The following is a 57,167-nucleotide window of genomic DNA, read 5'->3' as shown; positions in this document are numbered from 1 at the left end:
ATGATCCTGTCCGTTTACTTCGTGCACAGCGGTGACCGTCTTGTCCAGTGGATCACCGATCTGGCGCCCAGGGGGACCGGGCCGACCCTGCGGGACAGCGGCAAGGTGATCTTCGACGTCATCGGCCGTTACATTCGCGGAGTGGCGATCGTCGGTTTGGTCGACGGGTTCTTCATCGGGATCGCGCTATGGATCCTCGGTGTGCCAATCGCCCTGCCGCTGGCTGTCCTGACGTTCGCCGGGGCGTTCCTTCCCGTCGTGGGCGCGTTCACGGCGGGTCTGCTGGCAGCGGTCGTGGCCTTTGTGGCCAAGGGCTGGCTGGTGGCGCTGATCGTGGTCGCGGTCACCGTGCTCATTCAACAACTCGAGGGGCACGTGCTCGCGCCACAGATCTACGGCAGGGCGCTCGACCTGCCGAGTGCGGTCATCCTGATCTCCATCGCGCTGGGCGGTGTCCTGGGCGGGATCGTCGGCACCTTCCTGGCCGCCCCGGTGACCTCGGTCGTTGTCGCGTTGATCCGTCACCGTCGGGAGGACGCGGGCCCGCCGCCCGCGAAGACATGAGGACGCGGCGTCCGCCCGTCCCACCCGGCCTGGAAGCCCCGAATTCGTTCATGGGGAACGTCTCATGGTCGTCGCGGCGGGCGCGGGATCGATCGGCATGCGTCGCCTGACCGGATAGTGATCGACATTAATATCAACGCTTTTCTGGATTTGTCGCCCGCCTGCCGTACGCTCCCGAAAAGTCGATCAACGGAGAGGTGTGGCATGGCCCCGCGGAGCACGTATCTGGAGCTGTCCGAGGACGGCGGAAGCTCGCACAAGTTTTACGAGGTCGTGCTCGACGGGACCCAGGTGACGATCAGCTACGGCCGGATCGGTGAGAGCGGGCAGGCCAAGGCGTCGGCCTTCGCCACGGAGGAGAAGGCCGCGGCCGCCGCGGCGAAGAAGATCAGCGAGAAGGTCCGCAAGGGCTATGCCCCGGCCGTCCGGGGAGTGCGCCAGCGCCGTACGGTCACCCGGCGCAGCGTGGAGAGCGTCCGCTCCACCGCGACCCAGGCGCCGGTGCTGTGGCGCTTCGCCAGCGGTGCGGCGGCGTTCGGCATCTTCGTGGACGAAGAGCGCTGCTGGGTCGGCAACCAGAACGGCGACGTCTACACCGTCACCCACGGCGGCACCGTCACCGGCCGCTTCCGGCTGCCCGACGGGGTGAAGTGCATCGTCGCCGACGACTTCTGGATCTACGCGGGCGCCGACGACGGCAAGGTCTACGACCTCAGCGGGAAGGTCCCCCGGCTCGCCTACGAGATCGCCGAGGATGTCGACATCTACTGGCTGGACATCCACGACGGGGTGCTGGGCGTCTCCGACCGGGCGGGCCGGATCACCACCATCGACCACGAGGACGAGTTCCAGTGGTCGCGCAAGGGCAGGGGAGACGCGGCCTGGATGGTCCGCTGCGACGACGAGGCCGTCTACCACGGTCACTCCACCGGGGTGGCCCGCTACGACGCCGACGACGGCGCACCGGTCTGGGAGACGAGCCTCAACGGCGCGGTGCTGTTCGGCTGGCAGGAGTCCGGTTCGGTCTACGCCGGCACGTCGCGCGCGGACGTGCACCGGCTCCGCAAGTCGGACGGCGCCACCGAGGCGGTCTACCGCTGTGACGCCGCCGTCTTCTCCTGCGCCACCGCCCCCGACGGCCGCTACGTCTTCGCCGGGGACAGCCACTCCTCGGTGTACTGCTTCGACCAGGACGGTGAGCGCCTGTGGAAGCTGGCCACCGGCTGCGGCTCGGCCTTCTCCATGCAGTATCTCGACGACCGCCTCTACATCGTGACCACCGACGGCACCCTGGCCTGCATCGACGCCACCGAGGAGGCGATCAGGGCGGCCCAGGCGGGAACCGTTCCCGAGGTGATGGACGTCAAGGCGGCGGCCGGCCTGGCCATGGTGGAGCCGACCGCCGTGCTGGAGACCGTCGTCCTGGACACCGTCTCCCGCACCGACGGCGGCGTGGTGGTGGAGTGCTTCCGGGAGGGAGAGCGGCTCCGGGTGCGGGTCGTCAGCGAGGGCTACGACTCGATGCGGAACGTGCAGTTCCCCAAGGGGGTGCGCGAAGCCGGAGTCCGCTACCTCGTCGAGGGTGTCCGCTTCTCCGAGCGGGGTGGCTTCTACCGGGCGTACGGGGACATCAGGCGCCTCCTGTGACGCGTCCTCACCGTCCGGGTGGTGAGGAGGGCACGGTGATCCGGCGCGACCGCGGCGTCCCGGGTTCCCGAGCCTCCAAGCGGAGACGGCACCCCGGTTCGGGGAGCACGGTGGTCGTGCTCGTAGGATCCCCCACATGAACATCGGCCGGAATCACGATCCGGCCGATCGATGCGACCGGCAGGCGCCCAGAACCCTGCTCCGTGATCTCCGCAACCACAGGACCGGTGTGCGATGAAGACCTGGCTCCCGATCATCGTTGGCGTAGTACTCGTCCTGATGGGCGGACTCTGGGCGCTGCAGGGTCTCGGCTACGTGGGCGGCAGTGTCATGAGCGGCGCCGGTCAGTGGATCTGGATCGGCCTGGCCGTGCTCATCGTCGGACTCCTCCTCGCCGTTCCCGCCCTGCTGCGCATCCGCCGCCGTTCCTGAGCCCGTTCGCGCCCCTGAGCCCGTTCTCGTCGCTCGCGGGGATGACACTCCTCCATCCGGAGCCGTCCCGGCGGCGAGAAGGGGGAGCCGGACGGGCCGCCCGGCCCGTGGGGCGCTAGGGTGCCGACCATGCTTCGTGGCGACAGGGTTCTGCTGAGGGCGATCACCAAGGACGACGTGATCGCCCTGCACCGGATGCACGACGACGTGGAGACCGCGGCCGGCGCCATGGTGGAGCCGTGGGTCCCCGAGACGGTCGAGCAGGCCGTCGCCCGGTACGAGCACCGGGATTCCGATCCGGCCAACGTCGGCTTCGCCGTCGAGTCGCTCTCCGGTGAACTGCTCGGGTCCGGCGCGGTCTGGGGGATCGACACCCTCAACCGCAACGGGCACCTGGGCATCACGCTGCTCGCGGAGGCCCGGGGCCGCGGATACGCTCCCGGCGTGCTGTGGCTGCTGTGCGACTACGCCTTCCGGATCCGCGGCCTGCACCGGCTGGGGCTGGAGACGCTCGCCACCAACACCGCGATGATCGCCTCCGCGGAGAAGGTCGGCTTCCGGCGCGAGGGTACGCTGCGCGAACACGCCTGGGTGGCCGGCGCCTTTGTCGACGAGGTGCTGTTCGGGCTGCTCGCCGCGGAGTTCTCCTGACCGGAGTGAAGGGCATCCGGCCGGGACGGCGCCGGACCGAGTCCGCCGGGCCGGGCGCGGCCCGTGACCGGACCTGAGGAGCGGTGGGACAGCCGTCGGCAGTTCATCGGCGGTGAGGGGGAGGCCGGCTATCGCGCGAGGAGATGCTCGGCGAACCAGTCACGGGCGGCGGCCGAGGCGATCTTGAAACTCTCGCCGGTGTAGACGCTGAAGTGCCCTCCGGGCAACATGACCAGCTTCTTGGGCTGGGCCGCCGTCTCGTACGCGGCCAGCGCCCACTCTCCGGGGGTCAACCGATCGTACGGCGCCACCACCATCAACAGCGGCGTGGGACTGATCTTGGGCAGGTACGGGCCCGGCTCGTAGCCGTACATGTGCTCCATGCTCCGCAGTGTCACCTCGTTGCGCCAGGCGGGATTGCGATCTCGCTGCGCGACGGTGAAGTACGCGTAGGACTCGGCGGTGGGCAGCGCCGCCATCCCGGTCGGATCGTTGGTGACCACCGGAATCATGCCCGGCGCCTCCCCTCTGGCCCGGGCGGTGCGGTCGGTGGCGAGCAGTTCGAGCGCCGGATGGATGATGTCCGCGCGGACGAAGGCCTCGAAAGTGCGGCGACCGCTGATCAACGGTGTCTGTCCGACGACCGCCTTGACGCGCCGGTCCATCGCCGCGACCGCGAACGCGTGCCCGGCGGAGTAACTCGTTCCCCACAGGCCGATGCGGTCGGCGTCGACGTCCGGGCGGTTCCCCGCATAGGTGATCGCGTGCTGGTAGTCGCGGATCTGCTCCCAGGGATCGATCTCGAGCCGGGGCTTGCCGGCGGCCGCGTCGGAGGAGCCGAACCCCCGGAAGTCGAACACCACCGAGGCCAGGCCCGCAACGGCGAACACCGCGGCGAAGTCGTCGAGGTACATCTCCTTCGTCGACGCCCAGCCGTGTGCCAGGACCACGCACGGGGCGCGCCGGCCGCCGGCGGCCGCCGGGTAGAACCAGCCACGCAGCGTAACGCCCTCGGCGTCGAACTCGATGTCTTCTCGATCTCTATCCACCGATATCTCCCTGATTACGTGCTATGTACCAGGCCAGAATCCACAGTAGGCCCTCCATGCGGGTCGGCGTCGTCGGGGAGACGTAGCTGTGAGTGATCGACTTCCGTCGTGCGACTGCCGCCGCGTGAAGGCGGCAGCCGCACGAGGCGTCTAGCGTTTCTTGTCGGGGCCGTCGAGCCCGGCACGGCGCAGCGCGTCGGCCATCGCGCCGCTCGGCGCGTTGCGCTGCTGGCCGCCGCGGTCCTGCCGCTGCCGGTCGCCGCGCCCCTGCTGGCCGCCCGCCCTGCCGCCCTCGGGTCGCCCGCCGCCACCGCGTCGAGCACCGCCGCCACCGCCGTCACCCTGCTGGTCGCGCTGGCCGGCGCCCTTGGCGACCTCGTCCTCCAGTCGCAGGGTGAGCGAGATGCGCTTGCGCGGGATGTCGATGTCGAGCACCTTCACCCGGACGATGTCACCGGGCTTGACCACCTCGCGCGGATCCTTGACGAAGTTGTGCGACAGCGCCGAGACGTGGACCAGGCCGTCCTGGTGCACACCGACGTCGACGAACGCGCCGAAGGCGGCGACGTTGGTGACCACACCCTCCAGCAGCATGCCCGGCTTGAGGTCGGAGAGTTTCTCCACACCCTCCATGAAGGTGGCGGTCTTGAAGGCCGGACGCGGGTCGCGACCGGGCTTCTCCAACTCGGTCAGGATGTCGGTGACGGTCGGCAGACCGAAGGTGTCGTCCACGAACTCCTGCGGCCGCAGGCCCCGCAGCACCGTGCCGTTGCCGATCAGCGTCGCGATGTCGCCGCTGGTGACCTTGAGGATGCGCCGCACCACGGGGTATGCCTCGGGGTGCACGCTGGAGGCGTCGAGAGGGTCGTCGCCCCCGCGGATGCGCAGGAAGCCCGCACACTGCTCGAAGGCCTTGGGGCCGAGCCTGGCCACGTCCTTGAGCGCCTTGCGGGAACGGAACGGGCCGTTGGCGTCGCGGTGCTGGACGATGTTCTCCGCGAGGCCCGAGCCGATCCCCGACACCCGGGTGAGCAGCGGAGCCGAGGCGGTGTTGACGTCGACGCCCACCGCGTTCACACAGTCTTCCACCACGGCGTCGAGTGAGCGGGAGAGCTTGGTCTCGGCGAGGTCGTGCTGGTACTGGCCGACGCCGATCGACTTGGGGTCGATCTTGACGAGCTCGGCCAGCGGGTCCTGGAGCCGTCGGGCGATCGAGACGGCCCCGCGCAGCGACACGTCCATGCCGGGCAGTTCCTGCGAGGCGAAGGCCGAGGCGGAGTAGACCGAGGCCCCGGCCTCCGACACCACGATCTTGGTCAGTCCGGGGACCAGCTTCACCAGCTCGCCCGCGAGCTTGTCGGTCTCCCGCGACGCGGTGCCGTTGCCGATCGAGACCAGCTCCACGTTGTGGGTCTTGGCGAGTGTCGCCAGCGTGGCGAGCGACTCGTCCCAGCGCCGGCGCGGCTCGTGAGGGTAGATCGTGTCGGTGCCCAGCACCTTTCCGGTCGCGTCGACCACCGCGACCTTCACCCCGGTGCGCAGGCCGGGGTCCAGCCCCATGGTCGTGCGGCTTCCGGCGGGGGCGGCGAGCAGGAGGTCGCGAAGGTTGGCGGCGAACACGCGCACCGCCTCGTCCTCGGCGGCCTGCCACATCCGCATCCGCAGGTCGATGCCGAGGTGCACGAGGATGCGGGTGCGCCAGGCCCAGCGGACCGTGTCGGTCAGCCACTTGTCGGCGGGCCGTCCCTGGTCCGCGATGCCGAAGCGGTAGGCGATGCGTCCCTCGTAGGTGCCGGTGGGCTCCGCCTCGGGCTCCAGGGTGAGAGTGAGGGTCTCCTCCTTCTCGCCCCGGAACATCGCCAGGATCCGGTGGGAGGGCAGCTTGGCGAACGGCTCGGCGAAGTCGAAGTAGTCGGAGAACTTGGCCCCCTCCGCCTCCTTGCCCTCGCGGACCGCCGAGAGCAGGCGGCCCTTCGTCCACATCCGCTCGCGCAGCTCCCCGACCAGGTCGGCGTCCTCGCCGAACCGTTCGACCAGGATCGCCCGCGCTCCGTCCAGCGCGGCCGCGGCGTCGGCGACCTCCTCGCCGACGAAGGCGGCCGCCGCGGCCTGCGGGTCGACCGACGGGTCGGCGAGGAGACCGTCGGCGAGAGGTTCGAGCCCCGCCTCCCTGGCGATCTGCGCCTTGGTCCGCCGCTTGGGCTTGAAGGGAAGGTAGATGTCCTCCAGCCGGGCCTTGGAGTCGGCCGCCATGATCTGGGCTTCCAGGACGTCGTCGAGCTTGCCCTGACCGCGGATCGACTCCAGGATCGCGGTGCGCCGTTCCTCAAGCTCCCGCAGATAGCGCAGCCGCTCCTCGAGCGTGCGCAACTGCGTGTCGTCGAGCATCTCGGTGGCTTCCTTGCGGTAGCGGGCGATGAACGGCACGGTGGACCCGCCGTCGAGCAGGTCCACCGCCGCCTGCACCTGTCGCTCGCGCACACCGAGCTCTTCGGCGATCCGCTGATGAATAGACGTCGTCACGGTCCTTCTTCCCCTGTGGTGGCGGCTGTTACGGCAGCCTTGGTGAGAGCCACCAAGCTACCGCGTCGCCCCGACATCGGGCTGGTCGGAGAGTAAGGGGCGTCAGGCCACGGTGGCGGGCGGCAGCCGCCCGGAGGGTGGCTCCGAACGGCTGCGCGGCGAAGGCCGCCGCCGGACATGAGTGAACCGTGCGAGGGCATGCCCGTCTCCGGACGCCGCATGACCGGCCCGTCGGCCGCGACGGGCTGATCCGGCGGAGCGCTACCGGGTCTCGTCCAGGGCGGGTGTGAGACGGGTCCATTCGAGGACGGCCTCGGCGGCGTTGCCGCCGGGGGTGCCGGTCACCCAGTGCGTGAGCTGCGGTCTCTCCCTGCTGTCCTGGATCACCCAGGTCGTCCCGGTGTCGGCGTCGTCGCGGAACAGGCGGGCCGTCCCGGAGCTGTCCACCCGCACCTTCCAGGTCGCGGGCCGCCCCGCCGTACTCGACGAGTAGACCTTCTCCCAGAGGGCGGAGCCCTTGCGCATGCTCCAGACGCCGCTCTTCTGGACCGTCAGCATGAGCCGCCTGGCGCCGTTGGACACCTTCACGCCGAAGCAGACGCCGCTGCCGGTGCGCGGGTCCAGCGCGCTGTCGTCGTTCACCCGGCCCCGGAACTCCAGGGTGAAGTCGCAGCCCCTGGAGACGTCGAGACCGAACGACGCGCTGCAGGATCCGGCACCGGCGCTCCTGAGGCGGAGCCCGCCGCCGGTGACCCGCGCGCCGCCGCTCAGCACCCAGCCGGCCGACGCACTGCCCGTCGTTCCGGCGGCCGCTGTATCGTCATCGTCTGCTCGGTCGCTCACCGTTTCGACGCCCGCCGCCGCTCCGGCCGTGGTCGCGCCGCCGGTGGTCCAGTCGCCCTCGGCGAGGGGGGCGTCGCCGATGGGCCGGGAGATGTCGAGCCTGGCGACCTTGATATTGGTCTGGTTGTGCTCCCAGACGACGAAGAACCGGCCCGGTTCGTATTCGTCGGCGCTGGCGTAGACGTCCCAGCCCCGCGCGGCGCCGCTCGTCAGCCGGGCGCCGTCGGCGAAGAGCCGCCCCGGCTCCCAGGGTTCGCCGGGCCGTCTGACCTTGTAGTAGAGGACCTCGCGGTACTGGTCGGGTTTGCTCGCCGAGGCGCCGGTGAAGGGCCCCGCCAGGGTGTTGAAGATCGCCAGGTAGCGGCCGGCCGTGTCCCGGGTGAAGAACGTTTTGACGTAGTAGTTGGGCAGGTTCTCGTCCAGCGTCATCGGTGACCAGGTCAGCCCGGCGTCGGTGCTGGTCGCCGTGGCGCAGTGGGCCGCGTTGGCCCGGTAGTAGGCGTCGCGTGCGGCGGCCGAGGTGCCGCCGGTCAGGTTCAGCGTCCGGGTCACCATGACCAGCGTCCCGGGGTCGTCCTGGGAGACGGCGATCTGCGGCTCCTCGATCGCCACGCCGGGCGGGTTCTCCGCGAGGCCGCCGGAGGTCCAGGTGCGGAGGTCGGCGGAGCGCAGCACGCCCGCCCTGGTCGTGGCGCCGGAGTGCCGCCAGTACGGCACCAGCCACAGGCCGCCGGATCTCACCGGTTTCCCGGCGACGACCACTCCCCGGCCGTTGTCCGGCACGTCGACGGTGACGGGGAAGTCGGTCCACGTGCGCCCGTCGTCGGTGCTCCTCCTGACCACCATCGAGGTGGGGAAGCCGTCGACGCCGCCTTCTCCGTCCCGGTCCCGGTCGATCACGATCCGGCCGAGCAGCGCGTAGAGGGTGCCCGCGTCGTTGAGGAAGATCACGTAGTGGTAGCGATGGGTGGCGGTGGCCGCGGCGAGAGTGCTCACGGTCCAGCTCTCACCGCCGTCGCCCGATCGGGCGCACATGATGGCACCCTGGTCCGTCGGTGCGGAGTCTCGTTCGTCCCGAACCCCGGCTCGCCAGCCGACCACCAGCCGCCGGTCGTCCAGGGCGACGATGTCGGGGACCCGGTTTCCCTCGTGGGCGAGCTCGCCGTCCGGCCCTGTGTCCACCTTGCCGTAGACGGTGAAGGGGAGACTGACGTCCGATCCGACCACATCGCTATCCGGCCATGACATGGATCACAGCGAACAGGTGGGAGATGGACGGGAGGTTGCCGGAGGGTGGCGCTCACGAGTCCGTCGTACGGGGTTCGGCACATCCCGGCCCATATGGAGCGGAAGGTCCTGGCGGGCGGAGCGACACCGCCATCGGTGCCGGGGGCGAAGCCACCTCTTCGTCGGTCCGCGAGGGCGAGGCCATACGGTCGTCGGTCCGCAGGGGGGTGAAGCCGTACGCTCGTCGGTCCGCGGGGGGAAGCCATGTCTTCGTCGGTCCGCGGGGGCGGGGCCATACGGTCCGCGGGGGCGGAGTTACACCGTCGTGGGTACGCGGGGGACCGGGCGATGGCCGTGGCCGCGGGAAGGCTCCGGGCTGATCCGGTCGGCGAGCCGGTGAAGGGCCCGGGCCGCCAGCCGGCGGGAGGTGCCGGGGTGTCTGGGCGTCACGCGCCGGACCTCCGCCTCGGCGATCATCTCGGTGTGCTTCTGCTGGTGGATGGCGTAGGCCTGTACGTCGTTCATCGTGGGTCTCCTTTTTGGGAGTGCGGGCGGATGAGGGGGTGTCGCCGTCCGTGTCGGGAACGCGGGCGGACGATGGAGACGTCGCCGTCCGTGTCAGGAACGCGCGCGGATGATGGAGATGTCGCCGCTCAGGGTGCGGGCGTGGATCTCGACCTGCTCTCCGCCGTCGGTCGGCTGGTCGGCCTGGTCGAGGGAGGAGCCGACACCGCCCGACATCGACGAGACGTCGAGCCACGCGTTGGTCCCCGGGACGACGCCGATCTCGACGTTGCCCGAGATGGTGTTGATGGCGACGCTTCCACGGATGACGGACTCGACGGTGACATCGGCCGAGGCGCTCTTCGCCTGGACGGAGTCACCGGCCGCCCGGATCCGGGAGCGCCCGGAGGCGGTCTGGATGGCGACGGCACCGCCGACCGTGCCGAGCTCGGACCTGCCCGAGGCGGTGGTGACCGTCGCTTCACCGTGGACGTCCCGCAGACCGACGTCTCCGGAGGCGGTTTTCACCCAGGCGTCGCCCTCGGTGACGTCACAGGTGACGTCACCGCTGGCCGCGTTGGCGGAGAGGCCGGTGCAGCAGTCGATCCACGTGTCGCCGGAGGCGCTCTTGGCCGTGACCTCGCCCAGGCGCCCGGTCATCCGGACATCCGCGGACGCGGTGGTGAAGTCCACCCGGGATCCCTCCGGCAGACCGATGAGAATCTCCAGGTTCGAGCCGGAGCTCTGTGACAGGTGCTGCTCGGGCGCCGTGACGAAGATCGTGCCGTCGAGGTGTTCGACGCGGATCTGCTCCGCGCCTTGGACGTCGGCGGATCTGGACGGGTTGGCGGGCCGTACCTCGACCACGGTGTCCTCTCGCGGCGTGGCGGTGATCCGCAGGTCGCCTGCGGGAAACCTCACCTGGAGGGCGACGGGTCCCGGAGTCTGGAATACGGGCATGGCGAACTCTCCCTTGCGGGTTGCGGGGGGACGTGCGGATTGCGGGAAGGGCGAGGGTCAGCGGGCCCAGCCGCTGATGCGCTTTCCGATGACGGGCGGGCGGGGGTCACGGGTGTCGCGGATGTCGCGAGGGGACTGCGCCAGGGCCGTGGACACCGCTCGCACGAGCCAGGCGTTGACCGAGACGCCCTCCAGGTTCGAGGCCTCCTCGATGCGGCCCTTCAGCGGCTCGGGCAGTCGCAGCGTGATGCGCGCGGTGCCCGCGTCGCCGGGGAGCGGAGGCGGCTCGGGGGGAGCGGGCGGCGTCGGCGGGAGCGGAGGAGCCGGCGCGAAGACGTCGGACGTGCTCGGCGGCGGCGTCACCACGAACTCAAGCTCGCGATTGCGGATCCGTACCTCCACGGAGCCGGGTGCGAGCTCCCTGGTGACCTCGTCGGCCGCCGCGGAGAGCGCGTCGATGAGCGTGAGGCGGACGGCGGAGTCCAGTGCCGTCGTGAGGTTCTCGACGGCGGCACGGGTTTCGGAATCGGCGACCGCCGCCGCCGCGGCCAGTGCGCGGCGGAGGTTCTCGACAAAGGGCGTGACGTCCATAGGCATTACTATGACGTCATTTTGACGTCATGGCAACCCCTGTGACGTCAAAATGGGAAAGATGGATTGAAGGGTGGATGGCGGGTATGGCTCGGAGAAGCTCCTGCCGGCCCGCCGTCCGGTGTTTCACCTCGCTCATCCGGTCCGGGCGGAACGCTCGCTCATCTGGGCCGGGAGGCGTAGGGGAGCAGGGCCATCTCGCGGGCGTTCTTGATGGCCGTGGCGAGCCGCCTCTGCTGCTGGACGGTCACCCCCGTGACGCGGCGGCTGCGGATCTTGCCGCGGTCGGAGATGAACTTCCGCAGCAGGTCGACGTCCTTGTAGTCGATGTAACTCACTCCCCGGAGGGGGTTGGCCTTCTTGCGCGGGGCGCGGAGGGATTTCACGCGGTCTCCTTGAGGTCGAGGATGTGGGCGAACGGATCGTCGTAGCCGTTCCAGGCATCGGAACCGGCGACGGACTCCTCCGGGGTGAGCAGGCAGGAGTCGAGCAGTGAGTGGATGCGGTCGCGGTCGAGCTCGGGACCGGTGAAGACCAGGTGCTGGACCCGGTCCCCGATGATCGGCGACCAGTCGAGGGAGGCGGCCATCCGGCGCGCGGGGGAGATCATCTCCCAGGCGGCCTCGGGCAGGGCGGCCAGCCAGGGACCCGCGTCCTCGACCGAGACGATCCCGGCGACGGCGTCCCAGGCGAGCATGTTCGTGTGCCGGTTGGCCAGCCAGAACCGGCCGCGGCTGCGGACCGACTCGGTGACCAGCTCGTCGACGGCCTCGAACAGGCGTCCCGGGTGCAGGGGGCGCAGCCGGTGCCACACGACCGTGCTGATCTCCCCGGTCTGGGAGTCGCAGGGCAGCTGGGCGGTGGCCGGGTCGACGCGGGCGGCGAGTTCGTCGACGCAGAGCGCGGGCCCGGTGACGGCCGGCGGGGTCTCGTGCGTGAGGGAGGCCGGGGTGGTCGGCGCGAGGTGGCCGAGCACCGCGCGGGAGAGCTCGACGTCCTCGTCGTCGCCGTCCCCCACGTGGATCAGCAGTCCGGTGGCGTACTCGATCTGCCTGGCCAGGACCTCGGCCAGGTAGCGGTCGTCGCCCGAGGCCGCCCGCCTGCCCGTCTCGGCGAGCCTGTCGCCGCGGCAGATGTCGACCGGCATGTGCTCGGCGTCCAGGGCGGTCAGTACGGCGGTCAGCCGCAGGACGCCGTGGATCTCCTCTCCGTCCAGGGCCTCGGCCACCGAGCGGGGCTCGACCGAGTCCCACAGCTCGGCGATCAGCAGCGGTGCGGTCGCCGCGTGCCGTAGCAGCTCGGGCACGAGGTCCTCGCGGACCGTGCAGGTCACGCAGCCGTGCGCCAGCCGTACCTCCGCACGGTCGATGACGCCGGAGGTGTCGCGGGTGACGCGTTCGACGCGGCCCCGGGTGACCTCGCGGAGGTCGTGGTGGATGGAAACGGCGCCCGGATGGTCCTTCAGGAGCCTGTCGACGACGGTGGTGCGGGCCTGGGCGTGCAGGCCCGCCACGAGAACGACGGGAGTGGACACGGGGGCCTCCTAGCGGGAATGTTGCAAGTATGAAAACCGTTATCGGTATCATTGCACAGCAGGCAACCCCGAGAGGAACAGATCTTGGCCGGAAACGAGCTCCGCCCCGTGGTCAAACTGCGGTCGACCGCAGGCACCGGCTACACCTACGTGACCCGTAAGAACCGGCGTAACGACCCGGAGCGGCTCACCCTCACCAAGTACGACCCGATCACCCGCCAGCACGTTCTGTTCCGAGAGGACCGATAACCCATGCAGAAGAACATCCACCCCGACTACCGCCCGGTCGTCTTCCGCGACCCGAGTGCGGACTTCGCCTTCCTGTCCCGCTCGACCGTCACGAGTGACAAGACCATCGAGTGGGAGGACGGCAACGTCTACCCGCTGGTCGACGTCGACGTCTCCTCGGCGAGCCACCCCTTCTACACCGGACGGGGCCGCGTCCTCGACACCGCCGGTCGCGTCGAGCGCTTCAAGCAGCGCTACGGAAGCCGTTGATGTCCGCCCACTGTCAGCTCACCGGGGTCGCGCCGGTTTTCGGCAACCGCATCTCGCACTCCCACCGGCGTACCCGGCGCCGGTTCGACCCCAATATCCAGTCCCGGCGGTACTGGGTGCCCACCGAAGGGCGCTCGGTACGGCTGACGCTGAGCGCCCGCGGGATCAAGACCATCGACAGGATCGGCATCGACGCCGCCATGGCCCGCATGCGGGCGCGGGGGGAAAGGGTCTGATGGCCAAGAAGAGCAAGATCGTGGCCAACGAGCGCAGGAAGATCGTCGTGGCTCGCCACGCCGGGCGCCGGGCCGAGCTCAAGGAGACCCTCAGGACCGGCACGCCGGAGGAGAAGGCGCGAGCCGCGAAGGAGCTGGGCCGTCAGCCACGCGACGCCAGCCCCACCCGTGTCCGCAACCGCGACTCCACCGACGGCCGTCCTCGCGGGCATCTGCGCAAGTTCGGGCTCTCCCGGATCCGCTTCCGCGAGATGGCCCATCGAGGCGAGCTTCCCGGCGTCACCAAGTCCAGCTGGTAGGAGCACGGCATGGCAGTTCCCAAACGGAAGACCTCCCGCAGCAACACGCGCCACCGCAGGTCCCAGTGGAAGGCGAAGGCCCCCGACCTCGTCCCGATCGTCGTGAACGGACAGCGGCTTCTCGTCCCGCGTCCGCTCATCCGCGCTTACCACCGCGGTCTCATCTGACGGCCGGGCCTTCCCGCCCATAGGCGATCCCCGCGCCCGATCATCGGGCGCGGGGATGCTCTTGTTCCGAGGTCGTGTCCCCTCGTGTTCACCCGGGTCCTCGCACCCTCGCGCGTTCCATCTCCGGCGCGCTTCCTAGACTTCCCCCGGCCGATGCGTCGTTGTCATCGGAGTTGTGGCGGACGGGGCTGAGCATATTGAGATCCACTGGGCTGGGGACCGAGAACGAGGCGACCTACCTGGCGCTGGTCCGGCAGGGGCCGGCGAACGTGGCGGAGCTGGCCGACCGGGTCGGGCTGTCGGAGGCGGACATGCTGCGGGCCGTCGACGCGCTCCAGCGAGAAGGGTTCGTGCACCGTACGCCGCCGCCGCGCGAGCTGGTCGTGCCGGTGCCGCCCGACCTCGCGGTGGAGCAGCTGCTCCAGCGGCAGGAGGAGGAGCTGGAGCGGGTGCGCGAGGCGGCGTACCGGCTGACCGCGGCGGCGTACAACCAGGCCAGCGACCGGCGGACCGAGGAGCTGATCGAGATCGTCTCCGGGCAGACGGCGGTCGGGCTGGCCTTCGACCGAGTGCAGCGGACGGCCCGGGACCAGATGCGGGAGCTGGTCGCGCCGCCGTACGCCGCGTCGGCCGAGGTGAACCGGACCCAGCTCGCCCGGCAGGCCGAGGGGGTCACCTACCGGGTCGTCTACGACAGCTCGGCACTGAGCGACGAGGTGCTGTCGGCCAGCGCGGTCAGCCATGTCCGGGCCGGTGAGCAGGCGAGGATCGTGGACGACCTGCCGACGAAACTGGCGGTCGCGGACCGGGAACTGGCACTGCTGCCCCTCGACTGGGCCACGCCGGCGCGTGACGCCGCACTGCTGGTCCACCCGTGCGGCCTGCTGGACGCGTTGGTCGCACTCTTCGAGACCGTGTGGGCCCGGGCCAGTCCATTGACGGTGACGGCCGAGGACACGCTCTCGGCGGAGGAGGCGATGTCCGCGGAGGACCGGTACCTGCTGTCACTGCTGGTGGCCGGTCTCACCGACGACGCGGCGGGGGCCCGGCTGGGTATCAGCCGGCGGACGGTCGCCCGCCGGGTCCAGCTGTTGATGGAGCGGACCAACTCGCGGTCGCGACTCCAGCTCGGCTGGCACGCCCGCGACCGTGGCTGGCTCTGACCGCGTCCGTCGCCGGGGTCCACTCCGTGGACACGGTGTCCGAGTTGGCCGTGTCAACTTTGTGCCACGGCGGATCGATGGCCGTCGGCGGCAGGGCGCGCGTCTAATGCGGGGGACCTTTGTGCAAGGCCGTATCCCCCTTTTGGAGTTCCCTTGTCCCAACTTTCGTCCCGCGGACGCAGGCTGCTCGCGGGCGGCGCCGCCCTCGCGCTGCTGACCACCGCCTGGCCGTCATCCCCGGCGGGCGCATCCTCCGCGGGCGCGGTCCCGGCCGGAGCGACTCGGGCCGCCGCCGCGGCAGCCGGTGCCCAGCCGGGCGCCAGGACCCGGACCGTCACGTTGATCACCGGTGACAGGGTCACCGCGACGACGACCGCGGACGGCCGGACCACGGCGACCGTGCGGAAGCCGACCGGTGGCCCGGCCGGCGCGCACATCATGTCCGTGGGCGAGGACACCTACGTCTACCCGGACGCGGCCATGCCGTACGTCGCCTCCGGAGTGCTCGACGAAGGCCTGTTCAACGTCAGCGACCTGCTCGCGGACGGCTACGACGACGCGCGGTCCGACCACCTGCCGCTGATCGTGTCGTACGCCGACGCCCGCAAGCAGGTGGTGCCGACCGGAGCACGCCGTACCCGCACGCTGAGCAGCATCCAGGGCGCCGCGCTGGTGGCCGACCGCAACGACCCCACCGCCTTCTGGACCTCGCTCACCGATGCGCCGGCCGCCCAGGCAGGAGGCATGGCCAAGACCCTGGGAGGCGGCATCGCCAAGGTCTGGCTCGACGGCAAGGCCCGCGTCGCGCTGGCCGATTCCACCGCGCAGATCGGGGCTCCGCAGGTCTGGCAGGGCGGCAACACCGGGCAGGGCGTGGACGTCGCCGTGCTGGACACCGGCGTCGACGCCGCCCACCCGGACCTGGCCGGCCAGATCGCCGCGAGCGCCAGCTTCGTCCCCGGGCAGGACATCACCGACCGGAACGGTCACGGCACGCACGTCGCGTCCACCGTCGCCGGGACCGGCGCGGCCGCAGGCGGCAAGGAGAAGGGCGTCGCTCCGGGAGCGTCCCTGCACATCGGCAAGGTCCTCGCCGATGACGGCAGCGGCCAGGACTCCTGGATCCTCGCCGGCATGGAGTGGGCCGCCAGGGACCAGCACGCCAAGGTGATCAACATGAGCCTCGGCGCGGGCCCGACCGACGGCAGCGACCCGCTGAGTCAGGCCGTGAACCGACTGAGCGCCGAGACCGGCGCCCTGTTTGTCATCGCCGCGGGCAACTCCGGCCCGAGCCCGTTCAGCGTGGGCGCTCCCGGCGTGGCCGACGCGGCGCTGACCGTCGGAGCCGTGGACTCCGCGGACCGGCTCGCGTCGTTCTCGAGCCGTGGCCCTCGCCTGGGCGACAACGGCCCCAAGCCCGAGCTGACCGCGCCGGGCGTCGGCATCCTCGCCGCCCGGTCCCAGTACGCCCCGGAGGGCGAGGGCTCGTACGTCGCCATGGACGGCACCTCGATGGCGACGCCGCACGTCGCCGGTGCCGCGGCACTGCTGGTCAGGACGCACCCCGACTGGACCGGTGCGCAGCTCAAGGACGCCCTGATCAGCACGACCAAACGGACCGCCCAGATCGCCCCGTACGCCGGGGGCGGCGGGCGGCTCGACATCGGCTCCGCGGTCACGAGCACCGTGTTCGCCACCGGCTCGGCGTTCCTGTTCGCCAAGTGGCCCTACCCGTCCAGCGGCCTGGTGAGCAAGGAAATCGTCTACACCAACACCGGTGCGGAGCCGGTCACGCTGGACCTGGCCGTCAGCGCACAGGGGATTCCCGACGGCCTGTTCACCCTCACGTCGTCGAAGGTGACCGTGCCCGCGCACGGCACCGCCGCGGTCGGCGTACAGGGGCGTCTGGACCTGGCCGCCGACGACGCCGGGTACAGCGCCATGCTGACCGCCACCGGGCCCGGCGGTGAGCTGCACACCCCGGTCGCCCTCAGCAAGCAGAGTGAGCGGGTCAAGCTGTCGGTCGACACCAAGGACCGCGACGGCTCGACACTGCCCGGGCTGGTCGTCCTCAAGGACGTCCGCCGCGACACGGCGCCGCAGGTGTACGAGGTCGACGAGAGCGGTCGCCTGGACCTGACCATCCGGCCGAGCACGTACTCCCTGTGGATGTACGCCGACGTACGCGGGCTCGACGGACCGCACTCGCTGGCCCGGGCCGTGCTCAGCGACCCCGAGGTCGTGCTCGGCAAGGACCGCACGCTGACCCTGGACGCCTCCACGCTGCGCAAGGTCGAGGCGATCGCTCCGCAGCCGACCGGCAACAACGGTCTGCGGATCGACCAGGAGCGCAGCTACCCCGACCTGCACCGATTCTTCGACAGCTACCAGCTCGAGTGGTGGCGCTACGACAGCGTCTGGGCGACGCCGACCAGGAAGGTGACCCAGGGGGCGTACACGGTCACCACCCGCTGGCGGCAGGAGCAGCCGGCGGTGACGCTTACCTCAGGCAAGGACTCGTGGACGCCGAAGATCCAGAGCCTCTCGCCGAAGCTGGCGGCGGGCACGCGGGCGACGTCGCTCGTGTACGTCGGCGACGGGTCGAGCGAGGACTTCCGGCGCGCCTCGGTGCGCGGCAAGATCGCGGTGGTGCTCCGCAACGACCGGGTCCCGGCCACCGAGCAGGCCATGTCCGCGACGAAGGCCGGCGCCCAGCAGTTGCTGATCGTCCACGACGGCTACGGTCCGCTGGACGCCTGGGCCGACAAGCCGCTGGAGGAGGCCGCGCAGCTGCCGGTGGCCTCGCTGGGCACGGATCAGGGCGGGCGGCTTCTCGCCGAGCTTCGCCACGGTTCCAAGACGGTGAAGCTGACCTCGCACCCGTACCCCCAGTACCTGTACGACCTGGTCCAGCACCACGACGGAGCGATCCCGAGCGATCCCGGCTACCGGCCCGGCACCCGGGACCTGGCGAGGATCGAGCAGTCGTTCCGCAACATCTGGCAGGGTGAGGCGCTGGACATCCGCTACGACCTGTCGCCCGACCTCACCTGGGCGGTGGGTCCCGCGAGCAGCACTCTGCTCGCGCAGGGCGACCACACCGTCTGGGTGACCGCCGGGCCGAAGGTGAAGTGGCTGAGCCAGTCCGCGGTATCCGGCCAGCTGTCCGAGTTCGGCTCGTCGCGGTCCTACCCGGCCCGCAGCACCACCGAGGAGACGTGGTTCGCGGGGATCCAGCGGCCGCGGTTGCTGAGCGACAACGTGATGTCGACGCCACCGTCCCGGATCGGCGACCTCATCAACGTCTTCGGGATGCCGTCCTGGGGTTCGGGTCCGCACGAGGGCACGGTGTTCGGCGACATCACCGTGAACACCTCCCTGTACCAGGGCGACAAGCTGGTCAGTGAGGGCTCCGACCTCCTGTTCGCCGAGGTGGCGCCCGACCGGCTTCCGTACCGGCTGGTCGTGGACGCCACCCGCAGCCTGCCCAAGTGGCCGTACTCGCCGCGCACCCGCACCGAGTGGGGCTTCGTCTCGGACCAGGCTCACTACGCCGAGATGGAGACCCTGCCGCTGATCCAGCTGGACTACGGAGTATCCACCGACCTCGACGGCCGGGCGCACCGGCGTACCGAGCTGTCGGTGACTCCGTCGCACCTGGGCGGCGCCGCAGGAGCGGGGCAGATCAGCAGCCTCACGCTGGAGGTCTCGTACGACGACGGCGCCGGCTGGCGCACGCTGAAGACGAGCCGCTCGGGAGGCGGCTGGCAGGTGCACCTGGACGCGCCGTCCAAGGCCCGGTACGCCAGCCTGCGGACCACGGCCCGGGACACGGCCGGCAACAGCGTCGTACAGACCGTGGAGCGTGCCTTCGGCCTTGAACTGACGCAGCAGGGGCCGGGGTGACCGGGGCGATCTCGGCCCGGGCCGGGACGCCGTCCTCGACGGTGAGCAGGCCGAGCGTGTCAGTCATGCGCTCGGCCTGTCCGGCATCGGGTGCTTCACGATCGTCCTGCGCCCCACAGGGCAAACATTCTCCGGCGCGGCACTAGCCGCAGGTGATCTCGGTGAAGGTCGGGGGCGTGGCGGCGGCGCCCACGAAACCGATGTCGGAGACGGTCGCTCCCGCCGGCAGGACGGCCTTCTCGGCGGGGGCGTGGATCATCGCGATGGGGCCGCTCTGCATGTGGGTGCCGTTCCAGGACTGGGTGAAGGTCGCTTCCTTCGGCTGGACCCACTGGATGTACCAGCCCGGCATCGGACGGCCGGTGAGATTTCTGATCGTCGCCGAGCCCCGGTAGCCGCCCGGCCAGGATTCGATCAGGGTGACCGTGGCCTTACACCTGGATCCGGATCCGGATCCGGAGGCGGCCGAAGAGGCCGTGGAGTGAGCCGGGGCGGACGGAGGGACGGAGGAGGAGGGAAGAGCAGAGGCGGCCGGAGGGGCGGAGGCCGGGGGGAGGGCGGAGCCGGACGGGTGGGCCGGGTGGGTGGCGGTGAGTGCCGCCGGATGTGTCCCGCCGTGCCGGGCCTGCGGTCCCTGGCCGACACACGCCGCCGCGATGAGAGCCACCGCCGCCCCGAGTGACACGAAGCCCAGCAGTGGCGCGATCTTCTTTCCGGACGGCACCGAGGGTTTCCTTCCGCGAGGACACGACGGGTGACATGACGGTGGTCTCGGCCGGTGCCGGGTGGGCACCGGCCGAGACCGGAGGTTCCTAGGGGCTGGTACAGGTCACGGTCGGAGACCCGCTGGTCCCCGAGGCGGTGAATCCGAATGTGGTCGAACCACCACCCGCCAAGGTCCGGTTCCAGTCGGCGTTCTTGGCGGTGATGTTGGTTCCCGACGCGGTGAAGGTGCCGTTCCACAGGCTGTTGATGGCACTACCGCTGCCGAGCGTCCACTTGGCCGTCCAGCCGTTGATGCTGGAGGAGCCGGGGTTGCTCACCGTCACCTCGGCCTGGAATCCTCCCGACCAGGAGTTGAGGGTCCGGTAGGCAGCAGTGCATCCGCCGCCGCCGGTCGGGGGCGGGGTGACGCTCGGGGTCGGGGTCGGGGTGACCGTCGGGGGCGGAGTCGGAGTCGGGGTGGTGGGCGGGGGCGTGGTGGTTCCCCCTCGGCCGAGGCCGGTCACCTGGCCGCTGCCGCCGTCGAAGACGACGTCGGAGCAGTTGTAGAACGTCTCCGTGCTGTCGGACCGCTTCCACACCGAGTAGATGATGTGGCGGCCGGACTTGCCCGAGGGCAGGGTGGCGTTCCAGTAGTAGTTGGCGTCGTTGGTGCCCGGGTTGCCGACACTCTGCGGGTGATCGGCCGTGTGGAAGGGCTGGGTCTCGAGGTCGCCCCAGGTGAGTGCCCGGTTGGGGTTCCAGCCGTCCTTGGTGATGTAGAGGTAGAACCAGCCGGGGTGGGCGGCCCATTTGTTGTATTTGAACTGGATGTTCGCCCCGGAGGTCAGGTGGGTCACCGGCCAGTTCGAGCTCGGAAGGTCGAACCCGCTGTAGCCGGGGTTGCCGCCGCTGCACGCCTGGCCGTCGGGGATGAACCCGCTGGTCCGCCCGGCGCCGTCGGACCGCAGCACGCTGAACCAGTTGTACAGGGAGTTGGCCCCGCTCTGGGCCACGGCCGCCGAGCACGCCTGATTGATGGGAACGATGTTGCCCTGTGGCGAGAGACCGTCCTGCCAGCAGAAAAAGGTCCGGCTGCCGGGCGTCATCATGGCGCCGTGCGCCGAAGCCGAATGAGGAATGAGGACGACGGCGAGCAGCGCGGTCATAAACGCGACCGCACCGGTGACAGCCATCCTTCGCCATTTTCTCACAGAATTAACTTCCCTTTCGAGGTATGACGAATCGCTGATCAATGGCAGTGAAGCGCTCACGCGAGACGGACTCTAGGTTGCTGCTCTCCGGGTGTAAACGGCACGCTTTCCGCGGGGGGCTTATCCGGGCCGTCGGCGCAGTTCAGAAAGGGTTTGACGCGATTGCGGGAGATGAAAGATTCACGGTCGGCGGGCGCCTGGATCCCCCGGTGCGGCAGGGGGAGGAGAGGGCCGTATGGAAAAGAAAAAGGACCAGCCCAAAAGGTGTCCGGGCTGGTCCTGTATGAAGTCGTCGCGGGGGTCGATCCCCGCCTTCGGCCGGGTCTACCGAGTGCTCTCCGCGGCGGCGAGTTTATCAAGCGCCGATCCGGTGATCCGGTATGTGATCCATTCATCGAGGGGCGCCGCACCGAGGGAGCGGTAGAACTCGATGGCCGGGGTGTTCCAGTTGAGAACCGCCCATTCGAACCGGCCGTAATCGCGTTCCACGCAGATGCCGGCGAGCTCGATGAGCAGTTCCTTGCCGTGCCCGCGTCCCCGGTGATCGGGGTGAACGAAGAGGTCTTCGAGATAGATTCCGTGTTTGCCGCGCCAGGTGGAATAGGAGACGAACCAGAGCGCGTACCCCGCGACCCGGTCCCCGTCGGTGGCGATGTGGCAGAACGCGGCGGGGGAGGCGCCGAACAGCGCGTCGTGGAGCTGTTCCGCCGTGGTCTCGACCTTGTCCAGGGCCTTCTCGTACTCCGCGAGTCCACGAATCATGTCGATGATCGCCGGGACGTCGTCCGGCGTTGCGGGGCGAATCATGCTCGAAGTCTAGGCACTCGGGGTCGATGGGCCGCGCAGGCGAAAGCCTCATTTGCTATGAAAAGTCCCTGGTCATGGTTATATGGCCGCAAAGGTGATGGCTGCCGTAGGTTAGCTGTTGATCGAGTGCGGATTGCTGAGGAAGGCGGATCACCATGTCGACGGAACCCACCGGTGAGCGGTTGACGGAGCTCAGGCAGGCATTCGCCGCCCTTGACACCGACGGTGACGGTTTCATCACCGAGAAGGAGTTCGCCGATCACTTCCCCGACCTGCCGGCCGACGCCGCCGGGTCGCTGAACAGGGCCGACTCCGACAACGACGGGCGCTTCTCCTTCGAGGAGTTCGTCCGGCTCGTCTCCTGACGACCCTTCGCCGTTTGACGGCGTGACGGCACGGCCCCGTTCGGTGGGGACCCGGTGAGAAGGCGGGGCCACGGAGAACGTGCGGGTGGCGGCCCGGCCATCGCCCGCACACGTGGTGCGGACGCGCTCAGCTCGAGACCTCGGCCATCCGGTATGCCAGCGCGGTACGGGTGCTCACGCCCAGCTTCTGGAAGACCCGGGCGAGATGGGTCTCCACCGTGCGGGGGCTGAGGAAGAGCCGCTCCGCGATCTGCCGGTTGGTCAGCCCCTGCGTGGCGAGTTCGGCGATCTCCCGTTCGCGGCCGGACAGTCCTGTCTCCCGCTCGGGCCGTCGTGTCCTGCGGGCGCCGGCCCGGCGCTGCTCGCGCCCGACATGGTCCGCCAGCCACGGTGCGCCGCACCCGGTGAACAGTTCCCCGGCCCTGCCGAGCTGGCGCTGCGCGGCGCGGGTGTCGCCGAGCAGCGCGGTGAGTTCCGCGAGAAGTATCCGCGCCAGGCCCTCGTCGATCGGCAGGGTCTCGGCGGCGAAGCAGTCCACCGCGTACCGGGCCGCGGCCGCCGCCGCCGGATGATCACCGCGGGCCTGCGCGATGACCGCCTTGGCGCGGGCCACGGAGCCCAGCTGGGCGCGCGGCGCGCCCCTCTCCGCGACCGCCGCCGCCCGCGCGTACCACTCCCAGCCGCCGACCAGGTCACCGCAGGCGACCTCGGCCTGCGACCGCAGCGCGTACACCGAAGGGGCGTGGGGTCCCAGCCCCTCGGGGTCGGGACTGAGCCTCGCCGCCAGCAGGTCCCGGCATCCGGCCGGGTCACCGGCGAGGAGAAGCACCTCCGCCATGGCGTGGTCGGCGATGTTCCGCCACCACACGGAGCGCAGGGTGTGCCGGTCCCGCAGATCCGTCACCAGCGGAAGGGCCTCGGCGGGGCCGGCCCGCCACAACAGCGGCCGGGACTTGAGAGCCAGGACGAAGGCGTGCATCTCCGCGCTGTCGAGATGCCGGGCGATCTCCTCCCCGTCTTCGGCGTCGGCCAGCGCCTGGGGCGCCATTCCCAGCCGGGCGTGCACGACGGACCGCACGGCGTAGAGCTGCGGCACCACGTCGTCATGCCCGTGCCGGCGGGCGATCCGCAGCCCGCGCTCCACGTGGCGGAGCGCGTCGTGATGCTCGTCCACCAGGAACTCTGCCCAGGCCAGCGGCGGCATCAGCCCCAGGTTGGCGCGGAGCTCCGGGTCGGTCAGCGCGTCGGCGCGCCGGCGCGCCTCCTCCAGCAACGTGCGGCCCTTGCCGAACCGGCACCGATACAGCTCGGCGAGTGCCAGCAGCGCGATCGAGACGACGGTGAGCCCGCTCCGGCCGCCGGACCCGGCCGACCTGAGCGCCTCGGAGGCCAGCTCCGCCCCGGTGCGCCAGTCTCCCCGCAGCATGTCGACGGCGGCGAGTTCCACCAGCAAGGCGCTCCGTACCCCGGGGCCGGGGCCGGGCGTCCTGTCCAGCTCGGAGCCGAGCAGGGCGCGGGCCTCGGGCAGACGGCCGAGTGCCCGCTCCGTGGCGCCCAGCCGTTCCAGAGCGGTGTACCGGTGCACGCCGTCACCGGTGGCGAGCTCGTGCAGGATCGTCCGTGCCTCGTTGAACCGGCCCGACAGCCTGAGCGCCTTCGCCAGCTCCAGCCGTAGCCCGGCCCGTCGTTCCGCACGCTCGGGGTCGTCGGGCAGCGCCCGCAGGGCGGCGCGCAGCCATCGGGCCGCGGTCGTGGGGGCGATGTCCACGGAGTTCAGCGCGGCCGCGGCGAGCAGGTCGGCCCCGGTGGCATCGCCCGGCCGTACCCCGTGCCGCAGGTGCTCGGCGCGTAGCGACAGCGGCGCGCCCTGCCGGGCCAGGTGGTCGGCCGCGCGGCGATGGGCGGCGATCCGCCAGGACGGCCCCGCCATGCGGTACGCGGCGGCTCGGATCAGGGGGTGGCGAAACCGCAATCGCCCGTCGGTGACGCGTAACACGTCTCGTGCCACGAGCCCGTCCAGCGCCACCCGGACGTCGTCCTCCGGCATCTCGGCGATGGACGCGACCAGTGCCGGATCGAGCGCGTCGGCGGTGATGGAAGCGGCCTGGACCACCGTGGCCGGAGCCGTTCCGAGCGTTTCGAGCTCTCTGGCGATCAGGGCGTCGAGCTCCGTCCGCCCGCCGTCCTCGCCCCCCGGCGCGTTGCGCAGCTCGTTGACCGTACGCTCGGGCAGCCGGCTCAGGATCTCCAGGTAGAGCGGGTTGCCCCTGCCGATCTCGTACAGGCGGCGCCGGTAGGCGGGCCGCCTCCCGGGCAGCAGCGATTCGGCGTCGTCCGGTGACAGCGGCCCCAGGGACATCCGCGTCACCGGGGCGGGGGAGCTCGCCAGCGAACGCTCCAGCACCGGTGGCAGGAGACCCGCGAGGGAGGTGAGGACGGTGACGGTAGCCCGGGGCGGATGCCGTACCAGATGGTCGATCAGCTCGGCGGACGCCGCGTCGGCCCAGTGCACGTCGTCGAGCAGGAGCAGCAGGCCGGACGGCAGGGCCCGGGCCTCCAGCAGGGCACGGGCCCGGCGGTGCGCCCTGTGCCGCTCCACGCCGATGATCTGGTCACCGTCCTGGACCGACGGGGTGCGCGCGACGAGCCTGACCCGCAGCCAGTCGGCGTACGCGGCCAGCTCCGGATGGCTCCCGGCGTCGTCCAGGGCGTCCAGGACCAGTGCCCACGGCGCACCGCCCGCCATCTCCGCGGCCCGGCCCGAGAGCACCGGGACGCCGTCGGCCGCCGCGGCGGCGGCGAACGCGGACAGGAGCCGGGATTTGCCGATGCCCGGCTCTCCGTTCACCACCACGAAGGCCGATCGTCCGCCGGCCAGCAGTTTCCGCAGCTGCGTCAGTTCGGCGCCGCGGCCGGGCAGGACGTCGGACGTCCTGCCGATCCGGCCCGCGGCGGATCTGCCCGGGCCGGTCGGCCGGGCCGTGAGCGAGCGCACGTCCATGGCTCAGGTCTCCATATGTGACGGGGAGGGGAGATGGCCGTCCCGCCGCGCACGGAGCGGGGCGGGTTACTCGCCGGATCGGAGGGCGCGCATGCGGCCGACCGGCGGGGGGTCGTCCTGGATGGCCGAGGTATCCGGGGAGGGGAGTCCGTACATCTCGTACAGGCGGCGGCGCACGCGTTCCAGGGGGTACTGGTCCTGGTAGACGGAGGCCTTGAAGATGACGCCCTCCAGGACGCTGCGGAGCATCACCTCTTCGAGGGCCGGATCGGCCGCGCCACGGGCCGCGAACATCTCGCGCAGCCCGTCCTCGAGGCGACGCACTGCGTCTTCCTTCCTGGCCTCCGCCTGTGCGAAGAGTGGGTGCGTGGAGGGATGGATCACCAGGCTGAGGGTCATCTGCTGCACGGGCAGGGACTGGGCCACCGTGAGCAGGACGCCGTCGATGATGGCGGCCAGCCGCTCGTCGGGCGTGCCCGTCACGTCCAGGATGGCGGTCACGCTGTCGATGTAACGATCCAGAAGGTTGTCCACGAGATTCTGCTTGCCTGGGAAGTAGTAGGTGATCAGACCGCGAGAGACTCCGGCACGGGTGGTGATGTCGGAGATCGTGGCATTGTGGTAGCCCTTCTCGCTGAAGACCTCCAGCGCGGCGGAGAGGATCCTCTCCCTTGACTGCTCGCGCATCACTTCGTTGGCCTGCGCTGATCGTGGCGACACTCTTACCCACCTCACTGGCTCGCGTCATGGCTCGTACGAGGCGAGAGCCGCCCTGAAGCCATTCTTGCGTGCAGCACCCGGGCGGGGGCTCAGTGGCGAGTAGCCAGCCATAAACCTTCTTTCCAGTTGACGGACGCGATCGGGGAGCCATCGATGATGCAGTGTTGACTGTACAGCCATCCAGCCAAAAAACGATCAAATCCAATGATCGGGAAAGTGAATTTCACCGCCGGACCGGACGGAGCGCCCTCATCGGGCCTCATGGGATCTGGGGTTCTCAACGGTCCTTGGCGGAGCGCACTCGTCGGCCTTGCGGGATCCGGAGACTTCTACCGGATCCGGCGGCGCCCGCCGGAGGCAGAGCGCGGGCGAGACGGGGCGGAGGCTGGACGAGGCGCGGGGTGGACGGGCGGGTCGGTGGCGACGCCGCCGCCGAACCCGGGTTCAAGGATCCCATCATCGGTGCGGATCCTTGAAGCCGTGATCCTAGAGCGTCAACGGCGGTGTCAGGACGCCATCAGGCGCATGTTCGGCAGGGGTTCGGCGGTCCGTGCGCCGGTCAGGTCGGAGCTGACGGCGAACTTGGCGAGCAGTCCGGTGGCCCTCAACACCATGCAGACGGCCTGAGACGGTGCGAGCAGTCGCAGTGTGCCACCGCGCTGTGCGGCTCTGCGCAGGGTGGAGATCAGAACGGCCACGCCGCTGGTGTCCATGAGGGTCACCCGCGACAGGTCGAGGAGCAGGCGGCTGCCCGGACGGTCCAGGGCGGAGAGAAGGTGCTCGCGGAGTGTGTGGGCCGAGAAGATGTCGATCTCTCCGGCGACGCGGCAGATCGTCCAGTCGAGTCTGTTTTCCATGGAAAGGTCCATCAGGACCTCCAATCAATGGACGGAGACCACCGGCTGAAACCAGCCGTTACCTGCGCGTCCGTTAGGGCGAGTCGAGCCGACAGACCAGGCTTTCCACCGAATCTCGACCGAGCGGTTCTCGTCCACAAGGTCCGGGGTGCCGTTGCTGGCTGACTGCTTTGACTACATAGTGTACATCCTGATTACGCAGTGTACAACGCGGCCATGATCCAGTAACGTCACCGACACGCCGGTATTCTCCCTCGGCGGTCGCGGCGACCTTGGAATGGGGGCGTCCCCGAGGTTCGCCGGGGGCGGCGCCGGAGCCGGGGAGGAGCCCGAAGGCGGGAACGGGATCGGGGCCGGAGGCGGGGCGGGACACGGCCCGTCGAGCCCGCCTGGAGACTCACTGGAGAGCCGAGATGCTCCGATCGGAGACCGCCCGCAGCGACTGGCCGAGATCGGAGTCGATGGGGAACGCCCCCCTCAGCTTGGTCACCTCCAGCAGGCGGTCGAGGAACCCGTGAACACCGGCGAGGCGCAGCCAGCCGTTCCGTTCGTAGGCGCGACGCAGGGTTGCCAAAAGCACCCATATACCCGTGGAGTCGCAAAAATCCAGATCCGTTGCGTCGATGATGAGACAGACGCGGCCCCGCTCCATCAACTCCGTGAGATCTTCCTCCAGCTGCGGAACCGAGAGTTTGTCCAGATCGCCCACGAGGGAAACCACTGAAAACCGGGGGTGATCTCTCACGATGACGGAAAGTCGGTTCATGCTTCCCCGCTGTCTACGGTGACGGAAAGCCGAATCATGATGCTTCGCTGTCTACCGCTGTTGTGGAGACAGCGCCCGTACGGGAGCGCGCAAGGACGGAAATCATTACCACCGTACGCCTGCGGCTCGCGACAGTTCAACGGGTGATGCGAACCGTCGGCGGGCAGATATTCGCGGCTTGACTCCGTGGTCCGGAGGAGCGACGGACGGTGACGGCACCGCCCCGCGGGCCCGTTTGCCCGCCGCCGCCGGGGGCACGCGGAAGCCATGGGAACCACTGGTCCGGCGGTGCTCACCGTCAACGCGGGGTCATCGAGCCTTCAGCTCCATCTCGTCCGGGACGGCCGGGTCCTGGGCACCGAGCACAGCGAGCGGAGCCCCGATCCCGAGGCGGCGGAGCAGGCCGTCTCCGCCTTCCTCGACACCGCGCCGGAATGTGACGTCGTGGCGGTCGGCCATCGCCTCGTGCACGGGGGTGAGGCCGTACGGAGGCCGACGGTCGCCGACGACGGGGTGCTGGCCGCGGTGCGTGAGTACGCGGATCTCGCCCCGCTGCACGTGCCGCCCGCGCTCGCGCTCGTCGACGCCGCGCGAAGGCGACTGCCCGGCGTCCCGCACGTGCTCTGCCCGGACACCGCCTTCCACGTCACCCTTCCCGAGAGCGCCGCGACCTACGCGCTGCCGTCGGAGTGGAGACGCCGGTACGGCCTGCGCCGCTACGGCTTTCACGGACTGTCCTACACCTGGGCGCTGGGGCGGACGGCGGAGCTTCTGGGACGGTCCGCCGCGTCCCTGCAGGTCGTCCTCACCCATCTCGGCGGAGGTTCCTCGGTGTGCGCGGTCCGTCAGGGCCGCAGTGTGGACACCTCGATGGGTTTCACCCCGCTGGAGGGGGTGCCCATGAGCAAGCGGTCGGGCAGCGTGGACCCCGGCATGCTGCTGTGGCTGTTGTCCGGCTCCCGGCTCTCGATCGAGGAGCTGCGCGAGGGGCTGGAGCATCGGTCGGGGCTGCTCGGGCTGTCGGACGGCAGGTCGGGTGATACGAGAGAGCTGGTGGCCGCCGGTGACCCCGCCTCCGCGCTGGCGCTGGAGGTGTTCGTCCACCGGGTGAGCCGGGAGATCGCCGCCGCCGCGACCAGCCTGGGACGGCTGGACGCGCTGGTGTTCACCGGGGAGATCGGCTGGGACCAGCCGGAGGTTCGTGACGCCGTCTGCCGCAGGCTCGCGCTTCTCGGGGTCGAACCTCCCGTTCGCGCCGATCTCGACACCGACGGGACGATCAGCGCGCCGGGCGCGATCGTGCCCGTGCTGACCGTCCGGCCGCGCGAGGAACTGCAGCTCGCCCGTGACACGCTCGGCGCGCTCGGCCGCCCTCCCGAGAACCCGGTGCCCTCCTGAGAACCCGGTGAAGGACAGGGCGTGACGGTCGCGCCGCCGCGAACCGTGAACCGTGAACACGACTCGGATCGGGGATCCCGCCGGAGCCCGTGCCCCGGAGACGGGTCAGCTCGGAGCCTGTGCCCCCGGGGGCGAGGAGGGGGGAGGCCGCCCCTCACGGATGGTGATTCGTGGAGACGGCGGATTCTGCCCTACGAGGCCGACATCCGGGTTCCGTTCGAGGACATCCCGTTCGCGGGCCTGGGCGCGGCCGTTCGCCGTACCGCCTTCTTGATGGCGGATGCCGCGCCGTTCTCGACCGAGGAGTGCTCAATGACGATCGGGTTGAGACGGCCGCCGTGCTCGTCGTGGTGATCGGCGTCGGCGTCGTCGAACCACACGCCCCCGTCCGCCAGATAGCGGAAGAGGATGGGTTCCTGCGACGGGACGGTGAGACTCACCTGGTACGTGCCGTTGTTCTTACGCTCCATCGGGTGGGCGTAGGGGTCCCAGTTGTTGAAATTGCCGACCAGGGAAATTCCGCCCATAGGCTGGTCGTTCGGTACGGTGAAGGTGATTTTGACCTGCCCGTCTTTCGTGGGCTTGCCGCGCTTGATCACTGAAATCCTCCTGACATGACTGCCTCCATGGATAGCTCGCCGTGATCTTGTTGACGGAAAGACGTGAAGATCACGCCAACTGCCCGAATCACGCCCTCCACGACGGGTCGCGATCGGGAGGCCGACGTCCGGTCACGGCCGAGCCGTCGATCGATCCACAGGGATCGTTACCGTCAGCTACGGCGGGACAACCCGGGCAAACCAACTTTTGATCAGTAGTACGTCCGACCTTGACCAGGTTGTGATCATTAACGGGTTCAAGGCGAGAAGCGAGAGCCTTTCAGCGGAAGTGTGATGGGGTCGGCCACATGGTCGCCGTCCGCCAAAATGGTGGGGTGGACGTACGGCCGATCTCCCCGTCGCTGCTGGTCGAGGAACTCGCCGACCGGATAGCCTCCGCGCCCCGGGAGTCCTGGGTGCGGGTCGCGTTCGATGGCGCGCCGGCGGCGCGACCCGACGATCTCGCGGACGCGCTGGCGGGCCCGCTCCGTCTCCGTGGCCGCGAGGTTCTCCGGGTGTCCGCGGACGACTTCCTGCGCCCGGCGTCGCTGCGTTTCGAGTACGGCAAGACCGATCCGGACGCCTTCTACACGGACTGGCTCGACTCCGGAGCCCTGATGCGCGAGGTCCTGGGGCCGCTTGACCCCGGCCGGTCGGGAAAGATCCTGCCCACGCTGTGGGACAGCGCCGTCGACAGGGCCACTCGCGCGCCCTATGTCACCCTGCCCGAGGGCGGAGTCCTCCTGCTGGACGGATTCCTGCTGCTCGGACGGGGGCTTCCGTTCGACCTGACCGTGCATCTGCGGCTCTCACCGGGCGCGCTCGCCCGGCGGACCGCCGAGGAGCAGCGGTGGACGCTGCCCGCCTACGCGCGATACGAGGAGGAGGTCGCACCCGCGAGCGTCGCCGACGTGGTCGTCAGGGTCGACGACCTGAGACATCCGGCGGTGGTCACCCGGCGGTGAGGGTGAGCCGGATCCCGGGGGCGAGAGCGGACACCTGCCGGGACTCTGGCGGCGAGGCGGCCGGATCTCGGGGGCGGGGGAGTGGATGCCCGCACGCGAGACGGGACGCGTCCCGGCGGACACGTCCCGTCAGTGACCGTCTGGTGCCTACACTCCGGCGCGCGACGGCATTCTGCCCTCGCTGTAGGACTCGCTGAGCGTCTCCTGCTCCATGGACCGCTTGTCCGTGTGGGTCTCCTCGATCCGCAGCGCGATTCCCACCGCGAAGAAGGTCGGCGCCCACTGGCCGATGAAGATCCCCCACCGGTCCGCTCGATCCCTACCGGCGTCCTCCAACGTCTCCGAGGTCAGCCATGACGCGACCGACAGGCCGATCGACGCGAGGCCGGCCATGTACATGGCGTTCGACCTCACGCCCATTTTGTGAAGCATGTTGATCATTTCATCCCCCCGATGATGGTTCGTTCTTATCGTTACCCTCGCGATCTGCCACGTAACCGGATGAGACGGACCGGGGGTGGTCGCGTCCGACCTGGTGAAAGGGTGCGCTCACTCCTCCCCGAGGCGCTTGAGAAGCTCCTCCCGCCGGGCCTCCAGCTCGGCGGCACGGGCCTCCCGCTCATCGGCCATGTTGATCAACGTTGATCGCTCGACGGCATCCGTCGGACCGATGTCGCCGACCTGGCCGCGCAGCTCGGCGGCTTCGGCGCGCAGTCTCGTCAGGTCCTCGTCAATCTCCTGGAGTTCTTCCCGAGTACTCATCCGGGGTCCATACCCCTGCCTTCGACCTCGACTCCAGGCGTTCGGCCACATCTGCCGGAACCGAACCGGTCCGGCCGGTGTAACTCCCGCATGAGACGAATCCCGCTGCTCCTGATGATCATCGTTCCTCTGCTGGCCCTCGCGGCGCCGGCGCGGGCGGGTGGCTGGGCGGTCACCTTCATGGACCCGGCTCCGACCGGAATGCGCCCCAACACGACCTACACGCTCGGCTTCTGGCTGCTCCAGCACGGCACGCACCCCTACGAGGGCGCCAACCTGGGCGAGGTCGGGCTGGAGTTCACCAGCGGAAAGAAGCGCGTCCTGTTTTCCGGCGTGCGGCTGAAGGAACCGGCCCACTACGCCGCGGCGATCTCCCTGCCCCCGGGCACCTGGCAGGTGAAGGGCGTCCAGGGCTGGTTCTCGCCCTACGAGATCGGCACCCTTGCCCTGCCGGGAGACCTGAGACTCGCCCCCGTTCCGGAAGACCTCAAGCAGGCGATCGCCGCACAGGCGCCGCAGCAGAACTACTGGGGCGAGATCCGCCCGCCGGGCTTCCCCCAGGGCACCGCCACTCCCCAGCCCGTCACGCCGCCGTCCGCGACCCCCCAGCCCGCCGCCGCCCCGTCGGCGCCCCTTGGGACGACCACGGTCGCGGTCGTGGAGGCGGACTCCTGGTGGCGCCCGCCGTACACGCCGGTGGCGCTGCTGGGGCTCGTCCTCCTCGCGGTCATGGCCTACCGGCTGCGGCGGCGCTGACCGCGTGAACGGCTCCCGCCGTGTCTCCGGACCCGTCCGGAGACTCGGCGCCGAGTGAGCGTGCGGCGGAGCCGGAGGTCCGGCGCTGAACCCGGCACGTCGGCAGTGCGTATCTCCGCCTGAACGCGAGCTCAGAGGAGAACCATGAACAACGTCACGGCCTCCGTGAGGACTCTCCGCCCCGCCGCCGCCTCGTGCCCGTCGTGGTGCGAGCGCGAGCATTCCACCACCTACGTCACCCACACGGCCGATGTCGCCGAGCTGGAGAACGCCGATGGATCCACCGTGGTGATCACGCTCTCCCAGCACCTGCAGCCGGGCTACGTCGGAGAGCGGGTCGTACGGGTCTACACCTGCATGGGCGGGGAGTCCACCATCGCGGACCTGCCGCCGCACTCGGCCGAGGCCCTCGGGCGCTCGATCGTCGCCTTCTCGCCGGACGAGTCCATGCGCGCGTACGGCCTGGCCCTGCGGAGGGCCGCCGCCCACCTGCTGCTTCCCGGGCTGGCCCGGCCCCGGACCGAGGAGGACGTGCCCGCGACCCGGTTGGGCGACGGCCCCGGTCCCGCCACCGCCGAGTCGCACTCGCAGGAGAAGCTGTTCCGGATAGCGTTCCTGTCCGGCTATCTCAACGTGACGAAGGCCCCGCCGATCCTGGACGGGGGCGTCGTCGAACACCGGCTCAGCCAGGTCCTGTCGCCGAGGGAGACGGGCGAGCTCTGCGACATCGTGCGGGGAATGCTGACCCGCCGCGCGGGCTCCGCCGGGGCGGCCGAGGAAATATCCAGTCAGAACGGACGGGCGGTGAACCGATGAGAGCGGCCGGCCGTACCTCGAGGATGTTGACACATTCACGCCAGGCCGGTGTCGCACGGAACCTCCGGGCGATCACCGTGGTGACTCTCGCCCTCTCGTTCTCCCTCGCCTGCAGCGGAAACCAGGACCCCGGCGCACCAGAAGCCGCCGGGAACGTGATCCCAGCGGCCGCGCCGTCCGGCCCACCGCCCACCGTCGAGGAGCTGGCGGACAAGGTGGACTGCAAGCCCGACATCCAGGTCGACGCCGTCGACATGCGGCAGGGGCACTGCAAGACCCCCGTCGGCGAGTTCTTCGTGACGACCTTCATCACGCAGAGCGGCAAGGACCAGTGGATGGACGCGGCGCCGGAGTACAACCCCCACCTCGTCGGCAACCTCTGGACCGTGCTCGGGAGCCGGAAGGTGCTGGACGAGCTGCGCAAGGAACTCGGCGGCGACCTGCACCTGAAGGACCACCGGATGACCCCCGCCCCGACCCCGGCGCCCGCCGGGTGACGGGCGCCGATCGAAGTGACCGGGGCGAGCCACCCGGCGCCCGGAACGGCGAGCACGCCGGCGGGCTGCGAGGCGCGCTCGATCGGGTGCGTCGGGTGGTCCGCGGTCGCCGGGAAGACCTCCGGCGACCCGGTCGCCCGCTACCAGGTGACCGGGATGCGGGTGAACCCCCCGGTGAGGGACGCCTCGCGCTCCACCAGCTCTTCGACGGGGACGGCGAGGGCCAGGGTGGGAAAGCGGCGGAACAGGGTGGTGAACACCGACCGTAGTTCCACCCTGGCCAGACTCGCCCCGATGCAGTATCTGGCCGCGTAACCGAACGAGAGCTGCTGTTCGCCGATCCGGCGGCCGATGTCGAAACGGTCGGGCTCGGGGAAGATCCGCTCGTCGCGGTTGGCCGACATCGTGACGATGATCACCGCCTCGCCGCGCCTGATCGTCACACCGCCGATGATCACGTCCTCGTGGGCGTATCGGGGCAGACCGTGGTTGCCCGGCGCGGCCATCCGCAGGATCTCCTCCACCGCCGCGTCCGTCAGCGAAGGATCGGCGATCAGGGCGTCGCGCTGCGAGGGGTTGGAGAGCATCAGCAGCACGCCGTAGTCGATCCGGTTGACCGTCGTCTCGTGGCCGGCGAACAGAAGCCCCGCGGCGAGTGAGGCGATCTCGTCGTCGGACGCGTCCATGGTGGCCATGTCGGAGAACACGTCGTCGGCCGGGTTGGCCCGCTTGCCGGCCAGGATCTCGCGGGTGTAGCCGGTCAGCTCGGCCTTCGCAGCCCCGGCCCGCTCCCGATCGGCCAGGTCCGTCATCGCGTCGGCCAGTTTCCTGAAGTACGCGCGGTCGTCGTACGGCACGCCGAGCAGCTCGCAGATCACCAGCACGGGCAGCGGCAGGGAGAACGCCTCCCGCAGGTCCACCGGGGGCGGCTGCTCGGCCATGCGGTCGAGCAGGCCGTCGACGAGCTCCTGGACGTGCGGCCCGAGGGCACTCATCCGGCGGGCGGAGAAGGCGGGGACGAGCATCCGGCGCATCCGCTCGTGCTCGGCCTTCTCGGTCTCGACGTCGCCGCGCGGGCCGCCGATCAGCACCGAGTCGGAGATTCGCGGGGCCCGGTCCGGATCGGGGGCCGAGCGGCCGAGGCGCGGGTCGGCGAAGGCCTGCCTGGCCTCCTCGTAGCCGGAGACCAGCCAGGCGAAGTCACCCGCCTGGGTGCGGACCCGGGTCACCGGCGGTGGTCCGCAGCGTGCGGTACATCTCCGGCACGTCGAGCGGATTGCTCCGCTCGAAGGGCAGTCTCGGCAGGTCGGCTGGGTCACTCTGATCGGTGCTGTGATCGGCGATGCGGTCGTCCATGGCCGGGGACACCTCCTGAGGTTCGACGTCAAGGGCACTCTCGAACGTGCCACCCGCGGGCGTGTTCGGCAAGTGACAGGCCGCGGGCCCGTCCCCGCGGTGCGGTGCCGAGGCGTGCGTACGGCCCGGCGGCGAGGCGCGGAGGCGTGCGCACGGGCCCGGCGCGTGTGCGCGCGTTTGTTCTCACGGTGCGGCGCGGAGGCATGCGCACGGGCCGGCTCGTGCCCGAAATCATTCGTGGTCTTGACTATCCCGTGGGATTAGTGATTACACTCCGAAGCCATGTGGATTCGGAGCGAGACGCCGTCGCCCTGGCCGCTTGCCGGATACGCCGGGCCCGGATCCCCTGTCCGGGCGCGGTCGTGGCAGGCGGGCCGGTGCGCCGGGCGCCCCGCCCCTCAAAGTGGGTTCCTCTACTCTGCGTGGCCGTTTCATAACGTTCCGCATGTCAGTGCTTCCAGAAGGGCAGATCGTCCCTGTCGCAGATCCCGAGATGCTCACGATCGGCCGACCACTTCTCACCCACCGCATTCGACCAGGGGGAACCACTGATGGGACGCGTAATGCTGGCAGCTCCGCGTGGATACTGCGCGGGCGTCGAACGGGCCATCGTCACCGTGGAGGAGGCGCTGCGGCGGTACGGCCCGCCGGTGTACGTCCGCAAGCAGATCGTGCACAACACCTTCGTGGTGGGAGACCTCACCCGGCGCGGCGCGGTGTTCGTCGACGAGCTCGACGAGGTGCCCGACGACGCGCTGGTCATCTTCTCCGCCCACGGCGTCTCCCCGGCGGTCAAGGAGCAGGCCCGGGAGCGCGGCCTGCGGACCATCGACGCGACCTGCCCGCTGGTCACCAAGGTCCACAAGGAGGCCGTACGGTTCGCCGAGGTGGGCTACGAGATCGTCCTCATCGGCCACGCCGATCACGAGGAGGTGGAGGGCACCCTGGGTGAGGCTCCCGATCACATGCACGTCGTCGATCCCGCCCACCCCGACGACCTCCACCTGCCGGACGACACGCCGGTGAGCTGGCTCTCCCAGACCACCCTGTCGGTCGACGAGACCATGACCGCCGTCAGGCGGCTCCGCGAGCGCTTTCCCGGCCTGGTCGATCCGCCGAGTGACGACATCTGCTACGCCAGCCAGAACCGGCAGGAAGCCGTGGCCAGGATCGCCCCGCACTGCGATCTTGTCGTCGTGGTCGGGTCCTCCAACTCCTCCAACTCCCAGCGGCTGGTCGAGGTCGCCCTGGGGGCGGGCGCCCGCTCCTCCTACCTGGTGGACCGAGCCGCCGACGCCGACGAACACTGGCTCGACGGCGTGGAGACGGTCGGCGTCAGCTCCGGGGCCTCCGTCCCCGACCACCTGGTCGGGGAACTGCTGGACTGGCTCGCCGCCCGCGGCTACTCCGACACGGAGTCGGTGACGCTGGCGGAGGAGACCCTGACGTTCTCCCTGCCCCACGAGCTCCGGTAGCGGCACCGGTGGCCTGCCGAGAGGCCACCGGGCTCGCCCGGCTCATCCGGAGAGAGCCCGCCGAGAGGCCACCGGGGCTCGCCCGGCTCACCCGGAGAGATCGTCGTGACCGAGTCGTCCGTCTCGCGTGATCAGGGGCGATCGGACCTCGGCGCGGATGGCGTGCGCGATCCGGCGACGACCAGACAAAGAGACGACCAGACAGAGAAGGGCGGAACGTGAAACAACCCTTTGAGCTCCCCGACTTCTACCTGCCGTATCCGGCCAGGCTGAACCCCAACCTGGAGACCGCGCGCGAGCACACCAGGGCCTGGGCCCACGACATGGGCATGCTCGACCCCGATCTCGGCGTCTGGGACGAGCGGAAGCTCGAGGCCATGGACTACGGCCTGCTGTGCGCCTACACCCACCCCGACGCGGACGCCCCCGAACTCGATCTGATCACCGACTGGTACGTGTGGGTGTTCTTCTTCGACGACCATTTCCTGGAGATCTTCAAACGGAGCGGCGACCTGGCCGGAAGCAAGAAATACCTCGACAGGCTGGCCGCGTTCATGCCGGTGCACCCCACCGGGTCTCCCGGAGAACCGGAGAATCCGGTGGAGCGCGGCCTGGCGGACCTGTGGGCCCGCACGATCCCGGCGATGTCGGAGGCCTGGCGGATCCGGTTCGTCGAGAGCACCAAGAACCTCCTCAACGAATCCCTGTGGGAGCTCGCCAACATCAACGAGGGCCGGGTCTCCAATCCGATCGAATACATCGAGATGCGGCGCAAGGTCGGCGGAGCCCCCTGGTCCGCCAACCTGATCGAACACGCCGCCGGCGCCGAGGTGCCCGCCCCCATCGCCGGCACCCGGCCGATGCGCGTGCTGAGGGACACCTTCTCCGACGCGGTGCACCTGCGTAACGACCTCTTCTCCTACCAGCGGGAGGTCGAGGACGAAGGCGAGCTCAGCAACGGCGTGCTGGTCTTCGAGCGCTTCCTCGGCTACGACACCCAGCAGGCCGCCGACGCCGTCAACGACCTGATCACCTCCCGGCTGCACCAGTTCGAGAACACCGCCCTCACCGAGCTGCCCATGCTCTTCGAGGAGTACGGCCTGGACCTGAAGGCCCGCCTGGACGTCTTCGCGTACGTCAAGGGACTCCAGGACTGGCAGTCGGGCGGCCACGAGTGGCACATGCGCTCCAGCCGTTACATGAACGGCGGCGCCGAGGCCTCCCCGTCTCCGTGGAACGTTCCCGGCCTCGGCGGTCCCACGGGGCTGGGCACCTCGGCGGCGCGCATCAGGCTGTCACCCGGCGTGACGGGCCCGGGGGGCGTCAGGAGCCACACTCACGTTCCGTACAGGCAGGTGGGGCCGGTGCCGCTGCCCGAGTTCCACATGCCGTTTCCCGCCCGGATGAACCCCCTCGTGGACACCGCACGGCGCAACACCGTGAAATGGGTGCGCGAGATGGGGATGTTCGAATCGCTGCCGGGCTTTCCCGGGCTGACCGTCTGGACCGAGCACAAGCTCGACACCTACGACTTCGCCATCTGCTCGGGGGCGCTCGATCCGGACGCGCCCGGTCCCCAGCTCGACCTGTCGACGTGCTGGCTCGCCTGGGGGACCTACGCCGACGACTACTTCCCGGTGGTCTTCGGGCCCCGCCGCGACATGATCGGCGCGAAGGTGTTCAACGGGCGGCTGCCGGCGTTCATGCCACTGGACCTCGGCGCCACCCCGGAACCGACGAACCCGATAGAACGCGGCCTGGCCGACCTGTGGCTCCGTACGGCGGCCCCCATGGGGATGTCGGCGCGGAGCCGGTTCAGACAGGCCGTCGAGGACATGACGGAGAGCTGGCTGTGGGAGCTCGCCAACCACATCCAGAACCGGGTTCCCGACCCGGTCGACTACATCGAGATGCGCCGCAGGACCTTCGGCTCGGACCTCACGATGAGCCTGTCCCGGCTGGCCCACGGTGATGCGGTCCCGCCCGAGATCTACCAGACGAGCACGATGCGCGCGCTGGACAACTCGGCCGCCGACTACGCCTGTCTGACCAACGACATCTTCTCCTACCAGAAGGAAATACAGTTCGAGGGCGAGCTCCACAACTGCGTCCTGGTCGTCCAGAGCTTCCTGGACTGTGACCTGCGGCAGGCCGTCGACATCGTCAACGACCTGATGACGGCTCGGATCCGCCAGTTCCAGCACATCGTCGCCACCGAGCTTCCTGTCCTCTTCGAGGATTTCAACCTGGACGGGAGCGTCCGGGACGTGCTGAACGGATACGTGGCGGAGCTCCAGGACTGGATGGCCGGCATCCTGCTGTGGCACAGGGAGTGCCGGCGCTACGACGAGGCCGAACTGAGTTATCCGCTCACGGTGGCGCGACCGGTCGGCGGCCCCACCGGGCTGGGGACCGCGGCCGCGCACCTCGGATCGCTTCTCCGCACCGGAGCCTCCCCGCAGGGAGCGGCCGTGCCGGTGCTGCAGGGGGCGCCTCGCACCGTCTCGGCCGGAGCCCGGAATTAAAGGACCTGCGAATTGTCGGTGGGACAGGAGAGGATGACCTCATCATGGTTATCCTCCCGCCTCTTCCGTTCACTGCCACGACGTCCCCGAATGGCGACATCGTGGTCTTCTACGTCGGCCCCGAGCCCCGCATGACCCCTGAGCAGGCGCTCGCGTTCGCCGACCAGCTCCGTGACCTCGCGGCCGGCACGCCGCGTTTTGGCCTGACCGAGGCACCGGCAGGCGTGCATCAGATGTGTTGATCGTGAAGTCACCGGCCCTCGAACGCCCCGGGCGTCGAGGGCTTTCGCGTGTCATGGGGCGGCCGGAGGTCTCCGGCGGGCAGGACGCCGAGTCGCCGAGGCGGATGATCTCCAGGGGGCGCGAGGTCGATCCGCATATACTTCGAAGCTTGAGCAGTGCGCGAACGCCGGCCGGGGGTTGAGCCGGCTGCGGACGGGATGATGCCGTCCAGAATTTCGGCAAAAAGCAGGTGATGCCGTACGTCGTGAGGAGAATCTCCGGCGAAACAGCGGTTTCCCACCCCAGCACGTGCAGACGTTCGGGATGGAGGAAGGACGATGACGAGGTCCGTCGCCGACCTGAGGCGCCATTACCGCGGGCATGCCGGCCTGGTGTTGCTGCTGATGGCGTGGTGGGGGTTCGGCAACCTCTACGAGGCCGTGACGGTCATTCCGTGGCTGGCCACCCTGCCCCCCGGCTCGATGGCGGGGCAGTTGGAGATCGGCAGCCCGCTGTTCTACTTCCTCCCGGTCGTGACCTGCCTTCTTGCGCTCGTCTGGGTCCTGGTGATCCGCCTGATCAGGGGCGGCGCCGACGGGATCATGCCCGGCTCGGTGAGGTCGGTCCGGGGAGCCGCGATGCTGGTCACCCTGGCCGTGATCACCACGGCGATCCTGGTCACCACCGTCAACCCGGCCTTCCACGACCCCACCGCGACCATCGACGCCATCCGCGCGACCCTGGTGATCTGGGAGGTCGGCAACGCGCTGCGGATGACGCTCCTCGCCAGCGCCGCCGTGTTCCTGCTGGGCTGGCGGGTCAGGCTGGCCGACGTCGTGCCGGTCCAGGCCGGATCCCTGCAGATCGGAGACGGCGGCCGATAGACCGGCCGTTCCCGAGCTTCCGGCTGCCCCGCGCGGATGGGCCCGCCGCCTTGCCACCGCTCATGAGCGGATGGGCTCGCCGCCTTGCCACCGCCCATGAGCGGATGGGCTCGCCGCCTCCCCGCCGCCCATGAGCGGATGGGCCCGCCGCCTCCCCCCGCCCATGAACTGCTTGTGACCGGTCAGGGGCGGCCCCGGGCCGCCGGTTCGCCAGGGGTCAGAACAACCCGTTCACCGGCGGTTCGGTGCCGTTGAGCCGGTAGGCGCCGACCACTCCCGCCTTCCAGTAGCGCGGATTGTGGTTGGCCACCGTGCGTGCGTTGCGCCAGTGCCGGTCGAGATTGTGGCTACGCGCGACCGCCGAGCCACCGCCGACGTCGAAGAGCAACTCGGCCGCCTTCAGGGCGGATTCGACGGCGAAGAACTGCGCCTGGGCGACCTCCACGGACGCCGCCGTCAGCAGGTCGGCCCGTAGATCGGCCGCCCAGGCCCGGTCGATCGCGGTCGCCGCGCGCAGGACCGCGGCCTCGGCGGCGTAGACCCTCGCGGAGATCTCCCCCACCGCGTGCTGGACGTACGGGTCGTCCACGGAGCGCTCCGCGCTGCTGTGCGCGATGGGCCTGGCGTGCTCGCGGGTGAAGGCCACCGCGTCGGCGAGCGCGTTTCCGGCGATGCCGACCTCGACGGCGGCGAGGTACAGCTGCAGGAAGGGGGTGACGGGGGAGCGTCCCGTCCGGCCGTCGTGCTTGCCGATCTCGTCCGCGTACACGGTGACGTCGTCGAGGTCCGTCGTGCCGCTGGCGGTCAGCCGCTGTCCGATGCCGTCGAAGTCGTCGATGAGCCGCAGTCCCTCCCGGTCGCGCGGCAGCGTGAAGAACACCTTCTCTCCGTCGTCGTCCACCGCGGCGGAACCGATCCAGTCGGCGTACAGCGCGCCCGTGCTGTAGTACTTGCTGCCGTTGACCTTGAAGTGGTCTCCGTGCTGGGTGATCCGCGAGCGGACGGCTCCGTTGGGCCCGCCGATCTCCCAGCCCGCATTGCCGAAGACGTCGCCGGCCAGGAAGCGTGGATACCACTTCTCGCGATCGGCCTCCGAACCGGCCAGTAGGGCCTCGACGCGCCCGAAGCTGGAGCGGACCGCCTGGGCGACGTTCGAGTCGGCCGTGGCCAGATCGATGATGAAGCGGAACACCTCCTGGACCGACGAGCCGGCCCCGCCGTACTCGCCGGGAATCCTGAAGGTGAACAGGCCCGCTGCCGCGATCTCGCGGATCTGGGACCGCGGCAGCTCCCGCAGGCGCTCGCGTTCCGCGGCGCCCTCGGCGATCTCGGGCAGGATCTCGGCGGCACGCCCGTAGAGGCCGGCCAGGATCGGGTTCCGTGTGCTCACCGGGCGGAGGCCGAGGCGAACGGGATGGAGGCCGGTTCGTCGGCGACCTGCGACGCCTGCGGGTGCTGCCAGAGCCCACGGCCGCGCAGGATCGGCAGGACGCCCTCGCCGAACCAGTACGCCTCCTCGACGTGCGGGTGACCGGAGAGGATGAACTCGGTGATGCCCAGGCGGTGATACTCCTCGATGAGGTCGGCGACCTCGGTGTGGCTGCCCACGAGCGCGGTGCCCGCCCCTCCCCGGACCAGGCCGACCCCCGCCCAGAGGTTGGGGTAGATCTCCAGCTTGTCGCGGCTGCCGCCGTGCAGGGCGAGCATCCGCTTCTGGCCCTCCGACTCGCTGCGGGCGAGACCGGCCTGCACGTTCTCGAGGGTGGCCGCGTCGATGCCGTCGAGGAGCCTGCCGGCCTGGGCCCACGCCTGCTCGCTGGTGTCCCTGGTGATCACGTGCAGCCGGATGCCCTGCCTGAGGGTACGGCCCTCGGCCGCGGCCAGCTCGTTCACCCAGGCGATCTTCTTGGCGACCGCGGCGGGAGGCTCGCCCCAGGTGAGGTAGGCGTCGACGTGGCGGGCCGCGACCCCGCCCGCGGCGGCGGAGGAGCCGCCGAAGTAGACGTCGGGCACCGGGTCGGGCAGGCGATTCAGCCGCGCGCCCTCGACCCGCAGGTGCTCGCCCTCGAAGTCGACCGTCTCGCCCCGCCACAGGGCCCGGACGATGTGCAGGAACTCGTCGGCTCGCGCGTACCGGGCGTCCTTCTCCAGGAAGTCGCCGTACGCGCGCTGCTCGTGGCTCTCCCCGCCGGTGACGACGTTGAGCAGCAGCCGCCCCTCGGAGTGCCGCTGGAAGGTGGCGGCCATCTGGGCCGCGAGGGTCGGGGTGACGAATCCCGGCCGGAACGCGACGAGGAACTTCAGCCGCTCGGTGCTCGCGGCGAGCATCGCGGTTGTCAGCCAGGCGTCCTCGCACCAGGCGCCGGTGGGGGTCAGCGCGCCGACGAAGCCGAGCTGCTCGGCGGTCTGCACGATCTGGCGCAGGTAGGACAGGGTGGCGGGACGGGCGCCGCCGGCCGATCCCGCGGGCAGCCCGTGACCGCCGCCGACGATGTCGCGGCTGTCGCCGTACGTGGGCAGGAACCAGTGGAACGTCAGAGTCATCGCGATTTCCCTTTAGAGGAGGCCGTGCCGGGGCGGCAGCTGGCCGTTGAGGACGTACCGCCCGATGTGCTGGATCTTCCAGCGGGCCGGATCGTGCAGGGTGTGGGTGCGGGCGTTGCGCCAGTACCGGTTCAGGTTGAGCTCCTCCAGGCTGGAACGGGTGCCGCCCAGCTCGAAGATGGCGTTGCCCAGCTCGACCGCTACCGGGTCGACGTACGCCTTCGCGGTGGCCACCGCGATCGAGGCGGCGCCGGCCGAGGTGTCGGTCAGGTCCGCGCGGGCCGCGTCGATCGCCCTGCCCGCCGCGTCCAGCAGCGCCTCGGCGGCGCGGACCTTGACGGCGAGCTCGCCGACCCGCTGGATGACCAGGGGATCGTCGGCGGCGTTCGCCAGGCCGCTCTCGAACCAGGGCCTGGCCTTGGTCCGCACGAACTCGGCGGCCTCCTCCAGCGCGCCGCCGGCGATGCCCACGTCGATCGCGGCGTGCAGCAGCTGCGCGAGCGCCCCGTGCAGCTGCGGCCCGGTGAAGGTCAGGTGGTGGGGCACCACCTGAGAGGCGGGCACGGGCACGTCGTCAAGGCGTACGGTGCCGCTGGCCGTGGTGCGCTGCCCCATGCCGGCCCAGTCGTCGATCACGGTCAGCCCGGGGGCGTCGCGCGGCACGTAGGCGACGTGCAGGGTGTCGTCCTGGTGCCGGGCCAGGACCGGGATCCAGTCCGCGAACAGCGCGCCAGTGCTGTACTGCTTGGTCCCGCGCAGCACAAAATCGCCGTCCGCGGAGGGGACCAGCCGGGTCCGGTAGTCCTGGACGTGTTTCGTGCCGGTCTCCGACTGGGCGTTGCCGAACCTCTTGCCCGCCAGCACCTCGCCGAGGAAGAACTTCCGCTGCTCCGCGGTGCCCTGCTGGAGGAGCACGTTGACGTAGACGATGTGGCTCTGCGGGATCTGCGCGATGTTCGGATCGGCGGCGGCCAGCAGCCGGAACACCTCCGCGACGGTCCGCGCGCCGACCTCGGCTCCGCCGTACTCACGCGGCACCGTGATCGCGAGCAGACCGCTGGCCGACAGCCGGTCCAGCTCCGGACCGGGCAGGCGGCGTTTCGCGTCGCGCTCGGCCGCCTCCACGGCGAACTCCGCCGCCAGGTCACGTGCCACAGCCAGTGCCTCGGCGTCGTCCGCGATCACGTGCGCCACCGGCCTGCCTGGAGCGGGTAGGGGCGCGCTGTCGATACTCATGGATGCCGTCCGTTTCTGCGTGTTACGTTACGGTTTACCGTAATCCCTGTAAAGCAGGTAGGCAATATGTGCTTTGTCTCACAATGTCATGACACATGTGACATTGCTCCCTTATGGTCGGTCGCCATGAGCCGAGGTACATGTCTGGTCCGGCGCCGCGTCGTGGATTTTCTCCGGGTGTCCAGCAGTCGCTGTTGACGCCCGGAATCCTCCGTGACGTCGCAGGCCCCCCGATATAAGGACCCCCATGTTCACCAGTTCCAAACCGCTGCTCGCAGCGGTACTGACCGCGTTCCTGGTGGCGCTGACCGCCTGCGGCTCGGACGACACGTCCGGCGGCATCGCCGCGGACGGCGCCGCAGGAGGCGGCGCTCCCAGGGCCGGCGGCACCCTGATCCTCGGTGAGAACGCCGATGAGCCGACCTGCCTCGACCCCCACCAGCTCAGCACCACCAACACCACGGTCCTCGACCGCCCGATCTTCGACTCCCTGATCTGGCAGGACGCCGCCGGCAAGCTACATCCCTGGCTGGCGGCGTCCTGGCAGGTCTCACCCGACGGCCTGACCTACACCTTCAAGCTCCGTGAAGGTGTGAAGTTCCACGACGGAGCGCCCTGGAACGCCGAAGGACTCAAGGCCAACCTCGAACACATGCGGGACCCGGCGACGAAGTCGCCGCTGGCGGCGTCTTACATCGCGCCGTACAAGGACAGCAAGGTGATCGACGAGAACACCCTTGAGGTCCACCTGTCCTCGCCGTACTCGCCCTTCCTGAACGTGCTCGCTCAGTCGTATCTCGCGATGATCTCGCCCAAGCAGATCAAGGAGGCGCCGCAGAGCACCTGCGAGCACCCGATCGGCTCGGGGCCGTTCATCTTCGACAAGTGGACCAAGGGACAGAGCATCACCTACCACAAGAATCCGGACTACAACTGGGGGCCGCCCGGAGCCAAGCACACCGGGGCGGCCTACCTGGACGGTCTGGAGGTCCGCTTTCTGGGTGAGGACGCCACCCGCTACAACGCCCTGCTGTCCGGTGAGGTGAACGTCATCGACAACACCCCGCCGTCCAACGTTCAGGACGTCAAGGCCAACCCCGACCTCGGTTTCACCACCGTCGACCGCCCCGGACACCCGTTCTCCATCTGGCGCAACACCGGCCGGGCACCTTTTGACGACGTCAAGGTGCGGCAGGCGCTGACTCTCGCCGTCGACCGCAAGGCGATCGTCGACAGCGTCTCGTTCGGACAGTGGAAGGTCGCGAGCGGCTTCGTCACGCCGTCCACGCCCGACTACGCGAGCAGCCTCGAAGGGAAGATCACCTACGATCCCGCCAGAGCCGGCCAGTTGCTCGACGAGGCGGGCTGGACGGCCAAGGGCGCCGACGGCATCCGCACCAAGGACGGCAAGCGGCTGACCGCGATCGCCCTCGACACCGGGGTCAACCCGCAGAACACACAGATCCTGGTGCAGACCCAGGCCGCCGCGGCCAAGGTCGGCATCGACATCCAGATCCAGAACGCCACCGCACAGGTCGCCTCGGACCGCACGGCCGCCGGCGACTTCGACATCTCGGTCGGCATCTGGACCACCAACACCGCCGACGTGCTGTGGATCCAGTATGCCTCGGACAACATCACCACCACCGAGCGGCGCGGCCAGAACACCACCCGGCTGTCCGACGGCAAGCTCGACCAGCTCCTCACCCAGGCGAGAGAGAGCACCGACGACAAGACCAGGGCGGACCTCTACACCCAGGCACAGGCGCGGCTGATCGAGCTCGCGCCGGCCATTCCGCTGTACAACCGGCCGAGCCTGGTGTCCTTCCAGAAGAAGGTCCAAGGCCTGGACTGGGACCACGCGTACGGCGCCGTCAACTTCTACGACACCTGGCTTGGCTGACATGACAAAACGCACGCAGATGACAACACGCACGATGACGACACGCGCGGCCGCCGCCGTACTCGGCGCGGCGATGGTGCTGGCCGGATGCGGCAGCGGCACCGGAACCGTATCCGCCGGCGGCACCACGCCCAGGGCCGGCGGCACCCTGATCCTCGGTGAGAACGGCCAGGAGCCGACCTGCCTCGACCCGCACGGCAACTCCAGCTCCGACGGCCCTGTGATCACCGTTCCCGTGTCGGACTCGCTGGTCTGGTTCGGCGCGGACGGCACGATCCAGCCGTGGCTGGCCGACAGCTGGAAGGTCTCTCCCGACGGCCTGACCTACACCTTCACGCTGCACCCGGGCGTGAAGTTCCACGACGGCGCGGTGTGGAACGCCGAGGCGCTCAAGACCAACTTCGAGCACATGCGTGATCCGGCGACGAAGTCGCCGCTGGCGGCGGCCTACATCGCGCCGTACAAGGACAGCAAGGTGATCGACGAGAACACCCTTGAGGTCCACCTGTCCTCGCCGTACTCGCCCTTCCTGAACATCCTCGCTCAGGGGTATCTCGGCATGATCTCGCCCAAGCAGATCAAGGAGGCGCCGCAGAGCATCTGCGAGCACCCGATCGGCTCGGGACCGTTCATCCTCGACAAGTGGACCAAGGGCCAGAGCGTCACGTACCACAAGAACCCCGACTACAACTGGGGTCCCAAGGGCGCCAAGCACACGGGACCCGCCTACCTGGACAAGCTGGAGATCCGCTTCCTCACCGAGGACGCCACCCGCTACAACGCGCTGGCCTCGGGCGAGGTGAACGCGATCGACTTCACCCCGCCGCAGAACGTCGAGGACGTGAAGGCCAATCCCGACCTCGGTTTCGTCAGCGCCCTGCGCCCCGGCCACCCGATGTCGTTCTGGCTGAACACCTCGCGCGCTCCCTTCGACGACGTGAAGGTACGGCAGGCGCTGCTGGCCTCGGTGGACCGCTCGGCGATCATCAAGGGAATCTCGTTCGGCCAGTACGAGGTGGCGCAAGGCTTTGTCACCCCGTCCACGCCGGACTACGCGAGCGGCCTCGAAGGCAAGATCGCCTACGACCCCGCGAAGGCCGGCAGGCTGCTCGACGAGGCCGGCTGGACGGCCAAGGACGCCGACGGCATCCGCACCAAGGACGGCAAGCGGCTGACCGCGTACTTCCCGATCGACCCGAGCTTCCCCGCCCAGCGGATGCAGATCGCCGTGCAGACTCAGGCGGCGGCCAGGAAGGCCGGTATCGACATCCAGATCCAGACCCCCTCCACCCAGGAGGTCAGCGACCGCTCCCTCGCCGGTGACTACGACCTGGCCTCGGGACTGTGGGCCACCAACACGGCCGACGTGCTGTGGATCCAGTACTCCTCCAAGAACATCACCACCGACAAGCGGCGCGGCCAGAACGTCGCCCGTCTGTCCGACGGCAAACTGGACGAGCTGCTCCAGACCGCCAGGGAGACCACCGACAAGGCCAAGCAGACCGACCTGTACAACCAGGTCCAGGCAAGGCTGATCGAACTGGCGCCGGCCATCCCGTTCTACAACGACCCGCGACCGGTGTCCTTCCAGAAGAAGGTCCACGATCTGACGTTGCCTCCGGCCTACCCGTCGCCGTACTTCTACGACACCTGGCTGGACGAATGAGGAACAAGATCCTGCGACTCGTCGGGGGACGTCTGATCGCCGGGGTCGGCGTGCTGTGGGGTGCGGCGACCCTGACGTTCCTGGTCCTCTACTTCACCCCCGGCGACCAGGCGCAGGCGATCGTCGGCGGGGAGAACGCGGCCCCGACCCCCGAGGTGATCGCCCAGGTCACCGCGGAGTACGGACTCGACCAGCCCTGGTACGCGCAGTACCTGTCCCATCTGGGGCGGATACTGCATGGCGACCTCGGCACGTCCTACCGGCTGCACACACCGGTGACCCAGGCGATCGGCGAGCAGGCGGGCGCGACCCTCGAACTGGCGCTGGCCGCGGCGGTCGTCGGACTCACGCTGTCGACGGTCGTCGCGCTGGCGACGGCCAAGCGCCGCCGCTGGATCCGCGGCATCGCCTCGGGCTCCGAGCTGGTGATCGCGTCGACGCCGTCGTTCTGGCTCGGGATCCTGCTGCTGACGGTCTTCTCCTTCGGGCTGCGCCTGTTCCCCGCCACCGGCAGCCACGGGCTGCAGTCGCTGGTACTGCCCGCACTGGCCCTGGCCCTGCCGATCGCGGGAGTGCTCGGTCACGTGCTGCGCGAGGCCCTCGAAGAGGTGCTCGACGAGCCGTTCATCGTCAGTGCCCGCACCCGCGGGCTCGCCGACCTGACGGTCCGGTTGCGGCACGCCCTCAGACACGCACTGGTGCCGCTGATCACCATGACCGGTTACTGGGTCGGGGCCCTGCTCGGCGGCGCGGTCATCACCGAGACGCTGTTCACGCGGCAGGGCATCGGCCGGCTGCTGCTGAGCGCCGTCAACGCCAAGGACCTGCCGGTCGTGCTCGGCGTCGTGCTCCTGTCGGCCGGGATCTACGTGCTGTTGAACCTCGTGGTCGACCTGCTCTACCTGGTCATCGATCCTCGGCTGCGCGACGCGCCCGCGACGGCACGCCCGGCTGTGGGGGGTGCCTCATGACGGTCGTGACTCCGGCAAACCCGGCGCCTCCGGTATCCGCCCGGCGCCTCAGATTTCGCCCTGGCATCAGACCCGGTGTGTATCTCGCCGCGCTGGTCCTCTTCCTGCTGGTGCTCGCCACCGTGGCGCCGCACCTGTTCACGGGGCAGGATCCGCTCGCCGTGGACAGCGCGCAGACCCTCAGACCGCCAAGCGCGGAACACCTGCTCGGCACCGACGAGAACGGCAGGGACGTGTTCAGCCGGATCGTCTTCGGCACCAGGACCTCGCTGCTGCTCGGCTTCGGCGCGATCGCGATCGCGCTGGCCGGCGGCGGGCTGCTGGGCGTCGCGGCGGGGCTGGGCAACCGGTTCGTCGAGAACCTGATCATGCGGTTCTCGGACATCGGGCTCGCCTTCCCCGAGCTGCTGCTGGCCCTGGTGGTGATCACCGTCGCGGGGAGCGGCACGTCGAACGCGCTGATCGCGATCGGTGTCGCCAACATCCCGAACTACGCCAGGGTGGTGCGCGCGCAGACCCTTCTCATCCGCCGGTCGAGCTATGTCGAGGCGGCCCACGCGCTCGGGCTCTCCGTACCCAGGGTGGTGCTGCGGCACGTGCTGCCGAACGCGGTCAAACCGGTGCTGATCCTGGCCACCATCGGCGTCGGCTCCGCGCTGGTGGCCGGTTCGGCACTCAGCTTCCTCGGTCTCGGCACCCCGCCGCCGGAGCCCGAGTGGGGATCGATGCTCTCAACCGCGCGGGACTTCATCTCGCGCGCCTGGTGGTACGGCCTGTTTCCCGGAGTGGCCATCACGCTGACGGTGATCAGTGTGACCGTCGTCGGCCGGGCGCTCAGACTCCGATCAGAGGGGAGGACCTGGTGACGGTGCTGCGGGTGGAGAACCTGCGGGTCGAGTTCGGCGGTTCACCGGTCGTGGACGGCATCTCCTTCGAGGTCCAGCGCGGTGAGTGCCTGGCCCTGGTCGGGGAGTCGGGTTCCGGCAAGAGCGTGACCGCGCGGACCCTCGTCGGGCTCACCGGCGAGGGCTCCCGGGTCGGCGCGGACGAGCTGACCTTCGCGGGCCAGGACCTGACCAGACTGCGCGAGCGCGACTGGCGGGGAATCCGCGGCGGCAGGATCGGCTTCGTGCTCCAGGACGCCCTGGTCTCCCTCGATCCGCTGCGCAAGGTCGGAAAGGAGATCGCCGAGGTCCTGGCCGCGCACACCCGGCTCTCCGGTACGGAGCGCAGGGACAGGGTGGTCGAACTGCTGGCCGCCGTCGGCGTGCCCGAGCCCGAACTGCGTGCCCGGCAGCTGCCGCACGAGCTGTCCGGCGGGCTCAGGCAGCGGGCGCTGATCGCGACCGCCATCGCCGCCGAGCCCGAACTGATCATCGCGGACGAGCCGACCACCGCCCTGGACGTGACGATCCAGGCGCAGGTGATCGGCCTGCTGGCGGGGCTCAAGAACCAGGACAGGTCACTGCTGATCATCAGCCACGACCTGGCCGTGGTGGCCAGGCTCGCCGACAGGGTCGCGGTGATGAAGGACGGCCGCATCGTGGAGCACGGGCCCACCCACCGGGTGCTGGCGCGGCCGGAGCACGAGTACACCAGACAGCTGCTGGCGGCGATCCCCGCCGAGCACACCAAGGGCACCCGGCTCTCCGGGTCTACCGGGTCCGCCGGGCTCGCCGGGTCCGCCGGCGGATCCACGCCCCCGGTTCGCCGTGCGGCGGGTGACGTCGTGGTCCGCGCCGAGGGCATCGGCAAGTCCTTCCGTGGTCCCGACGGCAAGGACCGCGCCGCCGTACAGGAGGTGTCCTTCTCCCTGCGGGCCGCCGAGACCGTGGGCATCGTGGGCGAGTCGGGATCGGGCAAGACCACGACCGCGAGGATCACGCTCGGGCTGACCGAGCCGGACAGCGGGTCGGTCGAGGTGCACGGCCAGGGCTGGGCGGGGCTCGGCTCCGCGGCCCGCAGGGCACTGCGCAGGGACATCCAGGTCGTCTACCAGGACACCCTGGCCGCCTTCGACCCCCGCTACACCGTGGCGAAGGTGCTCGGCGAGGCCCTCGAGGTGTCCGGGGTGCCCCGCAAACGGCGACGGGAACGCGCGGTGGAGCTGCTCGAACTGGTCGGACTCGGCGTGCAGCACCTGGAGCGGCGTCCGTTGCAGCTGTCGGGCGGCCAGCGCCAGCGCGTCGCCATCGCCCGGGCCCTGGCGCCCGAGCCGGCGGTGATCGTCTGCGACGAGCCGGTGTCCGCGCTGGACGTCTCCGTGCAGGCCCAGGTGCTCGACCTGCTGGAGGACGTGCAGCGGGAGACGGGGGTCGCGTACCTCTTCATCTCCCACGACCTCGGCGTGATCTACCACGCCTGCGATCGCGTCCTGGTGATGAAGGACGGCCGGGTGGTCGAGGAAGGCACCGTGGAGAAGGTCTTCCGCACACCCGAGCATCCGTACACGCAGGAGCTCATCGCGGCCATTCCCAAGCTGACGGCGGCGTGAGGAGTCGACCATGGTTCATGTCATCAAAACCGACGAGGAAGCCGTGGAGGTCGCCCGCACGCTGGCCCGCGGATTCGCCGAGGGCGCCGCGCGGCGGGACGCGGAGCGGATCCTGCCGGTGGCGGAGATCGAGGCGCTGTCCGACAGCGGCCTGCTCGGGATCACCGTTCCGGCGGAACACGGCGGCGCCGGGGTCCGTACGGCGACCCTCGGCGCGGTCATCAGGGAGCTGGCCGCGGCCGACGGCAGCATCGGCCAGATCCCGCAGAACCACTTCTGGTACGTGGACTCGATCAGGGAGAACGGCACGCCCGAGCAGCGGGAGTTCTTCTACCGCGAGGTGCTGGCGGGCCGGCAGCTCGGCAACGCCGCGGTCGACGCCCGCGCCCCCGACGGCTCGCGCCGGCGCGCCCGCCTGCGGCCGGGGGAGGACGGCGGGTTCCTGATCTCCGGCCACAAGATCTACTCCACCGGGGCCCTGTTCGCGCACTGGATCCCGGTGATCGCCGTTGACGACGAGGATCTGCACCACACGGCGTTCGTCCCGCGCGACGCGCCCGGCCTGACAGTGATCGACGACTGGGACGGCATGGGTCAGCGCACCACGGCGAGCGGCACCGTACTGCTGGAGGACGTCCACGTGCCCGCCGACCGGATCGTGGCCGGCCACCGGACCTACGAGCGCGCCGGCACGTTCCGCAGCTTCGGCCTGCTGCTCCACGCGGCGATCGACACCGGCATCGCGGAGGGCGCGCTGGCCGACGCCGCCGCCTTCCTGAGCGGCTACACCAAGGGCGGGTGGCCGGGCAACGAGCTCACGCGGGTCGTCGAGGACCCCGTCGTGGTGCAACTGTTCGGCGAGCTGGCCGTGCTGACCAGGGCCGCCCGCGCGCTGCTGGAGAGCGCGGGAAACGTGATCGACGAGGCTCGCGCGGCGATCGCGAACACCGACGACCCCGAGGAGGCGGCACGCTGGGAGGCCGAGGCGGCCGTGGCGATGGCCGCGGCCCGGGCCCACGCCGACACCGCCGCGAACCGGGTGACCAGCGAGTGGTTCGCGCTCGCGGGGGCGAGCGCGTCGCTGCGCTCGCACAACCTGGACCGGCACTGGCGCAACGCGCGCACGCACACCATCCACGACCCGCGCAGGGCGAAGGTGCATGACGTCGGCAACTTCCATCTCAACGGCATCGCACCCGCCCGTCCCAACGATCCACGGAGCAGGCGACGTTGACTGACATCATTCACTTCAACCTTTTCGAGATGAACTGCGTCGGCCATATCCAGCACGGGCTGTGGACGCATCCGGACAACAACCGGCATCGCTACACCGACCTCGAGTACTGGACGGAGCTGGCCACGCTGCTGGAACGCGGCCTGTTCGACGCGGTTTTCCTGGCCGACGTCGTCGGGGCCTACGACCGTTACCGGGGCGGGCCCGAGACCGCCATCAGCGAGGCGGTGCAGATCCCCGCGAACGACCCGCTGCTCGTGGTGCCCGCGATGGCGGCCGTGACCCGGCATCTGGGATTCGCCGTGACGTTCTCCACCACCTACGAGCCGCCGTTCGGGCACGCCCGCCGGATGTCCACGCTGGACCACCTCACCAAGGGGCGGGTGGCGTGGAACGTGGTGACCTCCTACCTGCGCAGCGCCGCCAGGAACTTCGGGCTGGACGACGAGATCGAGCACGACCTGCGCTACGAGATCGCCGAGGAGTATCTCGAGGTGCTCTACAAGCTCTGGGAGGGCAGCTGGGAGGACGACGCCGTCGTCCGCGACAGGGAGCGGCACGTCTACGCGGACCCGACCAAGGTCCATCCGATCGACCACGTGGGAAAGCACTTCAGGGTCGCGGGACCGCACCTGTCCGAGCCCTCCCCGCAGCGCACCCCGGTGATCTACCAGGCGGGCAACTCGGAGCGCGGGAAGGACTTCGCGGCCAAGCACGCCGAAGCCGTCTTCACCGGGGCCCCCTCGATCGAGGCGCTGCGGGAGGAGATCGCCGACATCAAGCGGCGGACCGCGGCGCACGGGCGCGACCCCGGACACATCAAGGTCTTCCCCGGCGCCTCGGTCATCGTCGCCGAGACCCAGCGGGAGGCCGACGCGAAGGTCGCGGATCTGCAGCGCCACATCAGGGCGGCGGGCTTCCTCGCCCAGCGCGGCAGCGGCATCGACCTGGCCGCCTACGACCCCGCCGACAGCATCGACGACATCGTGGCGCGGGGCGGTGACTTCACCGAGCGTGCCGTACGCCCCCTGGTGGGCAGGGGGCTGCGCGTGGGGGACGTGCTCGACTCCGTCGGCAGGATCGGCCAGGGCGGGCCGTTCTTCGTCGCGGGTACGCCGGAGCGGGTGGCCGACGAGATCGAGCGCTGGGCCGACGAGACGGGCGCGGCCGGGTTCAACCTGATGCAGTACCTGTCACCGGGAACGGCGGAGGACTTCATCGAACTCGTCGTGCCCGAGCTCCAGAAGCGTGGCCGTTACCGTACGTCCTACGACGACACCACCCTGCGGGAACGCCTGCTGGGTCCCGGCATCCACCGGCTGCCCGAGACCCACCCGGGCGCGGCCTTCCGCCGGTAGGCGGTCCGTGACGTGGCCACCTCGAATCGGTCACGGTTCGCCGTGGCCGGTCGAAGATCCCCGGACCCGCGGGCCGGGTGGCGCACCGGCCTGGAGCCGAGCACGAGCCGGTCCGATCCGTCCCGGTCAAGGGCTACCCGGCAGCGGGTCACCTGCCGAGTGGACGGTGGGCGCGGCCTCCGCTCGGACTCGGTCAGGGGCTGCCACTCGGCAGCGGGCCGCCTGCCGTGTGGACGGTGGGTGCGGCCTCCGCTCGGACGCGGGCCCGATGCCAGCCCAGAGCGGCCGGTGCGCCGACCACCAGCCCGCCCACTCCCGCGACGGCGAGGGCCCCCGTCACTCCCAGGTGGGTGGCGAGCAGCCCGCCCACGATGATGCCCAGCCCCTGGATCGCCACCAGCATCGACGATGCGAGACCCAGCACCTGGCCACGCCGCTCGGTGGGGGTGATCCGGACGAACTCCGCGTTCGCGGTGACCTGATAAGCGCTCAGCATTCCGACCAGGGTCCATAACAGCAGCGACGCGACGACGCCCGGGAAGAACGCCGACGCCAGCAGCGGGAGGCTCGTGGCGAGCGCGAGCGGTCCGAGCAGCCGTAGACGGGCCGGAGTGGACACGAATCGGGTGAAGAGGAAGACCCCGAGCACGCTGCCCACCGGCATCGCGGCCATGAGCAGGCCCACCGTCGCGGTGCCCTCGTGGAGTTCGGCGGCGTAGGGGGCGGCCAGTGCCTCCGGAATGACGTAGAAGCCGGCGAGCATGGCGAGCGCCAGCAGGCTCCGCAGACGGCGGTCGCCGACGAGCAGGCGCAGCCCGGTCATCGGCCCGTTCCGTCGTACCTGACCATCGGTGTCGGGGGCTCGGACGGCGGGCCTGAAGCGAACGCCCCGGAACACGATCAGCGCCGCCAGCGCGAAGGCCACGGCGTTGAGGGCGAGCGACCCGGTCGTTCCCACCGTCGCCACCAGCACGCCCCCGACCGCGAAACCGGCCAGCGAGAGGATCTGCGAGGTGAGGTGCTGGATCGCGATACCGGCCTGGTAGACCTCGCGGGGAAGGATGTCGGGGGTCATCGCCATCTGGGCGGCCGAGGTGGGCGCTTCGAGCAGTTGCGAGGCGAAGAGCAGTGCGCACAGCACCGGGAGCGGGATCGCCGGAACGGCGACCAGCGCGATCAGCACGGCCCGGGTCAGCGCGCACACGATGATCAGCCGCTGACGCGGGTAGCGGTCGGCCAGGCCGCCCAGCAGCGGTCCGCCGATCAGCGACGGAAGCAGGGTGAAGGCGTAGACGAGCGCCGTGACGGCCGCCGAGCCGGTGCGCTCGTAGGCGAGCACCGCCAGAGCCACCCGCCCCAGTTGGGTGCCGGTCCTTACGACCGCTATGGCCGCCCACAGCGCCCGGAACTCGGCCACGGCGAAGGCCTGCCCGAAGGCTCCCTTGTTGCCGTCGGCATTCATTGTCACCTCCATGGTGTCGTCACACGCGGGGGTCGGCGGTGCCCCGTGCGGTTCACCGCCGACCAGCACAGGGGATCGGATACGCATCAGGTCACGTGGGCTCCAGCGCCCGTTCACACCCCGGTGACCGACCCCGACAATTTCACCCGATCAGTGCCAATCGCTTCCGCGCATGGTTCTGTCTCCTCCCCGTCCGAGCTGTATTGCGCCGGTCGTTTCGTTCGGTTAGCCCCATTCGTTTCCGCGCATGGTTCTGCCTCCTCCCGTCCGAGCCGGATTGCGCCGGTTACCTCACCCGTTTACATCCATTCGTTTCCGCGCATGGTTCTGCCTCCTCCCCGTCCGAGCCGAATTGCGCAGGGCGTTTCGCTCGGTCAGCTCCAGTCGAAGTCGCGCATGGCTGTCTCCTCCCGTGCCGGTGGGTCTGTGCCGGTTGCCTCGCTCGGTTAGTTCCAGTCGAAGCCGCGCATGGTTGTCTCCTCCCCGTCTCGGTCGGTCTACGCGTTTACGTCCAGTCGTGACCGCGCATGGTGATGTCTCCTCCCCGTTCAGGCCGGACCCCGCCAGCCACCCCGCCCCGATTACTCCCACTCCGACCCGCGCATGGGCATCTCATCCCCGTCAGAGCCGGATTGCGCCGATGGCTTCACTCGTTCACAGCCAGTCAGTGGTGCGCATGGTTATCTCCTCCCCGTCCCGGTCGGTCAACGCCGATCACCGTGCCCACGGTGCGATGCGGTGGCTTTCCCGTGCAAAAATCGTCCAGCGCTCGTATGCGTGCCCCAGTGAGACGCTGACTCCTTATTTCTGCCAGTTCGGATTGATACACGAGCTATACGCGATCTATGCGTTTTAACGTCGCTCCAGGTCCGCGCGGTCTCGCTGGATCTCGGCATGGATCCGGGCGGCGCCCACGGGATCGCCCAGCTGCTCGCGGACCTCCGCCAGCAGTTCCATGGCCTCGGTCCGCAGCGGAAGAGCGGTCATCCCGACGATCAACGGCAGGACGTGCTCGATCGTCTCCGCGGCTTCGGCGAGGTCTCCGGCGTGTAGTCGCGCTCGGGCGATCGCCACGCGGACCTTGCAGATCATCGGCAGGATCCCGCAGCGGGTGGCGTGCTCGGACGCGAGGACGAGCTGAGCGCGGGCCTCCCCGTGGTCGCCCGCGTCGATGGCCACCTCCGCCAGGCCGAGCCGGGCGAGTGTCCCTCCCGAGGCGTCCCCCACGCGCTCCACCATCCGGGCGACCGGCAGGAACGCGGCCCGCGCCTCATCCAGCCGCCCCAGTTTCCGGTAGACCTCACCGAGCCAGAGCAGCACGGTCAGCCGCCGCCATTCGTTCTGGCCTTCCGCCGCCACGGCGAGAGCCTCCTCCAGGTACGGCAGAGCCTCACCGGGGCGTCGCTCGGCCAGATGGATCTGACCGATGCAGCGCAGGGCCAAGGCCACTCCATCGTGGTCTCCCACCGTCTGGAAGAACTCGTGCAACCGCTGATAGCGCCGGAGGGCGGCGGCGTGCTCACCGCGCAGGCGCTCCAGGGTCCCGAATTTCTGCCCGACGTCGGCCAGTCCGTGTTCGTCCCCGAGCTCGGCGAAGATCTGTTCGGCCTCCCTGAGCATCGGTTCGCCCTCGTCCACGGCGCCGAGGAATACGCGCAGCTCGCCGGAGGCCGCCATGACGAGCGCCTCGGCTCGCCTGTCGCCCGACTTTCGCGCGGCCTGGCGGGCGATCGAGAGCATCGCCCGGTATTCGCCCGTGTAGGACTGGACGTCATAGAGCCAGCTCCCCACCATGGCGATCCGCCAGCACTCGTTGAAGAGACCGAGCTCCGACGTCTGCCGTATGACGCCGGAAAGCGTCGCCCGTTCCACCCCGAGCCAGGTCACCGCGTGGTCGGCGGCAAAGGCCAGGCTCTTTTTGTCGACCTCGACGGTCAGCTCCCCGGCGAGGCGGGCATGGTAGTCGCGGCCCCAGTTGGCGGCGCGAGCCTCGGTGGCCAGCCGGAGCAGGTGCCGGGCGGCCGAGGCGACCGTGGAGACCGCGTCGGCGGCGCTCTCCTCATCGGCCATCCGCTCCCGGCAGTAGGCGCGCACGAGATCGTGCAGGCCGTACCGGACCTGCCCGGTGCGATCCACCCCGATGACCCGCATCAGATGGATGTCGGTCAGGCTCTCCAGCATCTCCTCGGCGTCGGCCCGGCTCTCACCTCCGACCGCGACGGCCAGCCAGGGCGTGGCCTCGGGAACGTCGAGAAAGGCCAGCCGCCGGAGCAGCCGCCGCTCCGGCTCGCTCAGGCCCTGGTAGCTCAGGTCGAGGCTGGCCCGGACGGCGAGACCGGAGTAGGTGAGCTCGTCCAGGCGGCGGTGCTCGTCGGCGAGCCGTTCGGCCAGTTCGCCGATACCGTGGTGCGGTCGTGCGGCGAGACGCGCCCCCGCGATACGCAGCGCGAGTGGCAGCCCGCCGCAGAGCCTTGCCACCTCGCGGCTTCCGGCGTCATCGGCCGCGACGAGGCCCGCTCCGGCGATCCGGCTCAGCAGTGTGACCGACTCCTCGTCGTCGAACGGGCGCAGGCCGATCGGAGGCTGTGCCCCGAGACCGGTCAGCCGTCTGCGGCTGGTCACCAGAACGGCGCAGGTGGCGGCACCGGGCAGCAGGGGTCGCACCTGAGTCTCGTCCGTCGCGTTGTCGAGCACCACGAGCGCGCGCCGGTTGGCGAGCAGGGTCCGGTAGAGCGCGGAGCGCTCGTCACAGCTCTCCGGGATCGCCCCGGGGTCGACGCCCAGCGCGCGTAGGAAACCGGCGAGCACCTCCCCGGG

General features: G+C 70.0%; 53 protein-coding genes (2 of these 53 running past the window's edge). 28 read left to right on the top strand and 25 right to left on the bottom strand.

The window, feature by feature from the left end; genetic code table 11:
• The 4 genes from CHC08_RS04240 to CHC08_RS04225 all read left to right on the top strand — a co-directional run.
• Nucleotides 1-564, top strand: the 3' portion of a protein-coding gene (locus CHC08_RS04240) for an AI-2E family transporter (protein WP_089205826.1). It extends 510 nt beyond the left edge of the window; the window shows 564 of its 1,074 coding nt (coding positions 511-1,074); its start codon lies off the left edge, out of view; it ends in the stop codon at nt 562-564.
• Between the two features lie 204 nt (nt 565-768).
• Nucleotides 769-2,211 carry a WGR domain-containing protein gene (locus CHC08_RS04235; protein WP_089205825.1) on the top strand — a complete coding sequence of 481 codons (1,443 nt, stop codon included), beginning with the start codon at nt 769-771 and terminating at the stop codon, nt 2,209-2,211.
• Between the two features lie 234 nt (nt 2,212-2,445).
• Nucleotides 2,446-2,643 (top strand): hypothetical protein, encoded by a 198-nt coding sequence (locus tag CHC08_RS04230; RefSeq protein WP_089205824.1) that lies wholly within the window; start codon nt 2,446-2,448, stop codon nt 2,641-2,643.
• Between the two features lie 129 nt (nt 2,644-2,772).
• Nucleotides 2,773-3,294 (top strand): GNAT family N-acetyltransferase, encoded by a 522-nt coding sequence (locus CHC08_RS04225; RefSeq protein WP_089205997.1) that lies wholly within the window; start codon nt 2,773-2,775, stop codon nt 3,292-3,294.
• 128 nt (nt 3,295-3,422) lie between these two features.
• Here CHC08_RS04225 and CHC08_RS04220 read toward each other — a convergent pair whose 3' ends face one another.
• From CHC08_RS04220 to CHC08_RS04185, 8 genes are all read right to left on the bottom strand, one after another.
• The gene (locus CHC08_RS04220; RefSeq protein WP_089205823.1) at nt 3,423-4,343 is read right to left on the bottom strand and encodes an alpha/beta hydrolase; all 921 of its coding nucleotides are present in this window, start codon (nt 4,341-4,343) and stop codon (nt 3,423-3,425) included.
• A 150-nt stretch (nt 4,344-4,493) separates the two neighbouring features.
• Entirely contained in the window at nt 4,494-6,866 is a 2,373-nt protein-coding gene (locus CHC08_RS04215) for a Tex family protein (RefSeq protein ID WP_089205822.1), read from the bottom strand.
• A 261-nt stretch (nt 6,867-7,127) separates the two neighbouring features.
• Nucleotides 7,128-8,957 (bottom strand): sialidase family protein, encoded by a 1,830-nt coding sequence (locus tag CHC08_RS04210; RefSeq protein WP_089205821.1) that lies wholly within the window; start codon nt 8,955-8,957, stop codon nt 7,128-7,130.
• A gap of 294 nt (nt 8,958-9,251) precedes the next feature.
• Nucleotides 9,252-9,461: a hypothetical protein gene (locus CHC08_RS04205; RefSeq protein WP_089205820.1), complete on the bottom strand. Its 210-nt coding sequence runs from the start codon at nt 9,459-9,461 to the stop codon at nt 9,252-9,254.
• A 93-nt stretch (nt 9,462-9,554) separates the two neighbouring features.
• Nucleotides 9,555-10,400 (bottom strand): DUF4097 family beta strand repeat-containing protein, encoded by an 846-nt coding sequence (locus CHC08_RS04200; RefSeq protein WP_089205819.1) that lies wholly within the window; start codon nt 10,398-10,400, stop codon nt 9,555-9,557.
• 57 nt (nt 10,401-10,457) lie between these two features.
• On the bottom strand, nt 10,458-10,991 hold the full coding sequence (locus CHC08_RS04195) for a hypothetical protein (RefSeq protein ID WP_245878112.1): 534 nt from the start codon (nt 10,989-10,991) through the stop codon (nt 10,458-10,460).
• A 161-nt stretch (nt 10,992-11,152) separates the two neighbouring features.
• Nucleotides 11,153-11,377 (bottom strand): 30S ribosomal protein S18, encoded by a 225-nt coding sequence (gene rpsR, locus CHC08_RS04190; protein ID WP_089205817.1) that lies wholly within the window; start codon nt 11,375-11,377, stop codon nt 11,153-11,155.
• Nucleotides 11,374-12,525, bottom strand: a complete 1,152-nt coding sequence (locus CHC08_RS04185) for a CobW family GTP-binding protein (RefSeq protein WP_089205816.1) — start codon at nt 12,523-12,525, stop codon at nt 11,374-11,376. Before CHC08_RS04185 ends, rpsR begins: the two co-directional genes overlap by 4 nt.
• 84 nt (nt 12,526-12,609) lie before the next feature.
• On the opposite strand from CHC08_RS04185, the gene rpmG reads away from it, so the two are divergent.
• The 7 genes from rpmG (at nt 12,610) to CHC08_RS04150 (ending at nt 18,795) form a co-directional block, all read left to right on the top strand.
• On the top strand, nt 12,610-12,774 hold the full coding sequence (gene rpmG, locus CHC08_RS04180) for a 50S ribosomal protein L33 (RefSeq protein ID WP_089205815.1): 165 nt from the start codon (nt 12,610-12,612) through the stop codon (nt 12,772-12,774).
• 3 nt (nt 12,775-12,777) lie between these two features.
• Nucleotides 12,778-13,023, top strand: a complete 246-nt coding sequence (locus tag CHC08_RS04175; protein WP_089205814.1) for a type B 50S ribosomal protein L31 — start codon at nt 12,778-12,780, stop codon at nt 13,021-13,023.
• Complete coding sequence (gene rpmB / locus CHC08_RS04170) at nt 13,023-13,259, top strand: 50S ribosomal protein L28 (protein WP_089205813.1); 237 nt, start codon at nt 13,023-13,025, stop codon at nt 13,257-13,259. Before CHC08_RS04175 ends, rpmB begins: the two co-directional genes overlap by 1 nt.
• A complete protein-coding gene (rpsN, locus tag CHC08_RS04165; RefSeq protein ID WP_089205812.1) occupies nt 13,259-13,558 on the top strand; it encodes a 30S ribosomal protein S14 in 300 nt (99 codons plus the stop codon). Before rpmB ends, rpsN begins: the two co-directional genes overlap by 1 nt.
• Before the next feature lie 9 nt (nt 13,559-13,567).
• Nucleotides 13,568-13,726, top strand: a complete 159-nt coding sequence (rpmF, locus tag CHC08_RS04160; RefSeq protein ID WP_089205811.1) for a 50S ribosomal protein L32 — start codon at nt 13,568-13,570, stop codon at nt 13,724-13,726.
• A gap of 197 nt (nt 13,727-13,923) precedes the next feature.
• Complete coding sequence (locus CHC08_RS04155) at nt 13,924-14,889, top strand: helix-turn-helix domain-containing protein (RefSeq protein WP_218825119.1); 966 nt, start codon at nt 13,924-13,926, stop codon at nt 14,887-14,889.
• 153 nt (nt 14,890-15,042) lie between these two features.
• Nucleotides 15,043-18,795: a S8 family peptidase gene (locus CHC08_RS04150; RefSeq protein ID WP_089205810.1), complete on the top strand. Its 3,753-nt coding sequence runs from the start codon at nt 15,043-15,045 to the stop codon at nt 18,793-18,795.
• 142 nt (nt 18,796-18,937) lie between these two features.
• Here CHC08_RS04150 and CHC08_RS04145 read toward each other — a convergent pair whose 3' ends face one another.
• The 3 genes from CHC08_RS04145 to CHC08_RS04135 form a co-directional block, all read right to left on the bottom strand.
• Entirely contained in the window at nt 18,938-19,519 is a 582-nt protein-coding gene (locus tag CHC08_RS04145; RefSeq protein ID WP_179281876.1) for a cellulose binding domain-containing protein, read from the bottom strand.
• Nucleotides 19,520-19,607: 88 nt separating this feature from the next.
• Nucleotides 19,608-20,693 (bottom strand): lytic polysaccharide monooxygenase auxiliary activity family 9 protein, encoded by a 1,086-nt coding sequence (locus CHC08_RS04140; RefSeq protein ID WP_089205808.1) that lies wholly within the window; start codon nt 20,691-20,693, stop codon nt 19,608-19,610.
• A 342-nt stretch (nt 20,694-21,035) separates the two neighbouring features.
• The gene (locus tag CHC08_RS04135; RefSeq protein ID WP_089205807.1) at nt 21,036-21,518 is read right to left on the bottom strand and encodes a GNAT family N-acetyltransferase; all 483 of its coding nucleotides are present in this window, start codon (nt 21,516-21,518) and stop codon (nt 21,036-21,038) included.
• 155 nt (nt 21,519-21,673) lie between these two features.
• Here CHC08_RS04135 and CHC08_RS04130 point away from each other — a divergent pair, with 155 nt between their 5' ends.
• Entirely contained in the window at nt 21,674-21,883 is a 210-nt protein-coding gene (locus CHC08_RS04130; protein WP_089205806.1) for an EF-hand domain-containing protein, read from the top strand.
• A 127-nt stretch (nt 21,884-22,010) separates the two neighbouring features.
• Here CHC08_RS04130 and CHC08_RS04125 read toward each other — a convergent pair whose 3' ends face one another.
• The 4 genes from CHC08_RS04125 to CHC08_RS04110 all read right to left on the bottom strand — a co-directional run bounded on the left by CHC08_RS04125 (nt 22,011) and on the right by CHC08_RS04110 (nt 27,227).
• Complete coding sequence (locus CHC08_RS04125) at nt 22,011-24,884, bottom strand: ATP-binding protein (protein ID WP_089205805.1); 2,874 nt, start codon at nt 24,882-24,884, stop codon at nt 22,011-22,013.
• 66 nt (nt 24,885-24,950) lie between these two features.
• Complete coding sequence (locus tag CHC08_RS04120; protein ID WP_218825117.1) at nt 24,951-25,604, bottom strand: TetR/AcrR family transcriptional regulator; 654 nt, start codon at nt 25,602-25,604, stop codon at nt 24,951-24,953.
• 506 nt (nt 25,605-26,110) lie between these two features.
• Nucleotides 26,111-26,461 (bottom strand): STAS domain-containing protein, encoded by a 351-nt coding sequence (locus tag CHC08_RS04115; protein ID WP_179281875.1) that lies wholly within the window; start codon nt 26,459-26,461, stop codon nt 26,111-26,113.
• 397 nt (nt 26,462-26,858) lie between these two features.
• Nucleotides 26,859-27,227, bottom strand: a complete 369-nt coding sequence (locus CHC08_RS04110; RefSeq protein ID WP_089205802.1) for an STAS domain-containing protein — start codon at nt 27,225-27,227, stop codon at nt 26,859-26,861.
• 267 nt (nt 27,228-27,494) lie between these two features.
• Between CHC08_RS04110 and CHC08_RS04105 the strand changes: the two genes are divergently transcribed.
• On the top strand, nt 27,495-28,625 hold the full coding sequence (locus CHC08_RS04105; RefSeq protein ID WP_089205801.1) for an acetate/propionate family kinase: 1,131 nt from the start codon (nt 27,495-27,497) through the stop codon (nt 28,623-28,625).
• A gap of 191 nt (nt 28,626-28,816) precedes the next feature.
• On the opposite strand, the gene CHC08_RS04100 is transcribed toward CHC08_RS04105, so the two are convergent.
• Nucleotides 28,817-29,224 carry an isoamylase early set domain-containing protein gene (locus tag CHC08_RS04100; RefSeq protein WP_089205800.1) on the bottom strand — a complete coding sequence of 136 codons (408 nt, stop codon included), beginning with the start codon at nt 29,222-29,224 and terminating at the stop codon, nt 28,817-28,819.
• Between the two features lie 335 nt (nt 29,225-29,559).
• Here CHC08_RS04100 and CHC08_RS04095 point away from each other — a divergent pair, with 335 nt between their 5' ends.
• The gene (locus CHC08_RS04095) at nt 29,560-30,189 is read left to right on the top strand and encodes a nucleoside/nucleotide kinase family protein (RefSeq protein ID WP_089205995.1); all 630 of its coding nucleotides are present in this window, start codon (nt 29,560-29,562) and stop codon (nt 30,187-30,189) included.
• A 147-nt stretch (nt 30,190-30,336) separates the two neighbouring features.
• Here CHC08_RS04095 and CHC08_RS04090 read toward each other — a convergent pair whose 3' ends face one another.
• Both CHC08_RS04090 and CHC08_RS04085 read right to left on the bottom strand, forming a co-directional pair.
• Nucleotides 30,337-30,609, bottom strand: coding sequence for a hypothetical protein (locus CHC08_RS04090; RefSeq protein WP_245878110.1), 273 nt, complete (start codon nt 30,607-30,609; stop codon nt 30,337-30,339).
• A gap of 129 nt (nt 30,610-30,738) precedes the next feature.
• On the bottom strand, nt 30,739-30,951 hold the full coding sequence (locus CHC08_RS04085; RefSeq protein ID WP_089205798.1) for a hypothetical protein: 213 nt from the start codon (nt 30,949-30,951) through the stop codon (nt 30,739-30,741).
• A 90-nt stretch (nt 30,952-31,041) separates the two neighbouring features.
• Between CHC08_RS04085 and CHC08_RS04080 the strand changes: the two genes are divergently transcribed.
• The 3 genes from CHC08_RS04080 (at nt 31,042) to CHC08_RS04070 (ending at nt 33,020) form a co-directional block, all read left to right on the top strand.
• Nucleotides 31,042-31,707, top strand: coding sequence for a hypothetical protein (locus CHC08_RS04080; protein WP_089205797.1), 666 nt, complete (start codon nt 31,042-31,044; stop codon nt 31,705-31,707).
• A 144-nt stretch (nt 31,708-31,851) separates the two neighbouring features.
• Nucleotides 31,852-32,523, top strand: coding sequence for a hypothetical protein (locus tag CHC08_RS04075; RefSeq protein WP_089205796.1), 672 nt, complete (start codon nt 31,852-31,854; stop codon nt 32,521-32,523).
• Nucleotides 32,524-32,546: 23 nt separating this feature from the next.
• Nucleotides 32,547-33,020, top strand: coding sequence for a hypothetical protein (locus tag CHC08_RS04070; RefSeq protein WP_218825116.1), 474 nt, complete (start codon nt 32,547-32,549; stop codon nt 33,018-33,020).
• Between the two features lie 140 nt (nt 33,021-33,160).
• On the opposite strand, the gene CHC08_RS04065 is transcribed toward CHC08_RS04070, so the two are convergent.
• A complete protein-coding gene (locus CHC08_RS04065) occupies nt 33,161-34,249 on the bottom strand; it encodes a cytochrome P450 (protein ID WP_245878109.1) in 1,089 nt (362 codons plus the stop codon).
• The gene (locus CHC08_RS51195) at nt 34,221-34,376 is read right to left on the bottom strand and encodes a hypothetical protein (protein ID WP_245878108.1); all 156 of its coding nucleotides are present in this window, start codon (nt 34,374-34,376) and stop codon (nt 34,221-34,223) included. The genes CHC08_RS04065 and CHC08_RS51195 overlap by 29 nt, the downstream gene beginning before the upstream one ends.
• Nucleotides 34,377-34,927: 551 nt before the next feature.
• On the opposite strand from CHC08_RS51195, the gene CHC08_RS04060 reads away from it, so the two are divergent.
• The 4 genes from CHC08_RS04060 to CHC08_RS04045 all read left to right on the top strand — a co-directional run bounded on the left by CHC08_RS04060 (nt 34,928) and on the right by CHC08_RS04045 (nt 39,482).
• Entirely contained in the window at nt 34,928-35,851 is a 924-nt protein-coding gene (locus tag CHC08_RS04060; RefSeq protein ID WP_089205795.1) for a 4-hydroxy-3-methylbut-2-enyl diphosphate reductase, read from the top strand.
• 218 nt (nt 35,852-36,069) lie between these two features.
• Nucleotides 36,070-38,376, top strand: coding sequence for a family 2 encapsulin nanocompartment cargo protein terpene cyclase (locus tag CHC08_RS04055; RefSeq protein WP_179281872.1), 2,307 nt, complete (start codon nt 36,070-36,072; stop codon nt 38,374-38,376).
• A gap of 44 nt (nt 38,377-38,420) precedes the next feature.
• Nucleotides 38,421-38,618 (top strand): hypothetical protein, encoded by a 198-nt coding sequence (locus CHC08_RS04050; RefSeq protein ID WP_089205794.1) that lies wholly within the window; start codon nt 38,421-38,423, stop codon nt 38,616-38,618.
• A 318-nt stretch (nt 38,619-38,936) separates the two neighbouring features.
• Nucleotides 38,937-39,482, top strand: a complete 546-nt coding sequence (locus tag CHC08_RS04045) for a hypothetical protein (RefSeq protein WP_089205793.1) — start codon at nt 38,937-38,939, stop codon at nt 39,480-39,482.
• A gap of 217 nt (nt 39,483-39,699) precedes the next feature.
• On the opposite strand, the gene CHC08_RS04040 is transcribed toward CHC08_RS04045, so the two are convergent.
• Genes CHC08_RS04040 through CHC08_RS04030 form a run of 3 tightly spaced genes read right to left on the bottom strand, consistent with a single transcriptional unit; the run spans nt 39,700 to nt 43,262 of the window.
• Entirely contained in the window at nt 39,700-40,872 is a 1,173-nt protein-coding gene (locus CHC08_RS04040; protein ID WP_089205792.1) for an acyl-CoA dehydrogenase family protein, read from the bottom strand.
• Nucleotides 40,869-42,026, bottom strand: a complete 1,158-nt coding sequence (locus CHC08_RS04035) for an LLM class flavin-dependent oxidoreductase (protein ID WP_089205791.1) — start codon at nt 42,024-42,026, stop codon at nt 40,869-40,871. Before CHC08_RS04035 ends, CHC08_RS04040 begins: the two co-directional genes overlap by 4 nt.
• A gap of 12 nt (nt 42,027-42,038) precedes the next feature.
• Nucleotides 42,039-43,262, bottom strand: coding sequence for an SfnB family sulfur acquisition oxidoreductase (locus CHC08_RS04030; protein ID WP_089205790.1), 1,224 nt, complete (start codon nt 43,260-43,262; stop codon nt 42,039-42,041).
• Between the two features lie 247 nt (nt 43,263-43,509).
• Between CHC08_RS04030 and CHC08_RS04025 the strand changes: the two genes are divergently transcribed.
• The 7 genes from CHC08_RS04025 to CHC08_RS03995 all read left to right on the top strand — a co-directional run bounded on the left by CHC08_RS04025 (nt 43,510) and on the right by CHC08_RS03995 (nt 52,888).
• The gene (locus CHC08_RS04025) at nt 43,510-45,165 is read left to right on the top strand and encodes an ABC transporter substrate-binding protein (RefSeq protein ID WP_089205789.1); all 1,656 of its coding nucleotides are present in this window, start codon (nt 43,510-43,512) and stop codon (nt 45,163-45,165) included.
• A gap of 34 nt (nt 45,166-45,199) precedes the next feature.
• A complete protein-coding gene (locus tag CHC08_RS04020) occupies nt 45,200-46,831 on the top strand; it encodes an ABC transporter substrate-binding protein (RefSeq protein ID WP_179281871.1) in 1,632 nt (543 codons plus the stop codon).
• Complete coding sequence (locus CHC08_RS04015; RefSeq protein ID WP_089205787.1) at nt 46,828-47,802, top strand: ABC transporter permease; 975 nt, start codon at nt 46,828-46,830, stop codon at nt 47,800-47,802. Before CHC08_RS04020 ends, CHC08_RS04015 begins: the two co-directional genes overlap by 4 nt.
• A 77-nt stretch (nt 47,803-47,879) precedes the next feature.
• Nucleotides 47,880-48,668, top strand: coding sequence for an ABC transporter permease (locus tag CHC08_RS04010; RefSeq protein ID WP_245878107.1), 789 nt, complete (start codon nt 47,880-47,882; stop codon nt 48,666-48,668).
• Nucleotides 48,665-50,296: a dipeptide ABC transporter ATP-binding protein gene (locus tag CHC08_RS04005; RefSeq protein WP_245878106.1), complete on the top strand. Its 1,632-nt coding sequence runs from the start codon at nt 48,665-48,667 to the stop codon at nt 50,294-50,296. The genes CHC08_RS04010 and CHC08_RS04005 overlap by 4 nt, the downstream gene beginning before the upstream one ends.
• Before the next feature lie 10 nt (nt 50,297-50,306).
• Nucleotides 50,307-51,530 (top strand): SfnB family sulfur acquisition oxidoreductase, encoded by a 1,224-nt coding sequence (locus CHC08_RS04000; protein ID WP_089205785.1) that lies wholly within the window; start codon nt 50,307-50,309, stop codon nt 51,528-51,530.
• Nucleotides 51,527-52,888, top strand: coding sequence for an LLM class flavin-dependent oxidoreductase (locus tag CHC08_RS03995; protein WP_089205784.1), 1,362 nt, complete (start codon nt 51,527-51,529; stop codon nt 52,886-52,888). Before CHC08_RS04000 ends, CHC08_RS03995 begins: the two co-directional genes overlap by 4 nt.
• 193 nt (nt 52,889-53,081) lie before the next feature.
• Here the strand turns inward: CHC08_RS03995 and CHC08_RS03990 are convergent, their stop codons facing one another.
• Nucleotides 53,082-54,350 (bottom strand): MFS transporter, encoded by a 1,269-nt coding sequence (locus CHC08_RS03990; RefSeq protein ID WP_179281870.1) that lies wholly within the window; start codon nt 54,348-54,350, stop codon nt 53,082-53,084.
• Between the two features lie 852 nt (nt 54,351-55,202).
• On the bottom strand, nt 55,203-57,167 hold the 3' portion of the coding sequence (locus CHC08_RS03985; RefSeq protein WP_179281869.1) for an AfsR/SARP family transcriptional regulator. It continues 1,026 nt past the right edge of the window; 1,965 of the gene's 2,991 nt are visible here — the last part of the coding sequence; its start codon lies beyond the right edge, outside the window; it ends in the stop codon at nt 55,203-55,205.

Origin of the sequence: Streptosporangium subroseum, from assembly GCF_900188345.1 — a bacterium.
GTDB lineage: Bacteria > Actinomycetota > Actinomycetes > Streptosporangiales > Streptosporangiaceae > Streptosporangium > Streptosporangium subroseum.
This window is presented reverse-complemented; position numbering and strand designations above follow the sequence as displayed.

Bases quoted from the DNA above. Each gene is read 5' to 3' on its own strand.
- CHC08_RS04235 (WP_089205825.1), top strand. From the start codon at position 769: ATGGCCCCGCGGAGCACGTATCTGGAGCTGTCCGAGGACGGCGGAAGC.
- CHC08_RS04230 (WP_089205824.1), top strand. From the start codon at position 2,446: ATGAAGACCTGGCTCCCGATCATCGTTGGCGTAGTACTCGTCCTGATG.
- CHC08_RS04225 (WP_089205997.1), top strand. From the start codon at position 2,773: ATGCTTCGTGGCGACAGGGTTCTGCTGAGGGCGATCACCAAGGACGAC.
- CHC08_RS04210 (WP_089205821.1), bottom strand. From the start codon at position 8,957: ATGTCATGGCCGGATAGCGATGTGGTCGGATCGGACGTCAGTCTCCCC.
- CHC08_RS04205 (WP_089205820.1), bottom strand. From the start codon at position 9,461: ATGAACGACGTACAGGCCTACGCCATCCACCAGCAGAAGCACACCGAG.
- CHC08_RS04200 (WP_089205819.1), bottom strand. From the start codon at position 10,400: ATGCCCGTATTCCAGACTCCGGGACCCGTCGCCCTCCAGGTGAGGTTT.
- CHC08_RS04195 (WP_245878112.1), bottom strand. From the start codon at position 10,991: ATGGACGTCACGCCCTTTGTCGAGAACCTCCGCCGCGCACTGGCCGCG.
- CHC08_RS04175 (WP_089205814.1), top strand. From the start codon at position 12,778: ATGCAGAAGAACATCCACCCCGACTACCGCCCGGTCGTCTTCCGCGAC.
- rpmB (WP_089205813.1), top strand. From the start codon at position 13,023: ATGTCCGCCCACTGTCAGCTCACCGGGGTCGCGCCGGTTTTCGGCAAC.
- rpsN (WP_089205812.1), top strand. From the start codon at position 13,259: ATGGCCAAGAAGAGCAAGATCGTGGCCAACGAGCGCAGGAAGATCGTC.
- rpmF (WP_089205811.1), top strand. From the start codon at position 13,568: ATGGCAGTTCCCAAACGGAAGACCTCCCGCAGCAACACGCGCCACCGC.
- CHC08_RS04140 (WP_089205808.1), bottom strand. From the start codon at position 20,693: ATGGCTGTCACCGGTGCGGTCGCGTTTATGACCGCGCTGCTCGCCGTC.
- CHC08_RS04135 (WP_089205807.1), bottom strand. From the start codon at position 21,518: ATGATTCGCCCCGCAACGCCGGACGACGTCCCGGCGATCATCGACATG.
- CHC08_RS04130 (WP_089205806.1), top strand. From the start codon at position 21,674: ATGTCGACGGAACCCACCGGTGAGCGGTTGACGGAGCTCAGGCAGGCA.
- CHC08_RS04125 (WP_089205805.1), bottom strand. From the start codon at position 24,884: ATGGACGTGCGCTCGCTCACGGCCCGGCCGACCGGCCCGGGCAGATCC.
- CHC08_RS04115 (WP_179281875.1), bottom strand. From the start codon at position 26,461: ATGGAAAACAGACTCGACTGGACGATCTGCCGCGTCGCCGGAGAGATC.
- CHC08_RS04110 (WP_089205802.1), bottom strand. From the start codon at position 27,227: ATGAACCGACTTTCCGTCATCGTGAGAGATCACCCCCGGTTTTCAGTG.
- CHC08_RS04105 (WP_089205801.1), top strand. From the start codon at position 27,495: ATGGGAACCACTGGTCCGGCGGTGCTCACCGTCAACGCGGGGTCATCG.
- CHC08_RS04090 (WP_245878110.1), bottom strand. From the start codon at position 30,609: ATGGGCGTGAGGTCGAACGCCATGTACATGGCCGGCCTCGCGTCGATC.
- CHC08_RS04085 (WP_089205798.1), bottom strand. From the start codon at position 30,951: ATGAGTACTCGGGAAGAACTCCAGGAGATTGACGAGGACCTGACGAGA.
- CHC08_RS04080 (WP_089205797.1), top strand. From the start codon at position 31,042: ATGAGACGAATCCCGCTGCTCCTGATGATCATCGTTCCTCTGCTGGCC.
- CHC08_RS04075 (WP_089205796.1), top strand. From the start codon at position 31,852: ATGAACAACGTCACGGCCTCCGTGAGGACTCTCCGCCCCGCCGCCGCC.
- CHC08_RS04070 (WP_218825116.1), top strand. From the start codon at position 32,547: ATGTTGACACATTCACGCCAGGCCGGTGTCGCACGGAACCTCCGGGCG.
- CHC08_RS51195 (WP_245878108.1), bottom strand. From the start codon at position 34,376: ATGGACGACCGCATCGCCGATCACAGCACCGATCAGAGTGACCCAGCC.
- CHC08_RS04060 (WP_089205795.1), top strand. From the start codon at position 34,928: ATGGGACGCGTAATGCTGGCAGCTCCGCGTGGATACTGCGCGGGCGTC.
- CHC08_RS04050 (WP_089205794.1), top strand. From the start codon at position 38,421: ATGGTTATCCTCCCGCCTCTTCCGTTCACTGCCACGACGTCCCCGAAT.
- CHC08_RS04045 (WP_089205793.1), top strand. From the start codon at position 38,937: ATGACGAGGTCCGTCGCCGACCTGAGGCGCCATTACCGCGGGCATGCC.
- CHC08_RS04035 (WP_089205791.1), bottom strand. From the start codon at position 42,026: ATGACTCTGACGTTCCACTGGTTCCTGCCCACGTACGGCGACAGCCGC.
- CHC08_RS04030 (WP_089205790.1), bottom strand. From the start codon at position 43,262: ATGAGTATCGACAGCGCGCCCCTACCCGCTCCAGGCAGGCCGGTGGCG.
- CHC08_RS04025 (WP_089205789.1), top strand. From the start codon at position 43,510: ATGTTCACCAGTTCCAAACCGCTGCTCGCAGCGGTACTGACCGCGTTC.
- CHC08_RS04020 (WP_179281871.1), top strand. From the start codon at position 45,200: ATGACGACACGCGCGGCCGCCGCCGTACTCGGCGCGGCGATGGTGCTG.
- CHC08_RS04015 (WP_089205787.1), top strand. From the start codon at position 46,828: ATGAGGAACAAGATCCTGCGACTCGTCGGGGGACGTCTGATCGCCGGG.
- CHC08_RS04000 (WP_089205785.1), top strand. From the start codon at position 50,307: ATGGTTCATGTCATCAAAACCGACGAGGAAGCCGTGGAGGTCGCCCGC.
- CHC08_RS03990 (WP_179281870.1), bottom strand. From the start codon at position 54,350: ATGAATGCCGACGGCAACAAGGGAGCCTTCGGGCAGGCCTTCGCCGTG.